General features: G+C 70.5%; 56 protein-coding genes (2 of these 56 cut by a window edge). 21 read left to right on the forward strand and 35 right to left on the reverse strand.

All coding sequences use genetic code 11. The features are described 5' to 3' along the window. The 6 genes from pgsA to J0I43_RS13185 form a co-directional block, all read right to left on the reverse strand. A protein-coding gene (gene pgsA / locus J0I43_RS13160) for a CDP-diacylglycerol--glycerol-3-phosphate 3-phosphatidyltransferase (RefSeq protein WP_292864630.1) crosses the window boundary here: on the reverse strand, positions 1–316 show its 5' portion. The gene continues 281 nt to the left of window position 1, outside the view; only the first 316 of its 597 coding nucleotides appear in the window; its start codon is at positions 314–316; its stop codon lies beyond the left edge, outside the window. A 23-nt stretch (positions 317–339) separates the two neighbouring features. After that, entirely contained in the window at positions 340–3,042 is a 2,703-nt protein-coding gene (locus J0I43_RS13165) for a DNA translocase FtsK (RefSeq protein WP_292864632.1), read from the reverse strand. Positions 3,043–3,168: 126 nt separating this feature from the next. After that, positions 3,169–3,663: a GNAT family N-acetyltransferase gene (locus J0I43_RS13170; protein ID WP_292864635.1), complete on the reverse strand. Its 495-nt coding sequence runs from the start codon at positions 3,661–3,663 to the stop codon at positions 3,169–3,171. A gap of 97 nt (positions 3,664–3,760) precedes the next feature. Continuing rightward, positions 3,761–5,437: a ribonuclease J gene (locus J0I43_RS13175; protein WP_292864638.1), complete on the reverse strand. Its 1,677-nt coding sequence runs from the start codon at positions 5,435–5,437 to the stop codon at positions 3,761–3,763. After that, complete coding sequence (gene dapA / locus J0I43_RS13180; protein ID WP_292864641.1) at positions 5,434–6,411, reverse strand: 4-hydroxy-tetrahydrodipicolinate synthase; 978 nt, start codon at positions 6,409–6,411, stop codon at positions 5,434–5,436. The genes J0I43_RS13175 and dapA overlap by 4 nt, the downstream gene beginning before the upstream one ends. 149 nt (positions 6,412–6,560) lie before the next feature. Continuing rightward, positions 6,561–7,328 carry an SDR family oxidoreductase gene (locus tag J0I43_RS13185; protein WP_292864644.1) on the reverse strand — a complete coding sequence of 256 codons (768 nt, stop codon included), beginning with the start codon at positions 7,326–7,328 and terminating at the stop codon, positions 6,561–6,563. A 61-nt stretch (positions 7,329–7,389) separates the two neighbouring features. On the opposite strand from J0I43_RS13185, the gene J0I43_RS13190 reads away from it, so the two are divergent. Continuing rightward, positions 7,390–7,929: an NUDIX hydrolase gene (locus J0I43_RS13190; RefSeq protein ID WP_292864647.1), complete on the forward strand. Its 540-nt coding sequence runs from the start codon at positions 7,390–7,392 to the stop codon at positions 7,927–7,929. A gap of 46 nt (positions 7,930–7,975) precedes the next feature. Here J0I43_RS13190 and J0I43_RS13195 read toward each other — a convergent pair whose 3' ends face one another. Continuing rightward, on the reverse strand, positions 7,976–8,476 hold the full coding sequence (locus J0I43_RS13195; RefSeq protein ID WP_292865331.1) for a dihydrofolate reductase: 501 nt from the start codon (positions 8,474–8,476) through the stop codon (positions 7,976–7,978). Next, positions 8,476–9,288 carry a thymidylate synthase gene (locus J0I43_RS13200; RefSeq protein WP_292864650.1) on the reverse strand — a complete coding sequence of 271 codons (813 nt, stop codon included), beginning with the start codon at positions 9,286–9,288 and terminating at the stop codon, positions 8,476–8,478. The genes J0I43_RS13195 and J0I43_RS13200 overlap by 1 nt, the downstream gene beginning before the upstream one ends. A 118-nt stretch (positions 9,289–9,406) precedes the next feature. Between J0I43_RS13200 and J0I43_RS13205 the strand changes: the two genes are divergently transcribed. The 4 genes from J0I43_RS13205 to J0I43_RS13220 all read left to right on the forward strand — a co-directional run bounded on the left by J0I43_RS13205 (position 9,407) and on the right by J0I43_RS13220 (position 11,830). Further along, complete coding sequence (locus J0I43_RS13205) at positions 9,407–9,844, forward strand: thioredoxin family protein (protein WP_292864653.1); 438 nt, start codon at positions 9,407–9,409, stop codon at positions 9,842–9,844. Beyond that, positions 9,837–10,415 (forward strand): DUF4395 domain-containing protein, encoded by a 579-nt coding sequence (locus J0I43_RS13210; protein ID WP_292864656.1) that lies wholly within the window; start codon positions 9,837–9,839, stop codon positions 10,413–10,415. Before J0I43_RS13205 ends, J0I43_RS13210 begins: the two co-directional genes overlap by 8 nt. Positions 10,416–10,503: 88 nt before the next feature. Beyond that, positions 10,504–10,929 carry an OsmC family peroxiredoxin gene (locus tag J0I43_RS13215; protein WP_292864660.1) on the forward strand — a complete coding sequence of 142 codons (426 nt, stop codon included), beginning with the start codon at positions 10,504–10,506 and terminating at the stop codon, positions 10,927–10,929. After that, positions 10,922–11,830: a TIGR01777 family oxidoreductase gene (locus tag J0I43_RS13220; RefSeq protein WP_292864663.1), complete on the forward strand. Its 909-nt coding sequence runs from the start codon at positions 10,922–10,924 to the stop codon at positions 11,828–11,830. Before J0I43_RS13215 ends, J0I43_RS13220 begins: the two co-directional genes overlap by 8 nt. Here J0I43_RS13220 and J0I43_RS13225 read toward each other — a convergent pair whose 3' ends face one another. Next, on the reverse strand, positions 11,831–12,277 hold the full coding sequence (locus J0I43_RS13225; protein ID WP_292864666.1) for a hypothetical protein: 447 nt from the start codon (positions 12,275–12,277) through the stop codon (positions 11,831–11,833). Further along, complete coding sequence (gene dapB, locus J0I43_RS13230; protein WP_292864669.1) at positions 12,274–13,101, reverse strand: 4-hydroxy-tetrahydrodipicolinate reductase; 828 nt, start codon at positions 13,099–13,101, stop codon at positions 12,274–12,276. The genes J0I43_RS13225 and dapB overlap by 4 nt, the downstream gene beginning before the upstream one ends. A 17-nt stretch (positions 13,102–13,118) precedes the next feature. On the opposite strand from dapB, the gene J0I43_RS13235 reads away from it, so the two are divergent. Then, positions 13,119–13,601 (forward strand): GNAT family N-acetyltransferase, encoded by a 483-nt coding sequence (locus J0I43_RS13235; RefSeq protein WP_292864672.1) that lies wholly within the window; start codon positions 13,119–13,121, stop codon positions 13,599–13,601. Positions 13,602–13,793: 192 nt separating this feature from the next. Here the strand turns inward: J0I43_RS13235 and J0I43_RS13240 are convergent, their stop codons facing one another. After that, positions 13,794–14,282 carry a GNAT family N-acetyltransferase gene (locus tag J0I43_RS13240; RefSeq protein ID WP_292864675.1) on the reverse strand — a complete coding sequence of 163 codons (489 nt, stop codon included), beginning with the start codon at positions 14,280–14,282 and terminating at the stop codon, positions 13,794–13,796. Positions 14,283–14,383: 101 nt separating this feature from the next. Here J0I43_RS13240 and J0I43_RS13245 point away from each other — a divergent pair, with 101 nt between their 5' ends. Then, positions 14,384–14,722, forward strand: coding sequence for a transposase (locus J0I43_RS13245; RefSeq protein ID WP_292864678.1), 339 nt, complete (start codon positions 14,384–14,386; stop codon positions 14,720–14,722). Between the two features lie 162 nt (positions 14,723–14,884). Here J0I43_RS13245 and J0I43_RS13250 read toward each other — a convergent pair whose 3' ends face one another. The 3 genes from J0I43_RS13250 to J0I43_RS13260 all read right to left on the reverse strand — a co-directional run bounded on the left by J0I43_RS13250 (position 14,885) and on the right by J0I43_RS13260 (position 19,198). Continuing rightward, positions 14,885–15,484 carry a histidine phosphatase family protein gene (locus J0I43_RS13250; protein ID WP_292864681.1) on the reverse strand — a complete coding sequence of 200 codons (600 nt, stop codon included), beginning with the start codon at positions 15,482–15,484 and terminating at the stop codon, positions 14,885–14,887. Between the two features lie 124 nt (positions 15,485–15,608). After that, complete coding sequence (locus J0I43_RS13255; protein WP_292864684.1) at positions 15,609–16,649, reverse strand: aldo/keto reductase; 1,041 nt, start codon at positions 16,647–16,649, stop codon at positions 15,609–15,611. A 266-nt stretch (positions 16,650–16,915) separates the two neighbouring features. After that, positions 16,916–19,198 carry a polyribonucleotide nucleotidyltransferase gene (locus tag J0I43_RS13260; RefSeq protein ID WP_292864687.1) on the reverse strand — a complete coding sequence of 761 codons (2,283 nt, stop codon included), beginning with the start codon at positions 19,196–19,198 and terminating at the stop codon, positions 16,916–16,918. A 294-nt stretch (positions 19,199–19,492) separates the two neighbouring features. Between J0I43_RS13260 and J0I43_RS13265 the strand changes: the two genes are divergently transcribed. Then, positions 19,493–19,666 carry a DUF5302 domain-containing protein gene (locus tag J0I43_RS13265; RefSeq protein WP_292864690.1) on the forward strand — a complete coding sequence of 58 codons (174 nt, stop codon included), beginning with the start codon at positions 19,493–19,495 and terminating at the stop codon, positions 19,664–19,666. A 27-nt stretch (positions 19,667–19,693) separates the two neighbouring features. Beyond that, entirely contained in the window at positions 19,694–19,858 is a 165-nt protein-coding gene (locus tag J0I43_RS13270) for a hypothetical protein (RefSeq protein WP_292864693.1), read from the forward strand. Between the two features lie 126 nt (positions 19,859–19,984). On the opposite strand, the gene J0I43_RS13275 is transcribed toward J0I43_RS13270, so the two are convergent. Beyond that, positions 19,985–21,427 carry a cation:dicarboxylase symporter family transporter gene (locus J0I43_RS13275; protein ID WP_292864696.1) on the reverse strand — a complete coding sequence of 481 codons (1,443 nt, stop codon included), beginning with the start codon at positions 21,425–21,427 and terminating at the stop codon, positions 19,985–19,987. Between the two features lie 141 nt (positions 21,428–21,568). Here J0I43_RS13275 and J0I43_RS13280 point away from each other — a divergent pair, with 141 nt between their 5' ends. Together J0I43_RS13280 and J0I43_RS13285 are read left to right on the forward strand one after the other, a co-directional pair. Beyond that, positions 21,569–22,843, forward strand: a complete 1,275-nt coding sequence (locus J0I43_RS13280; protein WP_292864699.1) for an ATP-binding protein — start codon at positions 21,569–21,571, stop codon at positions 22,841–22,843. Then, entirely contained in the window at positions 22,840–23,535 is a 696-nt protein-coding gene (locus J0I43_RS13285; protein ID WP_292864702.1) for a response regulator, read from the forward strand. The genes J0I43_RS13280 and J0I43_RS13285 overlap by 4 nt, the downstream gene beginning before the upstream one ends. A gap of 42 nt (positions 23,536–23,577) precedes the next feature. Here J0I43_RS13285 and J0I43_RS13290 read toward each other — a convergent pair whose 3' ends face one another. Next, the gene (locus J0I43_RS13290; protein WP_292864706.1) at positions 23,578–25,503 is read right to left on the reverse strand and encodes a glycosyltransferase; all 1,926 of its coding nucleotides are present in this window, start codon (positions 25,501–25,503) and stop codon (positions 23,578–23,580) included. 151 nt (positions 25,504–25,654) lie between these two features. Between J0I43_RS13290 and J0I43_RS13295 the strand changes: the two genes are divergently transcribed. After that, positions 25,655–26,296 (forward strand): VTT domain-containing protein, encoded by a 642-nt coding sequence (locus J0I43_RS13295; RefSeq protein WP_292864709.1) that lies wholly within the window; start codon positions 25,655–25,657, stop codon positions 26,294–26,296. Here J0I43_RS13295 and J0I43_RS13300 read toward each other — a convergent pair. Next, a complete protein-coding gene (locus J0I43_RS13300; protein WP_292864712.1) occupies positions 26,239–27,618 on the reverse strand; it encodes a glucose-6-phosphate dehydrogenase in 1,380 nt (459 codons plus the stop codon). The genes J0I43_RS13295 and J0I43_RS13300 overlap by 58 nt on opposite strands. A 53-nt stretch (positions 27,619–27,671) precedes the next feature. On the opposite strand from J0I43_RS13300, the gene J0I43_RS13305 reads away from it, so the two are divergent. Together J0I43_RS13305 and J0I43_RS13310 are read left to right on the forward strand one after the other, a co-directional pair. Beyond that, on the forward strand, positions 27,672–29,474 hold the full coding sequence (locus J0I43_RS13305) for a glycoside hydrolase family 15 protein (RefSeq protein ID WP_292864715.1): 1,803 nt from the start codon (positions 27,672–27,674) through the stop codon (positions 29,472–29,474). 67 nt (positions 29,475–29,541) lie between these two features. Next, a complete protein-coding gene (locus J0I43_RS13310) occupies positions 29,542–30,276 on the forward strand; it encodes a gamma-glutamyl-gamma-aminobutyrate hydrolase family protein (protein WP_292864718.1) in 735 nt (244 codons plus the stop codon). A 24-nt stretch (positions 30,277–30,300) separates the two neighbouring features. Here J0I43_RS13310 and J0I43_RS13315 read toward each other — a convergent pair whose 3' ends face one another. After that, positions 30,301–30,972, reverse strand: a complete 672-nt coding sequence (locus J0I43_RS13315) for an FMN reductase (RefSeq protein ID WP_292864721.1) — start codon at positions 30,970–30,972, stop codon at positions 30,301–30,303. Next, positions 30,969–32,174: an LLM class flavin-dependent oxidoreductase gene (locus tag J0I43_RS13320; protein ID WP_292865334.1), complete on the reverse strand. Its 1,206-nt coding sequence runs from the start codon at positions 32,172–32,174 to the stop codon at positions 30,969–30,971. The genes J0I43_RS13315 and J0I43_RS13320 overlap by 4 nt, the downstream gene beginning before the upstream one ends. Before the next feature lie 136 nt (positions 32,175–32,310). Between J0I43_RS13320 and J0I43_RS13325 the strand changes: the two genes are divergently transcribed. Then, complete coding sequence (locus tag J0I43_RS13325; RefSeq protein ID WP_292864724.1) at positions 32,311–33,435, forward strand: acyltransferase family protein; 1,125 nt, start codon at positions 32,311–32,313, stop codon at positions 33,433–33,435. Here the strand turns inward: J0I43_RS13325 and J0I43_RS13330 are convergent. Continuing rightward, the gene (locus J0I43_RS13330) at positions 33,432–33,914 is read right to left on the reverse strand and encodes a MarR family transcriptional regulator (RefSeq protein ID WP_292864727.1); all 483 of its coding nucleotides are present in this window, start codon (positions 33,912–33,914) and stop codon (positions 33,432–33,434) included. The two genes, J0I43_RS13325 and J0I43_RS13330, sit on opposite strands and share 4 nt — an antisense overlap. A gap of 63 nt (positions 33,915–33,977) precedes the next feature. Here J0I43_RS13330 and J0I43_RS13335 point away from each other — a divergent pair, with 63 nt between their 5' ends. Further along, positions 33,978–34,346 carry a VOC family protein gene (locus J0I43_RS13335; protein WP_292864730.1) on the forward strand — a complete coding sequence of 123 codons (369 nt, stop codon included), beginning with the start codon at positions 33,978–33,980 and terminating at the stop codon, positions 34,344–34,346. A 75-nt stretch (positions 34,347–34,421) separates the two neighbouring features. Beyond that, positions 34,422–35,432, forward strand: coding sequence for a 2-oxoglutarate and iron-dependent oxygenase domain-containing protein (locus J0I43_RS13340; RefSeq protein ID WP_292864733.1), 1,011 nt, complete (start codon positions 34,422–34,424; stop codon positions 35,430–35,432). Positions 35,433–35,521: 89 nt separating this feature from the next. Here the strand turns inward: J0I43_RS13340 and rpsO are convergent, their stop codons facing one another. Further along, the gene (gene rpsO / locus J0I43_RS13345) at positions 35,522–35,791 is read right to left on the reverse strand and encodes a 30S ribosomal protein S15 (RefSeq protein ID WP_018187174.1); all 270 of its coding nucleotides are present in this window, start codon (positions 35,789–35,791) and stop codon (positions 35,522–35,524) included. 152 nt (positions 35,792–35,943) lie between these two features. Between rpsO and J0I43_RS13350 the strand changes: the two genes are divergently transcribed. Next, positions 35,944–37,269: an MFS transporter gene (locus J0I43_RS13350; RefSeq protein ID WP_292864736.1), complete on the forward strand. Its 1,326-nt coding sequence runs from the start codon at positions 35,944–35,946 to the stop codon at positions 37,267–37,269. A gap of 92 nt (positions 37,270–37,361) precedes the next feature. Next, positions 37,362–38,396 carry a DMT family transporter gene (locus J0I43_RS13355; protein WP_292864738.1) on the forward strand — a complete coding sequence of 345 codons (1,035 nt, stop codon included), beginning with the start codon at positions 37,362–37,364 and terminating at the stop codon, positions 38,394–38,396. On the opposite strand, the gene J0I43_RS13360 is transcribed toward J0I43_RS13355, so the two are convergent. The 3 genes from J0I43_RS13360 to J0I43_RS13370 form a co-directional block, all read right to left on the reverse strand. Further along, complete coding sequence (locus tag J0I43_RS13360) at positions 38,362–38,925, reverse strand: YceI family protein (RefSeq protein WP_292864741.1); 564 nt, start codon at positions 38,923–38,925, stop codon at positions 38,362–38,364. The two genes, J0I43_RS13355 and J0I43_RS13360, sit on opposite strands and share 35 nt — an antisense overlap. 91 nt (positions 38,926–39,016) lie before the next feature. Further along, entirely contained in the window at positions 39,017–39,385 is a 369-nt protein-coding gene (locus J0I43_RS13365) for an FKBP-type peptidyl-prolyl cis-trans isomerase (RefSeq protein ID WP_292864744.1), read from the reverse strand. Positions 39,386–39,563: 178 nt separating this feature from the next. Then, positions 39,564–40,748, reverse strand: a complete 1,185-nt coding sequence (locus J0I43_RS13370) for a PrsW family intramembrane metalloprotease (protein ID WP_292864747.1) — start codon at positions 40,746–40,748, stop codon at positions 39,564–39,566. Between the two features lie 57 nt (positions 40,749–40,805). Here J0I43_RS13370 and J0I43_RS13375 point away from each other — a divergent pair, with 57 nt between their 5' ends. After that, a complete protein-coding gene (locus J0I43_RS13375; RefSeq protein WP_292864750.1) occupies positions 40,806–41,720 on the forward strand; it encodes a fumarylacetoacetate hydrolase family protein in 915 nt (304 codons plus the stop codon). Between the two features lie 93 nt (positions 41,721–41,813). Here the strand turns inward: J0I43_RS13375 and J0I43_RS13380 are convergent, their stop codons facing one another. From J0I43_RS13380 to J0I43_RS13415, 8 genes are all read right to left on the reverse strand, one after another. Continuing rightward, complete coding sequence (locus J0I43_RS13380) at positions 41,814–42,371, reverse strand: DUF4190 domain-containing protein (RefSeq protein WP_292864753.1); 558 nt, start codon at positions 42,369–42,371, stop codon at positions 41,814–41,816. A gap of 70 nt (positions 42,372–42,441) precedes the next feature. Beyond that, positions 42,442–42,846 (reverse strand): DUF4190 domain-containing protein, encoded by a 405-nt coding sequence (locus tag J0I43_RS13385; RefSeq protein WP_292864756.1) that lies wholly within the window; start codon positions 42,844–42,846, stop codon positions 42,442–42,444. Between the two features lie 97 nt (positions 42,847–42,943). Then, a complete protein-coding gene (locus tag J0I43_RS13390) occupies positions 42,944–44,401 on the reverse strand; it encodes an aspartate ammonia-lyase (protein WP_292864759.1) in 1,458 nt (485 codons plus the stop codon). Positions 44,402–44,525: 124 nt separating this feature from the next. Further along, a complete protein-coding gene (locus J0I43_RS13395) occupies positions 44,526–45,509 on the reverse strand; it encodes an aldo/keto reductase (RefSeq protein WP_292864762.1) in 984 nt (327 codons plus the stop codon). After that, positions 45,506–45,889, reverse strand: a complete 384-nt coding sequence (locus tag J0I43_RS13400) for a MerR family transcriptional regulator (protein ID WP_292864765.1) — start codon at positions 45,887–45,889, stop codon at positions 45,506–45,508. The genes J0I43_RS13395 and J0I43_RS13400 overlap by 4 nt, the downstream gene beginning before the upstream one ends. Positions 45,890–45,959: 70 nt before the next feature. Continuing rightward, a complete protein-coding gene (locus J0I43_RS13405) occupies positions 45,960–46,859 on the reverse strand; it encodes a phosphodiesterase (protein WP_292864768.1) in 900 nt (299 codons plus the stop codon). 45 nt (positions 46,860–46,904) lie between these two features. Then, positions 46,905–47,237 carry a peptidase gene (locus J0I43_RS13410; RefSeq protein ID WP_292864771.1) on the reverse strand — a complete coding sequence of 111 codons (333 nt, stop codon included), beginning with the start codon at positions 47,235–47,237 and terminating at the stop codon, positions 46,905–46,907. Further along, entirely contained in the window at positions 47,234–48,619 is a 1,386-nt protein-coding gene (locus J0I43_RS13415) for an inorganic phosphate transporter (RefSeq protein WP_292864774.1), read from the reverse strand. Before J0I43_RS13415 ends, J0I43_RS13410 begins: the two co-directional genes overlap by 4 nt. A 185-nt stretch (positions 48,620–48,804) precedes the next feature. Between J0I43_RS13415 and J0I43_RS13420 the strand changes: the two genes are divergently transcribed. Next, complete coding sequence (locus J0I43_RS13420; RefSeq protein WP_292864777.1) at positions 48,805–50,919, forward strand: S9 family peptidase; 2,115 nt, start codon at positions 48,805–48,807, stop codon at positions 50,917–50,919. 203 nt (positions 50,920–51,122) lie between these two features. Here J0I43_RS13420 and J0I43_RS13425 read toward each other — a convergent pair whose 3' ends face one another. From J0I43_RS13425 to J0I43_RS13435, 3 genes are all read right to left on the reverse strand, one after another. Further along, the gene (locus J0I43_RS13425; RefSeq protein ID WP_292864780.1) at positions 51,123–52,037 is read right to left on the reverse strand and encodes a hypothetical protein; all 915 of its coding nucleotides are present in this window, start codon (positions 52,035–52,037) and stop codon (positions 51,123–51,125) included. Positions 52,038–52,268: 231 nt separating this feature from the next. Next, entirely contained in the window at positions 52,269–53,297 is a 1,029-nt protein-coding gene (locus J0I43_RS13430; RefSeq protein ID WP_292864783.1) for a 6-phosphofructokinase, read from the reverse strand. A gap of 165 nt (positions 53,298–53,462) precedes the next feature. Beyond that, positions 53,463–55,279, reverse strand: the 3' portion of a protein-coding gene (locus tag J0I43_RS13435) for a DEAD/DEAH box helicase (RefSeq protein WP_292864786.1). Its footprint extends 340 nt past the window's final position; the window shows 1,817 of its 2,157 coding nt (coding positions 341–2,157); the start codon falls outside the window, past its right edge; the stop codon is at positions 53,463–53,465.

Here is a 55,279-nt window from a genome sequence, read left to right on the forward strand (position 1 = left end):
CCTCGCGCACCAGGACCAGGACCGTGACCCACCACGGCAGCTCTCCCAGGATCGACAGCCCGACGAAAGCACACCCCGTGAGCGCCTTGTCGGCGATCGGGTCGAGGAGCTTCCCGAGGTCGGTGACGATCTCGTACCTGCGGGCGAGGTAGCCATCGATGCCGTCCGTCGCGATCGCGACGATGAACAGGACGCCGGCCCACCATCGCAGCGGCCCGTCCGCCCCGGCATCCGCCAGCAGCATCCACAGGAAGATGGGGGCGCAGAAGATGCGCACGATCGTGATCGCATTGGGGAGTTGCCTGGGGATCGCCACGGTCAGACTCTAGCCGGGACGGGTCAGTCGCGACCCGTCAGACCCCACGCGTCTTCGGACTCGCTGCCGTCGACGACTTCGTAGCCGTCGTAGCGAGCGTCGACGGCGTCCGGTCCGTAGGGGTCGTCGGATGCCGCACCGCCGGCGGCCGCCGGCGGGTCGTCGCCGCGGAGGCGCGCGAGCACTTCGGGCAGCTGCTCGGGCGTCACGAGCACGTCGCGTGCCTTCGACCCCTCCGACGGACCGACGATCTCGCGCGACTCGAGCAGGTCCATGAGACGCCCCGCCTTCGCGAACCCGACGCGGAGCTTCCGCTGCAGCATCGAGGTCGACCCGAACTGGGTCGAGATGATCTGTTCCGCCGCGGCGAGCAGCAGGTCGAGGTCGTCACCGATGTCGGCGTCGATCTCCTTCTTCTCCGCAACGGCCGCGACATCTGCCCGGTACTCGGGGCGGGCCTGGTTCTTGACGTGGTGGACGACCTTCTCGATCTCGCTCTCGGCGACCCACGCGCCCTGGACGCGCAGCGCCTTGGACGCCCCCATCGGGAGGAACAGGCCGTCGCCCTGCCCGATGAGGCGGTCGGCGCCCGGCTGATCGAGAATGACGCGCGAGTCCGTGACGCTCGTCACGGCGAACGCGAGCCGGGACGGCACGTTGGCCTTGATGAGGCCCGTGACGACGTCGACCGACGGGCGCTGGGTGGCCAGCACGAGGTGGATGCCGCTCGCGCGAGCGAGCTGTGTGATGCGGACGATCGAGTCCTCGACGTCGCGCGGTGCGACCATCATGAGGTCGGCGAGCTCGTCGACGACGACCAGCAGGTACGGATAGGGCTTGAGCACGCGCTCGCTTCCCGCCGGCAGCTGGATCTCGCCGGCGACGACGGCACGGTTGAAGTCGTCGATGTGGCGGAACCCGAACGACGCGAGGTCGTCGTACCGCATGTCCATCTCCTTCACGACCCACTGCAGCGCCTCGGCGGCCTTCTTGGGGTTCGTGATGATGGGGGTGATGAGGTGCGGGACGCCCGCGTAGCTCGTGAGCTCGACGCGCTTCGGGTCGATGAGCACCATCCGCACCTCGGACGGCTTCGCGCGCATGAGGAGCGACGTGATCATCGAGTTCACGAAGCTCGACTTGCCCGAGCCGGTGGAGCCCGCGACGAGGAGGTGCGGCATCTTCGCGAGGTTCGCGACGACGTAGCCGCCGCCCACGTCCTTGCCGACACCGATCGTCATGGGGTGGGTCTGGCTCGTCGCGGCCTGCGAGCGCAGGACGTCGCCGAGCGTCACGATCTCGCGGTCGGTGTTCGGGATCTCTACGCCGATCGCGCTCTTGCCGGGGATCGGGGCGAGGATGCGGACCTCGTTGGATGCCACGGCATAGGCGATGTTGTTCGTGAGCGCGGTGATGCGCTCGACCTTCACGCCGTGTCCGAGGGCGATCTCGTACTGCGTGACCGTCGGGCCGCGCGAGAAGCCGGTGACCCGGGCATCCACCGAGAACTGGTCGAACACGCCGGTGATGGCGGCGACGACCCGGTCGTTGGCCTCGGAACGGGCCTTCGGCGGGGTGCCGGCGGCCAGTGCCGTGACGGCGGGCAGTCGGTAGGGGGGCGCCGGCGGCCGGCCGTCGTGGTCGTCGCCGAGTGCCGAGATGCCGGGCAGCGTGCCGTCGTCGAGGACGATCTCTCCGCTGTCCTCGCGGATGCCGGTGTCGGCGCCGCGCGCCGCCTTCTTCGCGTGCGCGATGACCGCGGGGTCGATGACCTCCGTCGCGGCGTCAGGGAGCGGCGGGAGCGGCGGCGGCGGCGACGCGATGGCCTGCTCGAAGCCGCCGTCGCCGGACGTGCTCAGCAGGGCCGTCAGATCGTCGGAGCCGAGGTGCCCGTCTGCATCCTCCTCGCGGCCGGTCTTGTTGCGACGCCACCACGGCGTCCCCGCGTCCTTCGCGTCGTCCTCGCCCGCCCCGAAGGCGACGGTGGGGCCGGTCGCCGTGGCATCTGGCGTCTGGTGGACGGGGCGTTCGGCGCCGAACATCCACGCGTACAGGTCTCCGAGGCGGCGCCCGATGCGGTTCGGCGGCGTCTTCGTGAGGATCAGGACGGCGAGGACGGCGAAGATCCCGAGGATCAGGTACGCCCCGACCACGGTCAGGAATGTGAGGGGCTCACCGACCATCCACCCGAACAGGCCGCCGCCCTCGCTCAGGGCGGGAAGCCCGGCGCTCGGCTGCGGGCGGTTCCCGGCGACGTGGCAGAACCCCGCGATCGCGAGGACGAAGAGGCCGAATCCGATGCCGATGCGCCCGTTGTCGTGCACGGACGGCGGGTGGCGGAAGAGCCAGCCGGCCAGCAGCAGGAGGAGCACGGGCATGATGAAGGCGACCCGGCCGATGAGCGCTCCGACCGAGTAGGCGCTGATCGTCGTGCCCACCTGGGTGCCGATGAGGAACCACTCCACGATCGCGCCGACGACGGCGAGCAGCACCAGCAGGAACGGGAACCCGTCGCGCCGCTGGTCCTTCTCGAGCACCTCGGGGCCGAAAGCGCGGAACATGCCGCCCGTGGCATGCGCGAGACCGAGCCACATCCGCACGAGAACTGGCGGCTTGTCGATGTCGTCGACGTAGCGCTTGGGCGCGGGGTCGGGCTTCCGCGCGCGCGACGAGGAGCCCTTCGCGGACGCGCGGGCGTTCGTGGGCGTCGAAGTGCTCCTGGCCATCACTCCACGGTACGGCCGAGCGCCGGTGTTTCCGCGGATTGACCCGCGGATCGACGCGGGAGTCGGCGCGGCACCTGCGGCAGCCGCGGCGGCACCAGGGACGGTGCCCCTGCCGACACCGATGCCTCAGCGGAGGCGCTTGACCATGGTGTCGCGGCCGTGGCCGGCGTGCGTCACCGCGAAGCCCTCGCTGCGGTAGAGCGTTCGCGCGAAGTTTCCGCGTTCGACCGAGAGGGTGATCCGACCGAATCCCTGCGCCCGCGCGTGTTCGCACAGCCGCTGCAGCAGGGCGCGGCCGACGCCGTGCGCGCGCCAGATCGGGCGGACGCCGATGATGAGTTCGGGCACGCCCGTGCCGATGTAGCCGTACCCCGGCTCGGTCCGCGGCAGCATCCGGTACCACGCGGCGCCGATGGGCTGATCCTGGGCATCCACCGCGACGAAGCCGGCATCGCCGGGCCGCATCCATCCCGCGACGTAGCGGCTGTGATCGGGGTGGGCCATGACCTCGTGCCGCGGCCGGGTGCCGCCCTGGCGCCAGTTCGCCGCCTCGACGACCATGTCGCCGAGGAATGCCCCGTCAGCCTGCGTCGCGGGGCGGATGCGGAAGCTGGCGGGCATACGACGAGGGTAGCGGCGCCGTGTTACGCCCTGATCACGACAGCCGGCCGCGCCCCGCGCGGAGCGGCGACCGGCCGTCGCGCCTCGCCGGCGACGCTCAGGCCTCGATGACGAGGGGCACGATCATGGGGCGGCGGCGGAGCTGCTGGTTGACCCAGCGCCCGATCGTTCGGCGCACGACCTGCGAGAGGGCGTGCGTGTCGCGAACGCCCGACTGCGCGGCCTCGGTGAGCGCCGCCGCGATCTTGGGCTTGACAGAGTCGAAGACGCTGTCGTCCTCCGCGAAACCGCGCGCGTGGATCTCCGGACCGGTGATGATGCGCCCCGTCGCCGAATCCACGACGACGATGACCGAGATGAAGCCCTCTTCGCCGAGGATGCGACGGTCCTTGAGATCTGCGTCGGTGATCTCGCCGACGGTCGAGCCGTCGACGTAGACGAGGCCGATGTCGAGCTGGCCGACGACCTTCGCCACGCCGTCACGGAGATCGACGACGGTGCCGTTCTCGGCGATGATCGTGTTCTCCGCGGGGATGCCGGTGTCCTGCGCGAGCTTGGCGTTCGCGATCAGGTGCCGGTACTCGCCGTGCACGGGCATGACGTTGCGCGGCTGGAGGATGTTGTAGCAGTAGAGCAGCTCCCCCGCCGCGGCGTGACCGGAGACGTGGACCTTGGCGTTGCCCTTGTGCACGACGTTCGCGCCGAGCTTCGTGAGCCCGTCGATCACGCGATACACCGCGTTCTCGTTGCCGGGGATGAGGCTGGATGCCAGGATCACCGTGTCGCCGGGGCCGGGCTCGATCGCGTGGTCGAGGTTCGCCATGCGCGACAGCACCGCCATCGGCTCACCCTGCGAGCCGGTCGACATGTACACGATCCTGTCGTCGGGCAGGTCCTTGGCCTTCTTGTAGTCGATGAGCACGCCGTCGGGCACGCGCAGATAGCCGAGGTCCTCGGCGATCGTCATGTTGCGCACCATGGAGCGACCGAGGAACGCGAGGCGTCGCCCGTTCGCCGCGGCGGCGTCGATGACCTGCTGCACGCGATGCACGTGGCTCGAGAAGCTGGCGACGATCACGCGCCGCGGCGCCTTCGCGATGACCTGGTCGAGCACCGGGCCGATGTCGCGCTCGAGCGGCGTGAACCCCGGGACGTCGGCGTTGGTCGAGTCGACGAGGAAGAGGTCGACACCGTCCTCGCCGAGGCTCGCGAAGGCGCGGAGGTCGGTCAGGCGGCCGTCGAGAGGCAGCTGGTCCATCTTGAAGTCGCCCGTGGCGAGGACCGTCCCGGCATCCGTGTGGATGGCGACGGCGAGCGCATCGGGGATCGAGTGGTTGACCGCGACGAACTCGAGGTCGAACGGGCCGACCTGCTCCTCCTGCCCCTCTTCGACCGTCAGCGTGTACGCCTTGATGCGGTGCTCCTTGAGCTTGGCTTCGACGAGTGCGAGGGTCAGCCGCGAGCCGATCAGGGGGATGTCCTGCTTGAGGCGCAGAAGATAGGGGACGGCCCCGATGTGGTCTTCGTGGCCGTGCGTGAGAACGAGCCCGACGACGTCGTCGAGGCGACCGCGGATCGGCTCGAAATCGGGAAGGATCAGGTCGACGCCGGGCTGGTGCTCCTCGGGGAACAGGACGCCGCAGTCGACGATGAGGAGCTTTCCGTCGAACTCGAAGACGGTCATGTTGCGACCGATCTCACCGAGCCCGCCGAGCGGGATGACGCGGAGGGCGCCCTTTTCGAGGGCGGGCGGGTCGAAGACGTTCGTGCTCATCGGGTCGTGCCGTGCACCTTCGGAAGGGCGCCGCCGGCGGCGGCGTTGCGGTCGGGTCGGAAGTTGGAGAAGTCGGCGCCATCGACATCCTGGACGAGCGCGAGCTCGTCCTCGATGAGGGCGGCTTCCCACTCCTCCGGGCCGACGAGCGGAAGCCGGACGCGCGGGCTTCCGATGCGGCCGAGGCCGTGCAGGATGTACTTCGCGCTGACGGTACCGGGGACGTGCGTCATGACGGCGCGCACGAGCGGCTCGAGGCTCTTGTGCGCGGCCGTCGCCGCCGCGAGGTCGCCGCGGTTCACGGCATCCACCATGACGCGATACGGCGCCGCCGTGATGTTGGCCGTCACGCCGATGAGGCCCGTCGCACCGATCGCCATGTGCGGGAGTGCATTGGCGTCGTCCCCGGAGAAGTACATCAGGTCGGTCTGGTTGAGCACGCGGCTCACCTCGCTGAAGTCGCCCTTGGCGTCCTTCACCGCGAGGATGTTGGGGTGCTTCGCGAGGCGAAGGATCGTCTCGTACTTGATCGGCACTCCCGTACGGCCCGGGATGTCGTAGAGGATGACCGGGAGGTCGGTCGCGTCGGCGACGAGTCGGAAGTGAGTGAGGATGCCCGCCTGGGTCGGCTTGTTGTAGTACGGCGTGACGATCATGATGCCGTCGGCGCCGGCCTTCTCACTCGCCTTGTACAGCTCGATCGCGTGCGCGGTCTCGTTCGATCCGCCGCCGGTGATGATCTTCGCGCGGCCGGCCGCGACCTCCTTGCCGATCTCGACGAGACGGAGCTTCTCGGGGTCCGTGAGAGTCGAGGTCTCACCCGTCGTGCCCGTGACGACGATGCCGTCGGCGCCCGCCGTGATCACGTCGTCCATGTGCTTCTCGACGGCGGGCCAGTCGACCTCGCCGTCAGCCGTCATCGGCGTGACGAGGGCCACGAGGACCTGTCCGAAGGGATTGCCCGAATGCGTCATGGCTCCAGGCTATCTGGTCGGCGGGCGCCCGCCCGGGTGCGCGTCCACGTGCGTTCGGGAGGAGATCTGCATTCCGGAGGACGAATGCCGATTCGGAGTCCTCCCGAACGCCGAAGCCCTCCCGAACGACGGACCGGACATCTGCGCGGTCAGCGTCCCGTCTTCGCCAACCGCGCCGAGATCGGGCCCGGCAGGATGCGCATGAGGCCGATCAGCACCGTGTAGCGCAAGGACGGGATCGAGACGGGCTTTCCCCGCGCCGCGTCGCGGAGCCCCTCGCGGACGACCGTCTCGGCATCCAGCCAGAGGAACGGCGCGATCCCCTCCTGCCCGGGGGCGAGCCCCAGCCGCTCATGGAAGTTCGTGCGCGTGAACCCCGGGCAGACCGCCGTCACCGTCACTCCGCGCGGGCGGTAGACGGCGTTCGCCCAGCGGCTGAACGAGACGACCCACGCCTTCACGGCGCCGTAGGTCCCCCGTGGCATGAAGGCCGCGACGGATGCCACGTTGACGATGCGTCCGTGCCCTCGTGCGAGCATCGCCCCGAGGGCCGCGTGCGAGAGGCGCATCGTCGCTCGCACATGGAGGTCGAGATGACGCTCCTCCTCGGCGTAGGCGTTCGCTGCGAAGTCGAGATCGAGCCCGAAGCCGGCGTTGTTCACGAGGACCTCGATCGGGTGGTCGGGCTCGGTGAGGCGGGATGCCACGGCATCCAGCCCTGCGGCGTCGGTGAGGTCGGCCGCCAGCACCTCGACGGCGACACCGTCCTCGGCGCGGAGGCGATCGGCCACCGCCTCCAACGCCGCACTGTCGCGTGCGACGAGGACCAGATCCGCGCCGCGCCGCGCGAGCTGCCTGGCGAACTCGGCCCCGAGCCCCGAGCTCGCACCGGTGATGAGCGCCGTCGCCTTCGTCATGGCGTCAGCCTAAGCGGACGCGCAATCCGGCGCACGAGCCCGGCCCGCCTAGGCTGACGCCATGGCCTGGCGCACGCGAGCATCCCGCACCGTCTACGAGAACCCCTGGATCCACGTCCGCGAGGACGAGGTGACCGGGCCGCACGGCGACGGCATCTACGGCGTCGTGCGGATGAAGAACGCCGCCGTGTTCGTCGTGGCGCTCGACGACGAAGATCGCGTCGTCCTCGTCGCGGTGGACCGCTACACCGTGGGGCTGTCCCACGAGGTGCCCGCGGGCGGTTCGGACGGCGAGGATCCGCTCGTGGCTGCGCGACGGGAACTGCGCGAGGAGACTGGGCTGGACGCCGCCGAGTGGACCCTCCTCGGCCGGATGAACACGCTCAACGGCATCGCCGATGCGCCGGAGTTCGTCTTCCTCGCGCGCGGCCTCACCGCGAGCGCCGACGCGGCGGCGACTCAGCTCGAGGAGGGCATCTCGGAGATCACACGCGTGCCGTTCGCCGACGCGCTCGGGATGATCCGCGACGGGGTCATCCGCGACGGTGAGACGATCGCCGCTCTCGCGTTCGCGGGGATCCGCCTCGGCCGCTTCCACTGAGCCGGCCGCTTCCACTTGAGCAGGCCGCTTCCGCCGAGCGGGGCCCTCACGGGCGGATGAGCGTCAGGAACCGGTACGGCACGCCGGTGCGCGAGACCGCCCATCCGTCATCCGGACGGGATTCCGCGACCACCCAGCCGTCGTGCGACGGCGCGAAGGTGTCGCCGCCGTCGACGGCGAGGTCGAGCTCGGTCACCTCGAGCACGTCGGCGCGGTCGCGCGCCTCGGCGAACAGGCCCGCGCCACCGATCACCCACGCGATCTCCGCTTCGCGCGCGAGCTCGAGCGCGGCATCCAGCGATGCGGCGCGCTCCGCGCCGTCCTCCGCCCACGCGGCGGACCGGGTGACGACGATGTTGCGGCGCCCCGGCAGGGGGCGGAAACGCGGCGGGAAGGACTCCCACGTGCGGCGTCCCATGATGACGGGCGCGCCCGTCGTGACGCTGCGGAAATGGGCGAGGTCCTCGGGCACGTGCCACGGCATCCCGCCGTCCTTGCCGATCACTCCCCCGCGGGCCTCCGCCCAGATGAGCCCCAGCCGCACGATCAGACGGCGACCGCGGCGCGGATCGCGGGGTGGTGCTGGTAGCCCTCCACGATGATGTCGTCGAAGGTGTAATCGAAGATCGATGCGGGCTTTCGCGCGAACGACAGCGTCGGGTACGGATAGGGGTCGCGGGAGAGCTGCTCGCGCACCTGCTCGATGTGGTTGTCGTAGACGTGGCAGTCGCCGCCCGTCCACACGAAATCGCCCGGCTCGAGGCCCGTCTGCTGCGCGATCATGAGGGTCAGCAGGGCGTACGAGGCGATGTTGAACGGAACGCCGAGGAACATGTCGGCCGAGCGCTGATAGAGCTGGCAGGACAGCTTGCCGTCGGCGACGTAGAACTGGAACAGGGCGTGGCACGGCGCGAGCGCCATGTCGGGAATGGCGGCGGGGTTCCACGCCGAGACGATCAGACGCCGAGAGTCGGGGTTGTCACGGATCTGCTGGACCACCTGGGCGATCTGATCGATCGACTCCCCCGCCGGTGTGGGCCACGATCGCCACTGCACGCCGTACACGGGCCCCAGTTCGCCCGCGGCATCGGCCCACTCGTCCCAGATGGTGACGCCGTTCTCCTGCAGCCACGCGACATTCGATTCGCCGCGGAGGAACCAGAGGAGCTCGTACACGATCGATTTCAGGTGGACGCGCTTGGTGGTGATGAGCGGGAACCCCTCCGCCAGGTCGAAACGGATCTGCCGGCCGAAGACGCTCGTGGTCCCCGTGCCGGTGCGATCGTCCTTATGCACGCCGTCGCGGAGGACCTCGCGCAGGAGGTCTTCGTAGGGGGTGGGGATGGATGCCGCGCTCACGCAGCCAGACTACCGGCGGGCCCGGACATCCGGTCGTATGACGCCGGATGACGCTCCGGCACCCGCTTCCGCCCGATCGGGAGCCCGCTCCCGCTCTCGAGCGTTAGGCTCACAGGCTGTGACCCTGCTCGACGCGATCCTCGTCCTCGCCGCGCTCCTCGCGGTGACGGTCGGCGTGGGCCTGTTCATGCGGTGGCAGCAGAATCGCCCCCGCCATCTCGACCCGAGCGAGGTCGTCGAGCCGGAGCGACTGGGAGCGGACGCGCTCGGCGAGCACGCCACGCTTCTGCAGTTCAGCACCGAGATGTGCAGTCGCTGCTCGGGGGTGCACCGCACGCTCGGCGCGATCGCCGAGGAGCGCGCAGGCGTCCTCCACCTCGACATCGACCTCACCCACCGGCCCGACATCGCCAAGCACTTCCATGTGCTGCAGACGCCGACGACGCTCATCCTCGACCGCGACGGTGTCATCCAGACGCGCTTCGGCGGCACGCCGAGCCGCAGCGCTGTGGAACTCGAACTCGATCGCGTGAGCGGAAGGGACGCCCATGTCTGACACCCCCGCGTCCGCCGGCCGGACCGTGACGGGCATCGACCCGCGCGGCCCGCGCTTCGCGGCATACATCACCGCCGTTCTCCTGCTCGTCGTCGTGTTCCTCGGGCTGACGGGCCTGCCGACGCTGCGGGGCACGCTGACCTTCGTTCCACGCGGCGTCGTGGTCGATGCGGACGAGTGGGCGATCGTGCACGCGTCGCTCGCAGAGCGCGCCACGGCGCCGAGCTTCCTGCTCCTCCTCGTCGTCGCGCTCCTCTTCCTGTGGAGCGTGCTCTCGCCGCGCACGGCGCCGTGGGGCGTCCTGTACCGCCGCGTCGTGCAGCCCCGGCTCGCGCCGCCGACCGAGCTCGAAGATCCCCGTCCGCCCCGCTTCGCGCAAGGCGTCGGCCTCTTCGTGACGACGGTCGGTCTCGTCCTGCACCTCGTCGGCGTGCCGTGGGCGCTCCCCGTCGCGGCGGCGCTCGCGTTCGTCGCGGCGTTCCTCAACGCGGTGTTCGGCCTCTGCCTCGGATGCCAGCTGTATCTGCTCCTGCAGCGGTTCGGCATCGTCGGGCGCGCGGCGACGGTCTGACCCCTCGCCCGCGTCGGCGGCGACGTCTAGGCTCGATGGAGACGCGATCGCAGCGGATGGCTGCCGTCCGAGACCACGAGGAGACACCATGAGCGTGACCAGCGAAGCGACCACCAGCTGGAAGGGCAGCCTCACCGAGGGGTCCGGCGAGGTCGCTCTGGAGAGCTCGAACCAGGGGCCGCTCGCGGTGAACTGGAAGGCGCGCAGCGAGGGCTCGACGTCGGTCACGACCCCCGAGGAGCTCATCGCCGCAGCACACTCGTCGTGCTTCTCGATGGCGCTGTCACACGCGCTCGCCGGCAACGGCACACCGCCGGAGAGCGTGGAGACGACCGCGTCGGTGACCTTCATCCCGGGCACCGGCATCACGGGCTCGCACCTCAACGTGAACGCGGTCGTCCCGGGCATCTCGGCGGAGGACTTCGCGCGCATCGCCGATGAGGCCAAGGCCGGATGCCCCGTCTCGGCCGCGCTCGCGGGAATCGAGATCACCCTCGAGGCGACGCTTGCCTGAAGCCACAGGGCGCGTCGTCATCGCCGGGTCCTCCGGTCTGATCGGCGGCGCGCTCGCGGCGGCGCTTCAGGCCGACGGCGTCACCGTCACGCGCCTGGTCCGACGCGAGCCCGAGGGCCCCGACGAGGTCTTCTGGGACCCGCAGCGCACGCCCCTCTCCCCCGACGTCCTCGCCGGAGCGCGCGCCGTCGTAGGTCTGAACGGGGCGAGCATCGGCCGGTTCCCCTGGACCAAGCGCTACAAGCACGAGCTCGTCTGGTCGCGCATCGCGCCGACGCAGGCACTCGCGGCCGCCGTGCGCGCCCTCGGTGACGGCGCACCGGCCTTCGTCTCCGGGTCGGCGGTCGGCTATTACCCGTCGGCGCCGGGGGAACGACTCACCGAGGGGTCCCGACGCGGCGACACGTTCCTCGCCGACCTCTGCGGCGAGTGGGAGGCGGCCGCGGAGGCGGCCGGACCGCACGCACGCGTCGCGATGCTGCGGACGGCGCCCGTCGTCCACGCGGACGGCGTGCTCAAGCCCCTCATGCTGCTGACACGACTCGGCGTCTCCGGCCCGATCGGCCGCGGGACGCAGGTGTGGCCGTGGATCTCTCTCGACGACGAGGTCCGCGCCATCCGCCACGTCATCGACGGCGATCTCGACGGTCCGGTGAACCTCACCGGACCCGAGCGGGCGACGGCGAACGACCTCGGTTTCGCGCTCGCTCGTCGGATGAACCGGCCGTTCCTCGTGCGCGCGCCCGCGTGGGGAATGCGACTCGTCCTCGGGAAGGATGCCACCGAGGCCCTGCTCACGAGCGACATGGACGTCGTGCCGGAGCGGCTCGCGGCATCCGGCTTCACGTTCACGCATCCGACGGTGGAGGATGCCGTCGCCGCCGCCGTCCCCGCCGCCTGATCAGGACCGCGCGGACTTCTCCAGCCGGATCGCGGTGCGGATGGCGTCGCGCGCACGCCGCCGATCGCCTGCGCCGTCGTAGACGAGGCCGAGGCGGAACCACGCGCGCCAGTCGTCGGGGTGGACCTCCACGTCGGCGCGATACGCGGGGAACAGGGCGTCGGCCTGCGCGCGATCGGGGCGGCCGCTCGCGCGGACGTCGATCTCCTCGGCGGGCAGCGCGCCCTCCGCCTCCAGACGCCGCGCGAGCCGTTGCGCGCCGACGCCGAAGGCGAGCTCGCGCCACAGCGCCCACGCCGCGATGAGCGGGAGCACGACGAGCGCCGCCCCCATCGCGATGCCGACGCCGTCGCCCGACGTCAGCAGCAGCCACGCGCGCTGGCCGACGAGGACGATGTACAGGGCGAGCAGCGCCGCCATGACCGCGACGCCGAGGCGCGCACTCATGCGCTCGTCGCGCGGGCGACCTGGCCCGAGACGCCACCCTCGTCGATCGGCGCGTCGGAACGGGGGGCGCTGTCGGCGCGCCGCTTCCCGCCGAGGCCGAGATCGATCAGCGCGTCCAGACCCACCGTGACCCCGCGTGCGTCGCGCGCTGCCGCGAGGGCGACGCGGATGCCCGGTGCATACGCCTGGGCGGGATCGATCGTGTCGTGCACGATCGTGATCGTCTCCCCCGGGCCGGAGAGGATCGTCTCCTGCCGGGCGATGACGCCGGGGCGGCGGAGGGAGTGGATCGGCACGCTCGCGACCTGCTGACCGCGCGCACGCTGGTCGATGTGCGGCGCCTCCACCGGCCCGGCATCCGCGCGGGCGGCGGCGATGAGCTCCGCCGTGCGGACCGCCGTGCCGCTCGGGGAATCGATCTTCGTCTCGCGGTGGGCCTCGATGATCTCGATCGAGGGGAACTGCGGCGCCGCTGCGGCGGCGAGCGCCGTCGCAACGACCGAACCGAGGGAGAAGTTGGGGATGAAGACCGCGCCGGTCCCGGCGGCGTCGACGAGCGGACGCACGAGCGCGATGCGCTCCGCCGACCACCCCGACGTGCCGACGAGCACGTTGAGACCGCGCTCGATCGCCGCACGGACGACGTCGATCGAGACGCCCGGCGTCGACGCGTCGACGACGAGGTCGGCGGCGTCGAGCTCGGCGAAGTCGCTGCGCGATCCGAGCACGGCGACGACCTCGAAGCCCGGCTCCGCATCGATCACGGCGCGGATGATCCCGCCGAGCTTGCCGGTGCCGCCCACGAGGGCCACTCTCGTCGTCATGCGTCTAGCCTAAGTGGATGGTCGCTCTCGAACCCGTCGACGTCGCCGATCCCCGCGCGCGGGCGCTCCTCGCCGACTACTTCGCGATGCGCAGCCAGACGTTCCCCTCCGGTCCGGACGGCCGGACCTACCGGCCGGCGTTCCCGGAGGCGGCCGTGTTCACGCCGCCCGCGGGGGTCTTCCTCGTCCTCGTCGACGACGACGGACGGGATGCCGGGTGCGGCGGCATCCGCCGCCTCGACGACGGGCCGCACGGCATCCGATACGAGATCAAGCACCTCTACGTCGCGCCGTCGACCCGCGGTCGCGGCTGGGGACGGCTCCTCCTCGAGGGCCTGGAGGAGCGCGCGCGCGATCTCGGCGCCCGTGAGCTCGTCCTCGACACCCACCACACGCTCGAGGCGGCGGCCGCGCTGTACGCGCGCAGCGGCTACACCGCGACCGCGCCCTACAACGACAACCCGAACGCCACCGTGTGGTTACGTAAGATCCTGAGCTAGCGACGCGCATCATCTACTTCAACTCCGCCTTGACCGGGTAGCGCGCCTGCGGCCGAGCGGACGTAGCCTGAGGGGCGAGTTCGGCCTACCCGGTGGGTCCGGGAATGAGGCAGCCGCCTAGGGCGTGTCGCTAAAAGAGCGGTGAGCGTGCAGGAACTGCTGGGTGCGTTCGGCACGGACGGGTCGAGATGATCAACCCGCGGGCTGCTCCGTAGCGTCGGTCCACCGGAGCCAGACCGCCTCGGTCTCGGGCCACGGGGCAGTGGTCGCGGTGAACCCCTCTCGGAGGTAGAAGCCACGAACGCGTTCGTTGGTCGGCTCGTACTCCGTCATCAGGCCTTTGCCCTCCACGCGTGCGCGATTCTTGGCGGCGCGGACCAGGAGTCTGCCGATCCCCTTGCGCTGCTGGTCCGGAAGGACGTACAGCTTCCACATCACCAGGTCCTCCCCCAGCTCCTCCACGTGGACCATGCCGACGATGCCGTCTGTCGACTCCGCCACGTCGATATTCCCGGCTTGGATCGCGGAGCCAATAGCCTCGGTGCTCCAGAACTCGTCCAGGCCTGACATCACGTACTCAGCACCTCTGTCCGATCCGTATGTGGCTGGCCATGCGACTGTTCCGACGTAGCGCACTCCGTGAACGTCGTCCGGCAGCGCCCGGCGGACCGTGATCGTCATGGCAAGGAGACTATGGCGTCTTGCTGGAGGATTCGGCTGCCGGTCGGCGAGTCTTGGGTGGTGTCGCGCGATGTGATCTCAGATGAAACGTGGGCCGTGTTGTGCCGCTGTTCCCGCCCGTGAAGGCAACGGGTCGCCCGCCGGCCGACCGGCGCATGGTCGTCGAAGCAACGGCGTGGAGGCTCCGGACCGCAGCCCCGTGGCGTGACCTGCCTGAGCGGTTGGGGAGCTGGAACACGATCTACAGGAACTTCAACCGCTGGTCAGTCAACCGTGTCTGGGCCAGAGTGATGGAGCAGGTGCAGGCCATCGCCCACGGCCAGGATGAGTTGGACTGGGTGGTCTCGATCGAACCCACGAACGTCCGGGTGCATCAGCACGGCGCGACGCTCCCGCGCGACGCAGAGGGCAGGAACGAACTACAAGAAGTTCGGTCCTGAGGCCGCCGACCACGCGATCGGACGCCCGCATTCATCTTGAGCCCCGATCAGGCAGCCGACACCAGCGCGCTGAGCGCGACGCTGGCGGAGATCCGTATCGCCGCCCGAACGCGACCCGCTGGTACGCGAAGGCCGTCTGAGTCGCGCGGATCCGCGGCACGCTCAGACCGGGAGCGCCTCGGGCAGCCCCGTGCGCAGTTCGACCGGCAGATGCGCGAGGTCGTTGTGCAACGCGAGCGTCCAGGGGCGGCCCGGGCGCTGCGCGAGGACGGTGAGCCCGCAGTTGGCCTGGTTGATCGTCATCCAGCGCCAGTCCGGCGCGTCGAGCACCTCGCGCACGAACCAGGCGATGACGAAGTTGTGCGTGATCAGGAGCTCGTGCGACCCGGGCTTGCGGACGAGAAACTCTCCCACTGCGTCCGCCATCTGCGCACTCCCGGCCTCGATGTCCGCCTCGGTGATCGACCCGAAGAAGCCGTCGTACGCGGGCGGCATGTCCGCGCCGGGACCGCTCGGGATGCAGTCGAACAGCAGGGCCGACGGCTCGGGCTCGACCGAGGGAAGCCGCTGCGCCACGGCTCGGGCGGTCTCAGCGGCCCGCTCGAGAGGCGAGTGCCAGACCGCGTCGAGCGGCACGCCGGAGAGGCGATCGGCGATCAGTTCGGCCTGACGCCGGCCGCGCGGCGACAGCGGTCCGTCCTCGAGCCCGTGCTCGGCGTCGAGGTGCTCGCCGTGGCGCACGAGATACAGATAATGCGTCACAGCAGCTCGTCTCGACATCGGGGGGATGATGAGGCCAGCCTACGTCAGCGCCGTCGCATCGCCGAGGCGGTTGCGTGTGCGAGCATTCGGCGCTACCCGGATGCCGCGGACGACGCGCGTCGCGCTACTGCGCCGCTTTGGCGATCTCGGCCAGCTGCGCCCGGCTGAGCTTCACCCCGACGCCCTGCACGAGCTCCGCGACGTGCTGGACGGCGTAGGCGTTCACCACGGGTGCGACGACCGTGCGCTGGGCGAGCAGCCAGGCGATCGCGACCGCGGACGTCGGGATCGACAGCTCCGCCGCGATGCGGTCCATCGCACGCAGCGTGCGTTGACCACGGCGGTTCATCGCCGCCGCGAGCTGCGAGCCGCGGACGGATGCCGCGACCTGCGACCGGGTCCGGTGCATGCCGGAGAGGAACCCGTGCTCGAGCGGCTGCGACGGCGTGACGGCGATGCCCTGCGCCCCCGCCACGAGGCGCAGATCCTGGTCGTACGCGCCCTGTCGCAGCACATTGAACGGCACGCTCAGCGCCGAGAAACGCGGGTACCCCGCCGAGGAGAGGATGCGGGCCTCGACCAATTGGGCGGCCGTGTGCCCGACGGAGCCGAGCGCCCGCACCTTGCCGGCCTCGATCAGCCATTCCGCCGTCGCGAGCGTGTCTTCGAGCGGCGTCTGCGTCTCGGCGGTGGCGTCGAGGTACAGCACGTCGATGCGGTCCGTCTGCAGGCGCGTGAGGGATGCCTCGACCGAACGGATGAGGTTCACGGAGCCGAGTCCGGGGTGATCGGGGTTCGTCCCCACGCGCACGCACAGGACGGTGGAGTCGCGCGCGCGTCGGCGCGCCATCCACTCGCCGATGATGTGCTCGCTGCGCCCCGCGGCATCCGCGTCGGAGGCCGTGATGGCGTTGCCACCGCGTTCCCGATAGGCGTCGAGGATGGCGTGGGCGGCCGTCAGGTCGACGTGCCAGCCGAACTCGGCACCGCCGAGGATGAGCGGGAAGACGCGGACGCCGGCCTCCCCGAGGGGAACGCGCAGCGCCGCACCGAGCGGTGCTCCCTGCACGGGGATGGGCGCGGACGGGTGGGCAGGCAACGTCGTCACCGCGGCCGCATCGGCGCGCGTCGACGCCGGCGTCGCACCTACACCGAAGAAACCCATCTCCCACCCCCTCACGGACTCGTCCGCTCTCGGGAGCTGCATCATCCGCATCCCCCGATGCGTAGTACCGAGGGTAGGCCAGGGCGCCGACACGCCCGCGCATTGCGGGGAACCCCCGGTAAACATTGCATAACGCTTTGATCTCGGGATCGCTCCCATGGCCGCGGTGTCCCCCGAACGGGCGACACCGCGCAGACAGAACGGATGCCCGCCCCTCCGAGTCGGGAGGAGACGGGCATCCGTCGTCAGTGCGGCCTCAGGCCGGATCAGCCTTCGGCGGGCGCGTCGCCGGGGCCTTCGCTCGCGGCCGCGGAACCCTCCTGGTCGGCGGCCTCCTCGAGCACGGGCTCGAGCGACAGCTTGCCGCGGTCGTCGATCTTCGTGATCTTGACGAGGATCTTCTGACCGACACCGAGCACGTCTTCGACGTTCTCGACGCGCTTGCCACCGGCGAGCTTGCGGACCTCGCTGATGTGCAGCAGGCCGTCCTTGCCGGGCAGGAGCGACACGAACGCGCCGAACGTCGCGATCTTGACGACGGTTCCGAGGAACTGCTCACCGACCTCGGGGTTCGTCGGGTTGGCGATGGCGTTGACCTGCGCACGTGCCGCCTCGGCCGAGGGACCGTCGGTCGCGCCGATGTAGACGGTGCCGTCCTCCTCGATCGAGATCTGCGCGCCGGTCTCGTCCTGGATCGCGTTGATCGTCTTGCCCTTCGGGCCGATCAGCTCACCGATCTTGTCGACGGGGATCTGCACGCTGATCACGCGCGGAGCCGTCGGCGCCATCTCGTCGGGAGCATCGATCGCGGCGTTCAGCACGTTCAGGATCGTCATGCGGGCTTCCTTGGCCTGCGTGAGCGCGGCGGTCAGCACCGACGACGGGATGCCGTCGAGCTTCGTGTCGAGCTGGATCGCCGTGACGAACTCGCTCGTACCCGCGACCTTGAAGTCCATGTCGCCGAGGGCGTCCTCGGCACCGAGGATGTCGGTCAGCGCGGCGTAGCGCGTCTGGCCGTCGACCTGGTCGGAGACGAGACCCATCGCGATGCCGGCGACGGGAGCGCGCAGCGGCACACCCGCGTTCAGGAGCGACAGGGTCGAGGCGCAGACCGAGCCCATCGACGTCGAGCCGTTGGAGCCGAGCGCCTCGGAGACCTGACGGATCGCGTAGGGGAACTCCTCGCGGCTCGGCAGCACCGGCACGAGGGCGCGCTCGGCCAGGAAGCCGTGCCCGATCTCGCGACGCTTCGGCGAACCGACGCGGCCGGTCTCACCGGTCGAGTACGGCGGGAAGTTGTAGTGGTGCATGTAGCGCTTGTGCGTGACGGGCGACAGCGAGTCGATCTGCTGCTCCATCTTGAGCATGTTCAGCGTCGTGACGCCCAGGATCTGGGTCTCACCGCGCTGGAAGATCGCCGAGCCGTGCACGCGCGGGATCACCTGGACCTCGGCATCCAGCGGACGGATGTCCGCCAGGCCGCGACCGTCGATACGGACGCCCTCGCTGAGGATGCGACCGCGGACGATGGTCTTGGTGACCGACTTGTAGGCGGCCGAGAACTCGAGCGTCGCAACGGCGGGGAGCTCCCCCGCCTCGACGGCGGCGAGCAGCTGCGCCTTGACGTCGTCCTTGACGGCGTCGTCGGCGTTCTGACGCTCGACCTTGTCGGCGATCTGGTACACCGGCAGCAGACGATCGTAGGAACGGCCGGCGACGAAGTCGTAGACCTCCTGGCTGTACGCGGGGAAGACCGGGTACGGCTGGATCTCCTTGGCGGCGGTGTTCGCGACGACGTTCTGCGCCGCGACGAGCTCCTTGATGAACGGCTTGGATGCCTCCAGGCCCTGCGCCACGACCTCTTCGGACGGCTTGGTGGCGCCGCCCTTGATGAGGTTCCAGCTGTTCTCGGTGGCCTCGGCCTCGACCATCATGATCGCGACGTCGCCGTCGGGCAGGACACGACCGGCGACCATCAGGTCGAACACCGCCTCCTCCACCTGCGCGGCGTTCGGGAACGCGACCCACTGGTCGGCGTTCTCACCGTGGCCCGGGATGAGCGCGAGTCGGACGCCGGCGATCGGGCCGGAGAACGGCAGACCGGAGATCTGCGTCGAGAGGGATGCCGCGTTGATCGCGAGCGCGTCGTAGAACTCGCCCGGCGCGATCGACAGGACGGTGACGACGATCTGGACCTCGTTGCGCAGGCCGTCGACGAACGACGGGCGCAGCGGGCGGTCGATGAGACGGCAGACGAGGATCGCCTCCGTGGAGGGACGGCCCTCGCGGCGGAAGAACGAGCCGGGGATCTTGCCCGCGGCGTACGAGCGCTCTTCGACGTCGACGGTCAGCGGGAAGAAGTCGAAGCCCTCGCGAGGGTGCTTGCCGGCGGACGTCGCCGACAGGATCATCGTCTCCTCGTCGAGGTACGCGGCGACCGCGCCCTGCGCCTGCTGCGCGAGGCGTCCGGTCTCGAAGCGGATGGTGCGGGTGCCGAAGCGGCCGTTGTCGAGAACGGCTTCTGCGGCGGTGATTTCAGGACCTTCCAAGAGGTCTCTCCTTCTTTGTTTAGACTCGCACGCGCGTTTCGCGCGCGAGATCGTGCGAAGGAGCGGAGCAGGCGGATCCAGACGCGCGGCTGTGCCGCGCCGCCAGCGCTGGCCACCAGTAGAAAGCCACCCTGCGCGTGATCGGGCGACGCCGCACGTCGCGGCACTCGATCACGGAAGAGGAACCCACCACAGGAGACCAGCTTCCCGCCGGTCCGCTCCAGATGCCGCAGAGATTCCACGGCATCCTGTTCCACCCTATCAGCCGTCGCCACGCCCACGTAGGGTGGGGGCATGAGCACCGACGACCAGACGGCGACCGACGAGATGAAGCGCAAGTTCAAGGAGGCGCTCGACAAGAAGAACGCACATCACCGCAGCGGCGAGGCGCACCTCGACGGCGACTCCGCGATCCACGGGACGCACGGCGCCGAGACCAAGCGCACGTTCCGCCGCAAGAGCGGCTGAGACGCAGACACGAGAGACGAGAGCGACATGAGCGACACGAACATCCCCTCCGACGAGTCCGCGGCCCCCGAGCTCGGTGAGGACGTCCCTTCCGTGACGGAGGAGGACGACCTGAGCCGCGCCGAGCAGATCGAGAACGAACGTCGACTCGCGCTCGAGGTCGAGGAGTTCGAGGGCGGCATCCAGGGCTGAGCAGGGCCGATCGGCGCCGATCACAGCGCCGACCACGACGCCGTCCGGCACGCACGAGGGCCCGGCATCCACTGACGGATGCCGGGCCCTCGTGCGCGGCGCTGTGCGATCGCCCGCACGCAGAGATCAGTGCACGCCGGTGCTCTCGCGCGCCCGCCGGCGCTCCTCCTTGGCGGCGGCCTCGTCGAGGGCCGCCTCGTGAAGACCCGCGGTCCCGACCGTGCGGTCGGCGATCGGTGCGCCGTGGTCGTCTCCCGCGAGCGTCGCCTCGTCGAAGGGCGCCCGGCCGGCGAGGACGGCGCGCACCTGCTCGCGATCGACCTGCTTCGTCCAGGTGCCGATGAGCAGGGTCGCCACCGCATTGCCGGTGAAGTTCGTGACCGCTCGCCCCTCGGACATGAATCGGTCGATGCCGACGATGACGCCCACCCCGTTGACGAGGTCGGGACGGAAGGCGTGGAGGCCGCCCGCGAGGGTCGCGAGGCCCGCACCGGTGACGCCTGCGGCGCCCTTCGAGGCGATGATCATGAAGACCAGCAGACCGATCTGCTCGGGGATCGACATCGGCATCCCCATTCCGGAGGCGATGAACAGCGACGCCATCGTGAGGTAGATCGCGGTGCCGTCGAGGTTGAACGAGTAGCCCGTCGGCACCGTGATGCCGACGACCGGCTTCGAGACGCCCAGGTGCTCCATCTTGGCGATCAGGCGCGGGAGCGCCGACTCGCTCGAGGACGTGCCGACGATCAGCAGGTACTCGCGGCCGAGGTACTTCATGAGGCTGAGGATGTTCACCCGGGTCACGGCATACAGCAGGGGGCCCAGGACGACGAAGACGAACACCGCGCAGGTGATGTAGAAGGCGATCATGAGGATGCCGAGGCTCACGATGGCCGCGAAGCCGGTCTTGCCGACGACGGCGGCGATCGCACCGAACGCGCCGATCGGCGCGAGCCACAGGATCATGCCGAGGATCCGGAACACGAGGGCCTGCAGGTTCTTGACGGCGGTCATGATCGGGGCGCCCTTGTCGCCCATCTTCTGCAGCGCGAAGCCGACGAGCAGGGCGATGAAGAGCACCTGGAGCACGCTCTCCCCCGTGAACGCCGAGAAGAACGTCGTCGGGATGATCCCCATGATGAACTCGGTCGTCGACTTCGCCTCGATCGTCGAGGTGTCGTAGGTCGAGGAGCTCATGTCGAGACCGGTGCCCGGGTGGATGACATTGCCCACGACGAGTCCGATGAACAGGGCGAAGGTCGTCATGACCATGAAGTAGCCGAGCGCGAGGCCGCCGATCCGCCCGACCGTCGCGGCCTTCGCGATCGATCCGACTCCGACCACGATCGTGCAGAAGATGATCGGGGCGATCATCATCTTGATGAGGTTGACGAAGGCCTTGCCGATCGGCTCGAGGCCCTTCGCGAACTCGGGCCAGACGAGGCCGACCGTGGCGCCCAGGACGACGGCGACGATGACCGAGACGTAGAGCCACGTGTGTTTGTCCCACGCGCTCTTCCCGCGGCGCCAATTATGACCCGGGAGTCGGAAGGATGTGGTGAGAGCCATGGGGAGCCTCCTGAGGTGAACGGTCGATGTTCGGCGCCACCTCCGTCGGTGGCGATGGATCCAGGGTGCGGCGCTGGCCGCCGGCGCAGCACTTGTGGTCGTATTGGTCTCGCGGCCCACGCCGCGGGAAGGGTGCGGACGATGGAGCGTCGGACGGGTCGCAGCGCAGCGTCGCGGCTGTTCGTCGTCCTCCTGGCGGCGGCCGCCCTGCTCGCCCTCGCCGTCGCGGGCATGCTCGTCGCCGAGGGCCAGCGCGCCGCCGTGTCGGAGGCGGAGCGCGTGACGCGCGCGGTCGCGATCACCCTGACCGTCGACGACACCGTCCGCGCGGAGCTCGCCGCCGGTGACCGCGCCGCGGCGTCGGCGCGGCTGCAGCCGCTGGCGAAGACCGTGATGGACGACGCGCACGTGGACTTCGTGACGATCATGGATGCCGGCGGTATCCGCCTCACCCATCGCGACCCGCAGGAGATCGGCAAGAAGTACATCGGCACGATCCCCACCGCCTCCGAGCCGCTCACCGAGCAGTCCTCAGGGACGCTCGGGCCGTCCGTCCGGACGATCGCGCCCGTCGTGGCGGACGGGAAGACCATCGGCTGGGTGTCCGTCGGCGTCACCCTGACCTCGCTGGCGGCCAGCCTGTCGCCCCGGATCGTGACGGCGGTCGCGGTCGGCGCGGCTCTCGTCGCGGCAGGTCTCGTCGGCGCGGCCCTCCTCGGCCGCGCCACGCGTCGCGTGGCCGGTGACCTCCCCGCCGGGAGCATCCGCGACACCCTGGCATCCGCCGAGTCGATGCGGACGCTCGGTGAGGCGCTGCGCGCGCAGACACATGAGCACGGCAACCGGATGCACACCGCCGTCGCCCTCATCGAACTGGGCCGGACGGCCGACGCGGTGGCGATCCTCACCGATTCCGCCCGACAGTCGCAGGCACTCGTCGATCAGGTCGCCGCGCGCACCGAGGGCGACCCGACCGTCGGCGCGCTCCTCCTCGGAAAGGCCTCCCAGGCGACGGAGCGCGGCGTGCGCTGGGAGGCGCACATCGACAGCGACGCGCCCCGGTCCGTGCTGTCCCCGATCGACGCCGTCGCACTCGTCGGCAACCTCATCGACAACGCGCTGGATGCCGCGGCCTCGGGCGACGAGCCGCGCTGGGTCCGCGTCGGTTTGGCCCGCACGCCGGAGGACGAGCTCGAGGTCGTGGTGTCGGACTCGGGCGCGGGCGTCCCGGACGCGCTGCGCGAGCGGATCTTCGAACGCGGCTTCTCGACGAAGCCGGCGGGCACGGAGGGACGCGGCGTCGGACTCGCACTCGTCCGCGAGATCGTCGACCAGGCGGGGGGATCCCTCGTCGTCGAGGGCGCCCCGCCGACGACGTTCCGCGTCGTCCTGCCGACTCCGGAGACGCACTCATGATCTCGGTCCTGCTCGTCGATGACGAGGCCCTGACCCTCGACCTCCACCGCATGTACGTCGAACGGTGCGAGGGCTTTCGCGTGGTCGCCGAATGTGCGGGCGCGCGCGCCGCGGTGAGCGCGATCCTCGACACCCCTCCCCCCGGCGGGATCGACCTGGTCCTCCTCGACATGACGATGCCCGACGGCACGGGCATCGACGTGCTGCGTCACATCCGCGCGCGGGCCGCCGCGGTCGACGTGATCGCGATCACCTCGGTGCGCGACGCTCAGGTCGTCCGGCAGGCCGTCGCCCTCGGAGCCGTGCAGTACCTCGTGAAGCCCTTCACGTTCGCCGTCTTCCGCGAACGCATGGAGCACTACCGCGCGTATCGCGAGCGGATGCTCCAGACCGCCGGCCTCGCGACGCAGACCGAGATCGACCAGCTCGTCGGGAGTGTCCGCCCGACGGGGACCGTCCGGGTGCCGCAGCCACTGCCGAAGGGACTCTCCTCCGCGTCTCTCGCGCGCGTGACCACCGCCGTCCGAGACGCCGGCCCGCTGTCGTCGGTGGAGGCCGCCGAGCAGCTCGGGATGTCACGCGTCGCCGCCCGCCGCTACCTCGAACATCTCGCCGACGAGGGGCTCGTGGAGCGCGTTCCCCGCTACGGCGGCCGGGGTCGACCGGAGACCGAGTACCGCTGGCAGCGGTGACGGCCCCGCCCGCACCGGCGACGTTGACGGCGCGCGCGTCCGTCAGCCGCGCGGCTCCGCGACCCGCCGACTCTCGCCGCCGCCGGGCAGCTCCACGTATCCCTCGTGCTTCGCGGTGAGGGCGTCGCCGGCCGTACGCCCGCGGACCCGCCGCCACGCCCACGGCAGGGCGTCGCGCGTGAGCCAGGCTCCGGGGGGCGGCACCTCCTCGTCGGCGTGCAGCGCGGCATCCAGAGCGCCGAGCGCGTCGGCGTCGCGCACGCCGAGCGCGTGGGCGACGCGGTAGGCCAGCAGGCGATGTCCGTGCGAGCTCAGATGGACCTTGTCGTGCGCCCAGTTGCCGAGGTCCTCGATCCCCACGAGCTCCGCTCCGCCGACGAAGGTCGCGCCCTGTCTCGCCGCGACCTTCTGCAAGGCATCCGCATAGCGGACGAACCGGCGCACGAGGAGCGCCGCCGGGCGCCGCTGCGGCAGGAACGGCGCGATGACGACCACCGCGGCGCCCTGTGCGCGCAGCGCCGCGACCGCCGTCTCGACCGCGCGCGCAAGCCCGTCGGGGTCGGCGGTGGCGCCGACGAGGTCGTTGGCTCCGATCAGCACGGTCGCGAGATCGGGGCGCAGCTCGATCGCCCGCGGGAGCTGCTCGGAGAGGAGATCGGCCACGCGCCGACTGCGGACGGCGAGGTTCGCGTAGCGCAACGGATGTGCGCTGCGCTCCGCGAGGATCGTGGCGAGTCGGTCGGCCCAGCCCCGCACCTCGCCGGCCGGCATGCGCGACGTGTCCCACAGCCCCTCGGTGATCGAGTCGCCGAGAGCCACGAACCGCCCCGGCGACGGCGCGGGCGGCGCGGCGACGGGGGTCGCCTCTCCCGCATTCTGCGCACGGGCGGTCTCGTAGTGCGCGACGAGCTCATCGACGAGCACCGGCCATGTGCGCCCGTTCACGGCAGCACGTGCCGCCACGCCGAACGCGCGGCGCTTCGCCTCGTCGCCCGCGAGGTCGCTCACCCGCGCGCGCAGATCGTCCAGGTCACCCGGGCGGTACAGCCATCCGTCGACGCTGGAGCGGACGAGATCGACCGGCCCGCCGACGCCGGTCGCGACCACGGGCACACCGCTCGCGTGCGCCTCCTGGATCGTCTGGCCGAACGTCTCGCTCTCCCCGGGGTGGACGAACACGTCGAAGCTCGCGACGGCCTGGGCGAGTTCGAGACCGGAGAGATGCCCGCAGAAGAGGGCCTCCGGCATCCGCTGCTCGAGCCGTGAGCGCAGCGGACCGTCGCCGACGATGACGAGCCGGATGCCGGGAACCTCGCTCAGCGCGGCGAGGTCCTCCACCTGCTTCTCGGCGGCGAGGCGCCCCACGTACCCGACGATCACCCGGCCGGGCGCGATGTGCGCGCGCCACGCGTCACTGCGCCGTTCGGGACGGAACCGCTCGGTGTCCACGCCACGCGCCCACAGGTGCGTGCGCGAGACGCCGAGCGCGTCGAGCTGACGCAGCGACGACGCCGACGGCGCGAGGGTCAGCGTCGCGCGCCGGTGCAGGCGCGCGACGTGCGCCGCCGTGAAGGCCGTCGCCCGCGGAAGCCCGTACCGCCGTGTGTACGCGACGACGTCGGTCTGGTAGACCGCGACGGTGGGCAGGCGCAGGGACTCGGCAGCGGCGAGCGCGCGCCAGCCGAGAGCGAACGGCGACGCAAGATGCACGACGTCCGGTTCGAAGTCCCGCAGGATGCCGGCCAGCCGACCGGCGCGCGCGAGCGCTACCCGCACCTGCGGGTAGCCGGGCAGCGGCACCGACGGCAGCAGGGTGGCGTCCGTTCCGGTCGCCGCGCCGGGTGCGCCGGGTGCGATGATCAGGGTCTCGTGCCCGCGCTCCTCGAGATGGCGCACGGCATGGAGGACGGAGCCGGTGACCCCGTTCATATGAGGCAGGAACGACTCGGCGACGAACGCGACTCTCATGAGTCCAGCGTCGCGCTGCGCGGCTCCCACGACATCGCGGCGCAGGCCTCATCGCCGAGTCTTCGCCGGATGCTCCCCTGCCGGACACCTGCGTGTCGCTTGGGACGACGCCGTTTTCACGCCGTTCATGCGCACGTGGTAGGCAGGTCGAGTGATCGCCCCGTGGCTGGAGTCCCTCGCCGCGTCGCCGTGGGCGCTCGTCCTGATGTTCGCACTGGTCGTCGCGGACGCGCTGCTCGTGGTCGTCCCCGGTGAGGCCGCGGTGACGGCGTTCGGCGCCCTCGCCATCGCACACGGCACCCCTCCCCTGTGGGCGGTGATCGTCGTCGCGGCATCCGCAGCGCTCTGCGGCGATGCGCTCTGCTACCTCGTCGGCCGCACCGTCGGAACGACGCGGTGGGCCTGGATGCGCGGTCCGCGCGTCCAGGCGGCATTCGCGTGGGCGGCTCGGCGGCTCGACGGGAACGCCGCTGTCGTCCTGTTCACGGCGCGTTTCATCCCCTTCGCGCGCCTCGCCGTCGGCGTCACAGCGGGCGCGACGGGCGTCCGGGCGGCACGCTTCTTTCCGCTCGCCGCGTGTGCGGCGACGGCGTGGGCGGCATATCAGGCGCTCGTCGGCGCGGTGATCGCCGCGATCGTCCCGGGCGGCCCGGTCGTCGTCGTGGCGGTGTCCGTCGCGGTCGCCATCGCCTTCGGCATGACGATCGACGCGCTACTCGCGCGGAGGGTCGGCCCTCAGGTGCCGAGTGCGTCCGCCGTCCAGTCGCGTGGTCCGTCGGAGCCGGCCGGGTAGTCCTCGATCGGCACCTCGCCGCGACGCCAGGCGTCGCGGATCGGCTGCACGATCCGCCAGCACTCCTCGGCGGCGTCACCGCGCACGGACAGCATCGCGTCACCGTCGAGGATCGCCGCGAGCACCTCCACGTAGGCGCGGTGGGACCCCAACCCGAGGTCGGCCTCGAGCGTCGCCCGGTGCAGCGCGAAGGGATCGTCGCCGCCGTTGACCGAGACCTCGAGGGCGAGGCGATCGGGCCCCAGCGAGATGCGGACGACTCCGCCGCTCGCGTCGCCCGTGAACCCCGTCGGCAGGTGGCGCACGGGACGCAGCACCACCGTGATCTCAGCCGTCTGCGCGCCGAGCGCCTTGCCGGAGCGAAGCGTGAACGGCACCCCCGCCCAGCGGGCGTTACGCACCTCGAAGACGACCTGAGCGAGCGTCTCCGTCTCGAGCGCGGGATCGACGCCGGGCTCGTCGACGTAGGCGGGGAGGTCCTCACCGCCCGCCCGCCCCGCGGTGTAGCGGGCGCGGTGCGAGAAGCGCACCGGGTTGTCCTCCCAGACGTGTACGGCCCGGAGGACGGCCGCGGTCGCCGAGCGCACGTCCTCGGCCGACAGCGCCGCGGGCGGCTCCATCGCGAGGACGGCGAGCACCTGCAGCAGATGGCTCTGGATCATGTCGTCGAGTGCGCCCGCGTGATCGTAGAACGCGGCGCGCCCCTCGAGACCGAGCGTCTCGTCGAAGCGGATCTCGACACGGTCGACGTGCTCGGCGGACCAGATCGCCTCGAACACGCGGTTCGCGAAGCGCACGCCGAGGATGTCGAGGACCGTCGAGCGCCCGAGGAAGTGATCCACGCGGAAGATGCGCTCCTCGGGCAGGAGCGCGGCGAGGATGCCGTTCAGCTTGCGCGCGCTCTCCTCGTCATCGCCGAACGGCTTCTCCAGCGCGAGGATCGCGTCGGCGGGGAGATCTCCCGGCGAGAGCGCCGCGCACGCCGTCGCGGCAGCGGCGGGCGGCACGGCGAAGTACAGCACGAGGCGCCCCTCTGGAGCGTCCCGGATCACGCGGCGCAACCCCGGCGCCGTCGTCGCATCGACGGAGAGGTACGGGGTGGATGCCACGGAGGCGAACGCCTCCTCGGCGCCGGCCTCGCGGAAGGCATCGCGCACGCGCCGCCGCCACTGCGCATCGCTGAGCTCGGTCCGTCCCGCTCCGACGAGATGGATGCGCCGGTCGGGTTGCGCCTGCAGCAACTCGGCGAGCGCCGGCAGCAGGAGCCGCCGGGTCAGGTCGCCGCTCGCACCGATGATCACCAGGGTCTGCTCACCGCTCATGCCGCCCACGATAGGCCCGCGCGCCGCCCGCGCGCAGGGGGCAGAATCGACACGTGCCGGTCAGCTACACTCCCCCGCCCCTCGCGGACTACGCCCTCCTCAGCAACAGCCGTACCGCGGCCCTCGTCTCGCGGGGCGGCGCGGTCGACTGGTTGTGCCTGCCGCGCTTCGACGCGGCGTCGGTGTTCGGAGCCCTCCTCGGCGGCGCCGAGCAGGGGCAGTGGCTGCTGCGTCCCGCGGATCCCGGTGCGCGCGCAGAGCGCCGGTACGACGGCGACACGTTCACGCTCGTGACACGGTGGACGACCGCCACCGGCGTCGCCGAGGTGCGCGACTGCCTCATCGTCCCGCCGCACGGCCACGAGCCGGACCACCGGGTCGATCTCGTGCGGCGGATCGTCGGCGTCGGCGGCGTCGTGACGTTCGCGCAGGAGCTGCGCCTTCGCTTCGACTACGCCCGCGCCCTGCCGTGGCTGCGACAGACCGGCGATGTCGACGCTCCGGAGCTGACGGCCATCGCCGGACCGGATGCCGTCGTCCTGCGGGGAGCCCAGGTGGATGCCTCCGACCACGTCCACCGCGGCGAGATCGCCGTCACGGCGGGCGAGACGCGCGACCTCGTGCTGACGTGGCATCCGTCACACCGCCCCGCGCCCGCGCCGCTCGATGTCGACGACGCCATCGCACATACCGAGGACTGGTGGGCGCAGTGGGCTGCGCACATCCGCGTCGAGGGCCCCCACCGCGACGTCGTCGTCCGCTCCCTGCTGACACTCCGCGCTCTCACCCACCGCGACACCGGCGGGATCATCGCGGCACCGACGACATCGCTGCCCGAGCAGTTCCAGGGTGCACGCAACTGGGACTACCGGTATGTGTGGCTGCGGGACGCCTCGCTCACGATCGAGGTCCTCCTCGCGCACGGGTTCCAGCACGTCGTGGAGCACTGGCGGCTCTGGCTGCTGCGCGCCATCGCGGGCGACCCCGCCGATCTGCAGATCGTGTACGGCATCGCGGGCGAGCGGGATCTCCTCGAGCGGGAGCTCCCGTCGCTCCCGGGCTACCGGGGAGCCGCGCCGGTGCGCATCGGCAACGGCGCGGCGACCCAGTACCAGGCCGACGTCATCGGCGAGGTCCTCTCCGCGCTCGCGGCGGCGCGCGACGACGGTGCGCCCGAGGCGGAGCTGTCCTGGCCGCTCGAGCGCGCGCTCCTGCGCCGCGCGGAGGCGCATCTCGACGAGCCGGACCGCGGCATCTGGGAGATCCGCGGCAACCCCCGCATGTTCACGCACTCCCGCGCGATGGTGTGGGCAGCGTTCGACCGCGGCATCCGGGGCGTGCGCGCTCACGGCTTGACCGGGCCGGTGACGCGCTGGGAGGAGATCCGCGCGCGCCTGCGCGAGGAGATCGACAGCCGGGGTGTGAGCCGTGACGGGCACTTCGTCCAGCACCGCGACACGGATGCCGTGGACGCGTCCCTCCTGCTCCTGCCGATCTACGGATTCTGCGCACCCGACGACCCGCGCATGCTCGCGACCGTCGCCGAGATCGAGCGCACGCTCATGCCGGACGGACTCGTCCTGCGCTATCGCACCGAGTCGGGCGTCGACGGGCTGGACGGAGAGGAGAACCCGTTCCTCGCCTGCTCGCTGTGGCTCGTGGAGCAGTACGCGGCGACGGGGCGTGCGGCCGACGCGCGTGCGCTGCTCGACCGCGTCTGCGCCTGCGCGAACGATGTGGGGCTCTTCTCCGAAGAGTTCGACGTGCGCGCGGGGCGCCAGGCGGGGAACATGCCGCAGGCGCTCACCCACCTCGCCCTCGTCCGCGCGGCCACCGCCGTCAGCCGCACCGACTGACACGCGAGACGACGGGTTCCGGTGGGGCATGGCCGGGAGGCGTGCGCGCCTGCCGGACAATGGAGACGTGACCCGACTCCCCCGCATCGCCATGCCCGCCCGCCTCTCCGACGCCGAGGGCGCCGATGCCCGCGTCGGCCTCGCGAACGCGATCTTCGACGACGTCGCCGCGCTCGTCCGCGCCGAGGAACTCGACGTCGTCGTGGTGCGGGACGCCGACCTCGCGGGCTTCGACGGGGTCGTCCTCCCCGGCGGCGGCGACATCGATCCCGCGCGGTACGGCGGCGACACCGCGGCATCCGTGTACGACGTCAATCCGGCGCAGGACGACCTCGACCTCGCCGTCGTCGCCGCGGCCGTCACCGCGGGCCTGCCGATCCTCGGAGTGTGCCGCGGACTCCAGGTGTTGAACGTCGCGTTCGGGGGCACGCTCATCGAGGACATCGCGGCGGGCGAGGGCGTCGCGGCTGTGCGGCACACGCCCGGCGACGACGGCTGCGGCGCGCTCGAGTGGACGTGGCATCCCGTCACGATCGCGAGCCCGTCTCGACTGCATGCCGAAGTGGATGCCGACGAGATCGCGGTCGCGTCGGGCCACCATCAGGCGATCCGCGCCCTCGGGGAGGGACTGCGCGCGACGGCGGTCGCCGCCGACGGCATCGTCGAGGCCGTCGAGCACGTGGAGCTGCCGATCATCGCCGTGCAGTGGCATCCCGAAGCCGAGGGGACCCCCGCGCATCTCGCGGGAGCCCCCTTCGCCGTCTTCGCCGACCTCGTGCGCGCCCGGCCCGTCAGGCGGTGAGGTCCGCCCCGTCAGGCCGTGAGACTACTCTCCGGCGAGACCTCCGAGCAGGTGCCCGCCGCCGGACGCGGCCTCGCCGCCCATGAGGCGCTGGAAGCTGCCGAGGTAGTTCGCGGGGTCGAACGGATCGCCGCCCGTCGCGGGCTCACGGCGGGCGACGGCCTCGGCGAGCTCGCGGGCGCCCTTCTCGACGCGGGCGCTGAGCGGCGCGACCTGGTCGGCCGCCCCTCCCCAATCGCTCGAGGCGGCGAACACGCCCGTCGACACGGCATCGGCGTGGAGGTAGGCGAACAGCGGCCGGATCGCGTAGTCGATCGCGAGCGAGTGACGCGCCGTCCCGGCGTTGGCTCCGATGAGCACGGGCATGCCGGTGAGGGCATCGGGATCGAGCACATCGATGAACGACTTGAACAGCCCCGAATAGCTCGTCGAGAAGATCGGCGTCACGACGATGAGTGCGTCGGCGGAGACGACCGTGTTGATCGCCGACTCGAGCGCCGGCGGCGCGAACCCGGTCAGCAGGTTGTTCGTGATGTCGTGCGCGAGGTCGCGCAGCTCGATCGTGTCGACGGATGCCGCGATGTCCCGCTCCGCGAGCTGAGCGACCGTCGCCGCGGCGAGCCGGTCGGCGAGCATGCGCGTCGAGGACGGGTTCGACAGCCCCGCCGAGACGACGGCGATCCGGCGCGCGGTCATCGTGACGCCGCCGCTCCGAATGCGGCGCCGGCGGGGCTCGCCGACGACACCACGTCCTGGTAGGGCGAGGGACCGGACAGGTTGTCGCCGCGGTTGGCGCGCGGTGTCGCCTGGCGGCTCGGGCCGTCGCCGTAGGTCGCCGTCACGCGCGCCGCATGCGTCGGCGCGTCGGGGACGTTCGCCGGGCGGTTCTGCGCGAGTTCGCGACGCAGCACCGGCACGACCTCGCCGCCGAGGAAGTCGAGCTGCTCGAGCACGGTCTTCAGCGGGAGCCCGGCGTGGTCCATGAGGAACAGCTGCCGCTGGTAGTCGCCGAAGAGATCCCGCATGCCGGCGTAGCGATCGATGACCTGCTGCGGCGAGCCGACCGTCAGCGGCGTCATCTCGCTGAAGTCCTCGAGCGACGGGCCGTGCCCGTACACCGGCGCGTTGTCGAAGTACGGGCGGAACTGGTTCACGGCATCCTGCGAGTTCTTCGCGATGAACGCCTGGCCGCCGAGTCCGACGATCGCCGTCTCGGGCGCGCCGTGGCCATAGTGCTCCCAGCGCTGGCGGTAGAGGCCGATGAGCCGCTGGTAGTGCTCGGCGGGCCAGAAGATGTTGTTCGCGAAGAAGCCGTCGCCGTAGTAGGCGGCCTGCTCGGCGATCTCCGGCGTGCGGATCGAGCCGTGCCACACGAACGGCGCCACGCCGTCGAGGGGGCGCGGGGTCGCCGTGAATCCCTGCAGAGGCGTGCGGAACTTCCCCTCCCAGTCGACGACGTCCTCACGCCACAGCTTGTGCAGCAGCGCGTAGTTCTCGATCGCGAGCGGCAGCCCCTGGCGGATGTCCTTGCCGAACCACGGGTAGACGGGGCCCGTGTTGCCGCGACCCATCATGAGGTCCATGCGGCCGCCGGAAAGGTGCTGCAGCATCGCGTAGTCCTCGGCGATCTTCACCGGGTCGTTGGTCGTGATGAGCGTCGTCGAGGTCGAGAGGATCAGCCGCTCGGTCTGCGCGGCGAGGTAGGCGAGCGTCGTCGTCGGCGAAGACGACCAGAACGGCGGGTTGTGGTGCTCGCCGAGGGCGAAGACGTCGAGGCCCACCTCTTCCGCATGCTTGGCGATCGTGACGGATGCCTGAATGCGCTCGGCCTCGCTCGGGGTGTGCCCCGTGGTCGGATCCTGCGTGATGTCGCTGACCGTCATGATGCCGAACTGCATCTGCTGCGCCATCGGCTGCTGCTCGTCCACGGTTTCCCTGCCTTCCGGATGCCTCGGCATCCAATACATGCAAATGAATGTATCTGATCCAACGCGGCGACGTCCAGGTTATTCCCGGCGAGTAGGGTTGCCTGCGATGACTCAGCCGCCCGCGCCGCCTGCCCCGACCACCGGCACGACGCCGAAGGTGAAGCGCCGGGTCCCGCTGTGGGACAACGCCCGCTTCGCCTGCGTCGTGCTCGTGGTCCTCGGGCACGCGACCCAGCGACTGACCTACGACAGCGATGTCGCGCTCGGTCTGTACCTGCTCGTCTACGCCTTCCACATGCCGGCGTTCGCGATCATCTCGGGCTACTTCTCGAAGTCGGACGCGCCCAGCCGCCGCCAGATGGCGCGTGTCATGACAGACATCGTCGCCCCGTACGTCATCTTCGAGGCGCTGTGGACCCTGACGAAGTGGCTCGTCGAGGGTCGGGCGAATCCGAACTTCACCGAGCCGTCGTGGACGCTCTGGTTCCTGCTCGCCCTCGCGATCTTCCGCCTGATCCTGCCCTACCTGGCGCTGCTGCGCTGGCCGCTGCTGTGGACGGTGGTCATCTCGATCGCCGCCGGGTACTGGTCGAACGTCGACTCGACCCTGTCGCTCTCGCGCACCCTGGGGCTCCTGCCCTTCTTCACGCTGGGGTGGTGGCTCGCGCACCATGACGTCGTGGCGCGTCTGCGGCTGCTGCAGCGCCGCCGACTGTGGGTGCGCGTGGGCGCGCTCGCCCTGTTCGCCCTCACGGGGTTCATCGCCTGGTTCTTCGTCGACACGTGGCGCGCCGTGAACCTGCGTGAATGGCTCTTCTACGACGAGAGCTACGCCGACCTCGGCGGCCCGTGGTGGTCGGGTGCGGTGCGTCTCGCGCTCATGGCGATCGCCCTCGTGCTGAGCGTCGCGTTCTTCGCGCTCGTGCCGCGCGGCACGTACTGGTGGTCGCACTTCGGCCAGTACACGATGTACGTCTACCTGCTGCACTCGTTCGTGCTCTACCCGTTCCGCGAGAGCGGAGTCCTGCGCGACGCCGAGCCGACATGGCTCTGGCTGCCGGCGGTCATCGTGCTGTCCGTGGTCATCGCGCTGGCCCTCGCCACGAAGCCCGTGCGGACGGTGTTCCGCCCCCTCATCGAGCCGCGGCCGGCGTGGCTGTTCGCCGATCCGGCGCTCGCCGGACGCGAGGGGCACCGCAACGATCCGACGGGCTCGCGGCGATCCCGCTAGGCGGTCCCGCTAAGCGTCGGGCGTCCCGGGCCGCTATCCCCGCGCAGCGCGCGGATCATCGCCGCGAGAATCCGGCGCGCGTCCTCCTGCTCGGCATCGGTGAGCTCGGAGAGCATCCGACGCTCCACCGAGCGCACCGCGAGGCTCGCCTCCTCGAGGCGCCGTCGCCCCCGTGCCGTCAAGCGGGTCGGAAGCGTCCTGCCCACCGGCGGCTCTGCCGGGCGCGTCACGCTGCCCTCGCGCTCCAGCTGGCGCAGCAGGACGTTCATGGACTGCCGCGTCACGAACGTCCCGCGGGCGAGCTCGGAGTTCGACAGGCCAGGGCGCTGAGCCAGCAACTCGAGGCAGGAGTAGTGCGTGACCGTCATCCCCAGCGGCTGCAGCACCTCCTCCATCGCCGCTCGCAGGGCGCTCGACGCCTCCTTCAGCCGATAGCCGAGGGACGTCTGCAGTTCGATGCGCTCATCGTTTTGACCCATGTCAGTAGTCTGACATACACTCATGTGTGTCAGAAAACTGACACGACAGTGAGGAGCACGACCATGACCGCCACCGGCCCCGATTTCATCTCCCTCCAGGTCCGCGACCTCTCGGTGTCGCAGGCGTTCTACGAGCAGTACCTGGGGCTCGTGCGCTCGCCGGCCGGTCCGCCGCACGCGGTCGTGTTCGAGACGACGCCGATCGCGTTCGCCCTGCGCGACATCGTCCCCGGCACCGACCTCGACGCCGCCGCCCAGCCCGGCATCGGCGTCGCCATCTGGCTGCACACCACCGACGTGCAGGCGATCCACGACGCTCTCGTCGCCGACGGGCGGGACATCGCCGCCGCTCCCATCGACGGTCCGTTCGGGAGGACGTTCACCTTCACGGACCCCGACGGATACCTCATCACGCTGCACGACCGCGCCTGACGGGGCAGACGCCCTCGCGGCTTCATCGGACGCAACATTCGCGCGTCCGCGCCGGGGGCGTCCTAGCCTCGGTTCATGACCGACTTGAATCTGCCGATCCTCGACCTCTCCCAGCTCGACGACGGACCCGAGGCGGCCGCCGCGTTCCGGAGCGCGCTGCGCGACGCGACGCACGACGTCGGCTTCTTCTACCTGACCGGTACGGGGGTCACGCCCGAGCTCGAGGCGCGACTGCACCGCACCGCGCGCGCGTTCTTCGACCTGCCCGAGGCCGACAAGCTCGCGATCGAGAACGTGAACAGCCCGCACTTCCGCGGCTACACGCGCGTCGGCGGCGAGCGCACGCAGGGCCAGGTCGACTGGCGCGAGCAGATCGACATCGGCCCCGAGCGGGACGCCGTGGACGACGAGGATGCGCCGGACTTCGCGCGCCTGATCGGCCCGAACCTCTGGCCCGACGCGCAGCCCGAGCTGCGCGAGGTCGCGACCGAGTGGCAGGAGCACCTCGCGGGCGTCGCGCGCAAGCTGCTGCGAGCCTGGGCGCTGACCCTCGGCGCCCCGGAGAGCTACTTCGACGAGCACTTCGGCGAGCCGGCGACGCTGCTGAAGATCGTCCGCTACCCGGGTTCGCGCGAGCCGGAGCCCCAGCAGGGCGTCGGGGCGCACAAGGACGCGGGCGTGCTGACGCTGCTCTGGGTCGAGCCCGGAAAGGGCGGCCTGCAGGTGCAGCGGGACGGGACCTGGGTGGATGCCCCGTCGGTCCCGGGCGCGTTCGTCGTGAACATCGGCGAGATGCTCGAGTACGCGACCGGCGGCTACCTGATCGCGACGAACCATCGCGTCGTCTCGCCGCGCTACCCCGACGACCGGATCTCGGTGCCGTACTTCTTCAACCCGGCGCTCGACTCGCGTCTGCCGCTGATCGAACTGCCCGCCGAGCTCGCGGCGCAGGCCCGCGGAGTGACGCAGGATCCCACCAACCCGATCCACGCCCTCTACGGCGAGAACGCGCTCAAGTCGCGCCTGCGCGCCCACCCCGACGTCGCCGAGCGCTGGCACGCCGACCTGCTCGCCTCGCGCGCCTAGGCATCCCGCCGGGAATGACGAGAGCCGCCCCACACCGTGGGGCGGCTCTCCAAGAATGTTTCGCGCGATTGAACGCTGGACGCTGATGCTTAGCGGCGAAGACCCAGACGCTCGATGAGCGAGCGGTAACGGTTGATGTCGACATCCTGCAGGTAACCCAGCAGGCGACGGCGCTGACCGACGAGCAGGAACAGCCCACGACGCGAGTGGTGGTCGTGCTTGTGCTCCTTGAGGTGCTCGGTGAGATCCTTGATGCGCTGCGTCAGCATCGCGACCTGCACCTCGGGGGATCCGGTGTCACCGGGGTGCGTCGCGTACTCTTCGATGATCGCCTTCTTGACGTCTGCTTCCAGTGCCATAGGTGATCCCCTTCCTCTTTGTTGCGCGGCGCCCGACGCCTGATACGTGGGCTCTCTTTCTCCGCGGCCGATCCAACGGCAACCTGAAGAGTCTACCAGCGCACGGATGCCACGGCGAATCCCGTCGGCGCGGCTGCCGGTAGCCTCGATGAGTGAGTACCCCCAAGCGCCTGCCGCGTCTGCGGCGCGAGCATTTCATCGATCTGCGACCGTTCCGTGTGAGCCCCGCCTTCGCGCGGCTGTGGGTCGGGTCGACGCTCGCCGGTCTCGGCGGCCAGCTCACGATCGTCGCCGTCATGCTGCACGTCTACGAACTGACCGGCGACACCTTCGCCGTCTCGATGGTCGCCGTCGTCGGTCTCGTCCCCATGGTCATCGCCGGCCTCTACGGCGGAATGCTGGCGGATGCCTTCGACCGCCGCCTCGTCGCTCTGCTCGCGGCATCCGTGACCTTCGTCTCGACGCTGCTCCTCGCGATCCTCGCGTGGTCGGGGCACGAGAGCGTGGCGTGGCTGTTCGTCCTGTCCGCGGTCAACTCTTCGGCGAACTCGATCGTCGGTGCGACGAAGTCGGCGATCACGCCGCGCCTCCTCCCCCGCGAGCTGCTGCCGGCGGCCGCCGCGCTCCAGGGCATCACGGTGGGGATCATGGTGATGGCAGGGCCGGCTCTCGCGGGAGTGCTCGTCGCGTTCACCGGCTACGCGTGGACGTACTCGATCGACGTCGTCCTCATGACGAGCCTGTTCCTGGGCCTGTGGACGCTGCCGCGCATCCGCCCCGAGGGCGAGATCGTCCGCCCGGGGCTGGAGTCGCTGCGTGACGGGCTGCGGTTCCTGAAGCGCGCGCCGAACATCCGCCTGCAGTACATCCTCGACATCACGGCGATGACCTTCGGCCATCCGATCGCGCTGTTCCCCGCGATCGGAGCCGTGCTCCTGGGCGGCGGCGCGATCACGACCGGCGCTCTCACCGCCGCGATCGCGGCCGGCGCCTTCATCTCGAGCCTGTTCTCCGGCCCGATCGGGCGCTACCGGTGGCACGGCATCGGCATCCAGCGTTCGATCCAGGTGTTCGGTGCGGCGACGGCACTGTTCGGCCTCGTGCTCGTCGCGGGCGCGCTCGGCTGGTTCGCTCCGGCCGCGGTCGACGAATCCCACGCGAACCTCGTTCTCATCGTGCTCGCGATGATCGCGCTCGCTCTCACGGGCGCGGCCGACAACGTCAGCGCGATCTACCGGTCGACGATGATGCAGGCGGCCGTTCCCGACACGATGCGCGGGCGCCTCCAGGGGGTGTTCATGGTCGTCGTCGCGGGCGGACCGCGTATCGGGGCACTGTACGCGGGCACCCTCGCGACGCTCACCGCGCTGTGGGTGCCCTCCCTCGTCGGCGGGCTCCTCATCGTCGCGCTCGTCGGCGTGCTGGTGCGGTTCAACCCCGGCTTCCGCTCGTACGACGCGGAGCACCCCGTCCCGTAACACCGCCTCGCAGACTGCCGCACTCCGGCGGATATCGGCCATCGTGCTGCCGCACGGGTCATCGTGTCCGCGATGCGGGCTATCGTCGCCTCGTGACCTCGCCCTCCCTCTCTGCAGCGCCCGCCGCGCCGGCGTCGATCGCCGTGCAGTTCATCCTGTGCGGAATCGTCTGGGGGTCGAGCTTCCTGTTCATGAAGGTCGCCCTGGAGGGGATGTCGCCCGCGCAGGTCGTCTGGGGGCGGTTGCTCCTCGGGGCCATCACCCTCGGCGTCTTCGTCGCCCTGCGTCGAGAGCGGCTGCCGCGACGCGTGGCCGTCTGGGGGCACATGACCGTCCTCGCCGTCTCGTTCTGCGTCGTGCCGTTCCTGCTCTTCTCCTGGGCGCAGCAGCACGTCACCAGCGGCCTCGCGAGCATCTACAACGCCACGACGCCGATCATGACGGCGATCATGGCGTGGCTCGTCTTCCGCGTCGAGCGGCTCAAGATCGGCCAGATCATCGGCATCCTGGTGGGGATCCTCGGTGTCATGGTCATCATCGCGCCATGGCAGGGCCTCGATCTCTCGCAGAGCCTCGTCGCCCAGCTGACGATCCTCGGCGCGACGGCCTGCTACGGCTTCAGCCTCGCCTACATGCGACGGTTCACGTCGAATACCGGCATGAGCGCGCTCGTGTTCTCGTTCCTCAACATCGGGATCGCCGCGGTGATCATGCTCGCCCTCACGCCCGTGCTCGTGCTGACGCCGGTGCGCCTCGACGTGTGGGTCGTCGGCAGCGTCGTCCTTCTCGGATGCCTGGGCACCGGCATCGCGTACATCTGGAACCAGAACGCGCTCCGGGCGTGGGGCCCGACGCGCGCATCGACCGTCACCTACATCACGCCCGTCGTCGGGGTGCTTCTGGGGGTCGTCATCCTCGGCGAGACGCTGACCTGGAACGAGCCGGTCGGCGCACTCGTCGTGTTCGTCGGCATCCTGCTCGCGCAGAACCGGCTGCGACCGCCGCGGCGGAGCGGAAAAACGACGGGAGCGGATGCCGCACCGGCGACATCCGCTCCCGTGAGACCGCCCGCGGCGGGGCCGGTCAGCTCCCTCACGCCTGGATCGAACCCTGCAGGTCGAGGGTGATCGTGACGTCCTTGCCGACGAGCACGCCGCCCGACTCGAGCGCCGCGTTCCAGGTGAGGCCGAAGTCCTCGCGGTTGACGACGGTCTTCGCCGTCGCGCCGGCCTTGTAGTTGCCGTACGGGTCGGTGCCGAAGCCGCCGAACTCGAGCTCGAACGTGACGGGCTTGGTGACACCGTGCATCGTCAGGTCGCCGTCGACGAGGAAGTCGCCGCCCTCGTAGCGAACGCCCGTGGAGACGAAGTCGATCGTCGGATAGGTCTCGACGTCGAAGAAGTCGGCCGAACGCAGGTGGTTGTCGCGGTTCTGGTCGTTCGTCGAGATCGACGCGGCATCCACCGACGCCGTGACCTTCGCCTCGAGGGGGTTCTCGGGCGCTTCGATCGTGGCGCTCTTGAGCCCGAACTCGCCGCGGACCTTCGAGATCATCATGTGGCGCAGGCTAAAGGTCACCTCACTGTGCGAGGGGTCGAGCACCCAGGTGCCCGCCTTGTAGCCCGGAACGTCGACGGTCGTGGTGGAGTCGGTCATGGTTTTCCTTCGGTGAGACGGAAGATGGTCTGCGGGGTGAAACGCCCCCGCAGACCATCTATTCCCGCGAATATAAAGTTCTTCTGAACGCTCAGCCGACCGCGAGCAGATCGATGATGAAGATCAGGGTCTTGCCGCCGAGGAAATGCCCGCCCGCGGGCCCGTAGGCGAGGTGCGGCGGGATCACGAGCTCGCGGCGACCGCCGACCTTCATCCCCGGGATGCCGTCCTGCCAGCCCTGGATGAGACCACGCAGCGGGAACTGGATGGACTCGCCACGGCCCCACGACGAGTCGAACTCCTCGCCCGACTCGTACTCGACGCCGGCGTAGTGGACGGTGACGTTGTCGCCGGGCTTCGCCTCGGCCCCGTCGCCGACGATGAGGTCGCGGATCACGAGATCGGCGGGCGCGGGGCCCACGGGGGCGTCGAACTCGGGCTTCGTGCGGTCTTGTGTCATGCATCCATCCAAGCACGGATGCCGGGGATTGACAGACTCAACGCCCGGTGCCGCGGCGATGCCTGCGTGTCTCCCGGGCGTTGAGTTGGTCTGTCGTGCCCCCATTCTCAGCGCCCCGCTCGCGGGTGTCAAGGCATCCGCCCGACCGATGCGCGGTCGATGCGCGGTCGATGCGCGGTCACTGCGCCAGCAGTGCGGCGCGCGCCGAGGTCGCGCGCGCGAGGAGCGCGCGCTCGTCCTCGACCGAGTGCGGGTCGCGCCCGGTGCGGGTGCGCTCGCGCGCGGCAGCGAGGGACGTGGCATCCCGGATGAAGGCTGTCATCGCCGGGGACCGGTCGCCGGGAAGTGTGCGCGCCCACGCGCGGGCGCGGCGTCGGCCCGCCGGAGTCGCGAGCAGATCGACCTCGGCGGGGGTGAACCAACCCGCGGCGGCGTACTCTCCCAGCCGTGCCCGCGTCACTCGCGCCTCTTCGCGCCGGAGCGCGACGACGCCCAGCACGAACGCCACGAACAGCGGCACCTGGAGAGTGACGTAGAGGTGGAAGAAGTCCGCGAACAGCGCCGACCCGTTCCAGAGCGCGTGCAGCGCCGCGCCGCACAGCATGCCGACCAGTCCTGTCGCGGCTGCGCCCCCGGCGGTCGCTCCGCGCCGGGCGGCGAGACCCAGGGCGTACCCCGTGATCGCAGTGAACATGACGTGAGCGAACGGCGACAGGATGCCGCGAAGGAAGAACGTGAATGCCGTGTCCGAGACCCCGCCCTCGATGAGGCTGGTCGCGAAATAGAGGATGTTCTCGGTGAACGCGAAGCCCGCTCCGACGAGCGCACCGTAGACGACGCCGTCCACCGGTCCGTCGAACGTGCGGCGCCCGAAGACGAAGACCAGGAAGACGCCGAGGCCCTTGGCGAACTCCTCGACGAGCGGTGCCTGGATCACGGACGACAGGGCGTCCCGCACGGGGTCGTCGGGGGTGACCGGGAGGAGCACCGAGAGCGCGACGTCGACGCCGAGCGCGATCGCGACCGCGGCCACGGCGCCCCATGCGACGGCGAAGACCACGAGGGAGGCCGGCTCCGGCTCCCACCGGTCCACGATCCGCACCGCCCACAGCACGCCCACGAGCGGGATCAGGGCGAGCGCGAAGCCGACGACCGACGCCACGACGCCGAGATACGTGAGGACGTAGGCGACGACCCCGATGAGGACGACGAGCAGCACCGCGAACACCCAGATCGGTGCGGCGCGGCCGCGGCGCGGCATCGGGGGCATCGGCGCACCGACGGGAGCGGGCGACACCGGCGCGGGCGCGATCGGTGCGGGCACGGCGGATGCGGGCTGGGCCAGCGGCGAGGGGTGGCTCATGGCGATCAGCCTAGAGGTGAGCGTCGGCGCGCCCGCACTCGCGGGTAGCCTGGACGAATGCGTTTCGCCCACCTCCGGCTGCCCGACTCTCTCGCGCCCGGGTCTCTCGTGCCCGGGTCTCTCGCGCCCGAGCTCGCCGTCGTCGTCGGCGACCGCGCCGTCGTCGTCGGCGCGCTGTTCGAGGGGGCGCCGCGCGCACTGCAGCAGCTCATCGACGGGGGCGACGAGCTGCTCGCACGGGTGCGCGAGGCGGCTGCCGCCGGGTCCGACACACTGGCGGACGCACCGTCGGTGGCGCTGGCCGACGCCGTCTTCGCGCCCGCCGTGACCGCTCCCCCCATCGTCCTCGCGATCGGGCTCAACTACGCGGCGCACTCGAGCGAGCTCGGGCTCAAGGCCGACACCGCGCCGACCGTCTTCGTGCTCTGGCCGAACTCGCTCGCCGCTCACGAGGAGACGACCTCGTGGCCGCGCTCGCTCAGCGAGTCGATCGACTACGAGGCGGAGCTCGGCGTGATCATCGGAACGCCGGCGAAGGATGTCGCGGCATCCGACGCCCTCGACCATGTCTGGGGCTACACCGTCGTCAACGACATCACGGCACGGGACATCCAGTTCTCCGAAGCGCAGTGGTCGCGGTGCAAGTCGTTCGACGGGTTCACGCCGAACGGGCCGTTCGTCGTGACGGCCGACGAGATCTCCGACCCGCAGGATCTGCACATCTGGGCCGTCGTGGACGGACAGACGGTTCAGGATGCCTCGACGGGCCAGATGATCCGCTCGGTCGCGACCCTCGTGGCGCACCTCTCGCGGTCCGCGACGCTTCTGCCCGGAACCCTCATCTCGACCGGGAGCCCCGGCGGTGCGGGCTACTCGCGCGACCCGCAGATCTTCCTGCGCGACCGCTCCACGGTGACGGTCGGCGTCGACGGCATCGGCTCCCTCACGACGCACTGCCGCATCATCGGCTGACGCATATCGGGCGGAGCCGCACGGGCCGCCCCGCGAACCGCGACGCCCCGGGCGGCCGCAGGAGGGCGGACGGCACGGGGCGTCGCGGTCGGGTCAGCGGCCTGACTGATCCAGGAGCTGCTGGCAGCTCAGCTGCTGACCGAACACCTCGACCGTGGCACTCGGGTCGTTCGCGCAGACCGTCGCCGCGTTGATCGACTCGATGAAGATCGGGATGAAGATCGCCGCGATGATCGCACCGATCACGAGCAGCACGGCGCTGATGATGATGGCCGCCAGCGCGAAGCCATTGCTGCGACCCGCCTTCTTCGACTGCACGAGCGCGACGATGCCGAGGATCAGCGCGATCAGCTGCACGAAGAACGCGAGGACGAACGCGACGATCCCGAGTGTCTTCCCCGGGACGGGGGTTCCCGGCGCGGGTGTCGCGGCAGCGTACGTCGGCGCGGCCGCGTACGCGGGCTGCTGGTAGGCGTTCGCGTCCGGAGCGGGCGGAGCAACGGGCGTCGCCGGCGCGTACTCGCCGTAAGCGGGTGGCGCCGGCGGCGGCGCGTACTCCCCGTAGGCGGGCGGCGCCGCGGGCGCGGGGCCCTGCGGGTCGGGATTCTCCGAGCTCGGGTTCTCCGGGCGCGGATTGTGCGGATCGGTCATGAGTCGGTCTCCTCTGCGGGGATCGTGCCGGTGGTTCCGGTCCTCCGACGCTATCGGTCTCCGGCGGTGATCAGCCGCCGCAGGTGATCGTCTGCCCGTTGACCTCGTAGACGCCGGCGGGGTTGTCGAGGCAGAACTGCACGAGATCTCCGGCGGTCGAGGCGAACACACTGATGAGCACGATGGCGACGATGATGCCCACCACGATCAGCACCGAGCTGATGATGACGGCGGCGAGCGCGAAGCCGTTCTTGACGCCGGCCTTGCGACTCTGCACGAGGGCGACGATGCCGAGGATGAGCGCGATCAGCTGTGCGAAGAACGACAGCACGAACGCGACGATGCCGAGCGTCTTGCCGGGCACCGTCGTCGGGGTGGCCGGAGGACCGGCATACGCAGGGGCGGCGGCGTAGCCCGGAGCGGGGGCCCCGTACGCGGGCGGCTGCGGGATGTCGGAGTTCTGCGGATCGGACATGTCGTTCTCCTCGAAGGAATCGGCCGCGGCGTGCGGGCTCGACAGAAAGCTATCGCCCGCCGGCCTCCATCCGCCAGCTTCCGCGGCGACGGGCCGGTCAGCTCTCGACGAGGTTCTCCGCCGGCTGGATGATGGGGATGGCCTGCGTGATCGCCTCGAGCCCCGACAGCCGGGCCGGCGAGAGCTGCTTGTCGACCTCTTCGCGCGACATGAGCCCCGCCTCGACGACGAGGTCGCCGACGTTGCGGTGGGTCAGGAGCGCGGTCTTGGCGAGCGCCGCGGATGCCGCATAGCCGATGAAGGGGGTGAGGGCCGTGACGACGCCGACCGACGACCCCACCATCGCGCCCAGTCGGTCGCGATTCGCGGTGATCCCGTCGATGCAGTTGATCCGGAGCGTACGCATGCCGCGACGCATCCAGGTGATCGACTGGAAGATCGAGTGCGCGATGATCGGCTCGAACGCGTTCAGCTGCAGCTGACCCGCTTCCGAGGCCATCGTCACGGTGAGGTCGGCACCGGCGACGGAGAAGGCGACCTGGTTCACGACCTCGGGGATCACCGGGTTCACCTTGCCGGGCATGATCGAGGACCCCGCCTGCTGGGCGGGCAGGTTGATCTCGCCGAGTCCGGCCTGGGGGCCGGATGACAGCAGGCGCAGATCGTTGCAGATCTTGGAGAGCTTCATGGCGTTGCGCTTGAGGGTGGAGGAGAACGACATGAACGACCCGGTGTCGCTCGTGGCCTCGACGAGGTCGTCGGCGGTCGCGAGGTCGAGCCCGGTGATCTCGCGCAGATGCGCGAGCACGGCGGGCGCGTAGCCGGGGTGCGTCGTGATGCCCGTGCCGATCGCGGTCGCTCCCATGTTGATCTCGAAGAGCAGGTAGCGGTTCTCCGTGAGTCGCTGGTGGTCGTAGCCGAGCGTCGTCGCGAAGCCGTGGAACTCCTGACCGAGCGTCATGGGCACGGCGTCCTGCAGCTGTGTGCGGCCGATCTTGAGGATGTCGTGGAACTCGACGGCCTTGCTCATGAACGACTGCTTCAGCAGGTCGAGCTCTTCGAGCAGGGTGACGAGGTCGAGGCTCAGCCCGATCTTCACCGCCGTCGGATAGACGTCGTTGGTCGACTGCGAGCGGTTCGTGTGGTCGATCGGCGAGAGGAAGGCGTAGTCGCCCTTGGGGCGACCGGCCATCTCGAGCGCGATGTTGGTGATGACCTCGTTCGCGTTCATGTTGGTCGACGTGCCGGCGCCGCCCTGCACGACCCCCACGACGAACTGGTCGTGGAACTCGCCGTCGATGACCCGCTGAGCGGCACGATCGATGAGGCTCGCGCGTTCGGCATCCAGCACGCCGATGTCGCGGTTCGCCCGCGCGGAGGCCTGCTTGACCATCGCGAGCGCGACGACGAGGTCACGGTAGACGGAGATCGGTCGCATGGAGATCGGGAAGTTCTCCAGCGCGCGAGCGGTGTGGATGCCCCAGTAGGCATCGGCGGGGATCTCCATCGATCCCAGCGAGTCGGATTCGGTGCGCATCTTCGCGTCCAGTGCCATGAGTGCGGTCCTTGTGGGTCGTAGCCTCGGGTGGTCCTCCCGAGCCTAACCCCGCACGCGCGCGCCCCCGATGTACACGGCGTACATCGGGGGCGCGCGTTCCGCCGTCAGGGCGCTGGCGCCGTCATCGGTCGACGCTCGACATGTCGGCGTACCGCGCCCCCACCGGTGGCGTGAGCGCGTCGAGGCGAGCCCGCTGATCGGCGCTCAGAACGAGCTCCGTCGCGCCGATGTTCTCCTCGACGCGTTCGAGCCGACGCGTCCCGGGGATCGGGGCGATGTCCTCCCCCTGCGCGAGGATCCAGGCGAGGGCGACCTGTGCGGGCGTCGCCCCGGCATCCGCCGCCACCTCTGCGACGACGTCGACGATCTTCAGGTTCGCCTCCAGCGCGCCCTGCGCGAAGCGTGGGTTGGCCCGGCGGAAGTCGGTGTCGTCGAGGGCCTCGACCGAGCGGATCGCGCCGGTCAGGAACCCGCGACCGAGGGGCGAGTACGGCACGAAGCCGATGCCCAGCTCGCGGAGCGTCGGGAGCAGCTCGCGCTCGGGCTCGCGCGACCACAGCGAGTACTCGGTCTGCACCGCGGTCACGGGATGCACGGCGTGCGCACGACGGATCGTCGCGGGCGCGGCTTCCGACAGCCCGTACCCGCGGATCTTCCCCTCGGCGACGAGCGCCGCGACCTCTCCCACGGTCTCCTCGATGGGCGTCGCCGGATCCATGCGGTGCTGATAGTAGAGGTCGATCCGGTCGGTGCGCAGTCGACGCAGCGATCCCTCCACCGCGAGACGCACGTTCTGCGGCGAGCCGTCGTAGCCGGGCTGATCGCCGTCGCGGTGGCGGATCGTGCCGAACTTGGTCGCGATGACCGCCTCGTCGCGACGACCCGCCTCCGCGAGCGTGCGGCCGAGCAGTTCCTCGTTGGCGTACGGACCGTACATCTCCGCGGTGTCGAGGAACGTGACCCCACGATCGAGCGCGCCCAGGATCGTGCGGGCGCCGCCCGCGTCGTCGGCACCGGCGCCCGTGTAGAAGGCGCTGATGCCCATGAGGCCGAGCCCGATGCGGCTGACTTGCGGGCCGGCGGTCCCCAGAGTGATGGTCTTCATGATGAGGCGATCTCCTTGTCGTAGATGTCGATCTTGTGGTCGATGGCGGCGAGGCTCGCCGTGATCTCGGTGAGTTGTGCGCGCACCGCCTCGCGGTGTGCCACCAGCAGCTCCCGCCGCTGCGCGATCGTCGAGTCGCCCTCGCGCACGAGCTCGGTGTAGCGCCGCATCACGGCGATCGGCATGCCGGTCCAGCGCAGGCGGGTGAGAAATCGCACCCATCCGATGTCGCCGTCCGAATAGCGCCGATGCGACGAGGACGCCCGGTCGACGGGCGTCAGCATGAGCCCCGCGCGCTCGTAGTAGCGAAGCGTGTGCGTCGAGACGCCGGTCGCGGCGGCTGCCTCAGCGATGGATACGCCGTCGTGGATGAGGGTCATGAGCCCACGGTAGAACTTCGAGCGCGCTCGAAGTCAACGGGAACCGCGGACGCGCTGGTCGCCGCGGCGATCAGCGCTTGCGCGAGAACGCCTCCAGGCGCTCCTCAGGGCTGAGCGCCGTCATCCTTTCCAGCCAGTCGGCCGAGAAGAAATCCGCCGTGTCGGCGGCTGACACGGGGACCACGGCATGCGTGATGGTGTCGTCGTAGACGTGCACGAGCTGGAACGACTGCCCGGCATCCATGCCGTTGACCTCGGCCGCGGGGCGCTGCAGGTTCATCGTGTAGCAGGTGGCGGATGCCACGCTCACCGGCACCCCCGCGAACGTGCCCGACGTCGAGTAGTGCAGGTGCCCCGCGAGGATCGCACGGACGTCGCTGCCCGCGATGGCATCGGCGAGCTCTGCCTGATGGCGGAGCTCGAGGATGTCGAAGAACGGGATATGGCTCGGCAGCGGCGGGTGGTGGAGGGCGAGGATCGTGCCGAGCGGGGCAGGATCGGCGAGGATGCCGCGCAGCCACGCGAGCTGGTCGTCGCCCAGATCGCCGTGGTGCCAGCCCGGCACGGTCGAATCCAGCACGACGAGGCGGAGCCCACCCAGGTCGTGCACGGCCGTGACGGGCTCCTGCGTGGGGGCGGCGTCGAAGAGGCCCTCCCGCAGCGCCGGCCGCTCGTCGTGGTTGCCCGCGACCCACACGATCGGCGCGCCCAGTCGCGCCACGAACGGCTCGACCGCCGCGCGCAGCGCCGCATACGCCTCGGGCTCGCCGAGGTCGGTGAGGTCGCCCGTGAAGACGATCGCATCGGGACGCACGCCCGTGCGCTCGACCGCGGCGAGCGTCGCCGCGAGGTTCGCCGCCGTGTCGTAGCGACCGCCGAGGGGCCGGTTCCCGGCGAGCAGGTGCGTGTCGCTCACGTGCACGATCGTGCGCGCGGCGGGCGGATGCTGACCGAACGAGACCTGGGACATGCGTTCAGCCTAGGCGGGGGCTCGGACGCCCGTGCACACGGCCGATCAGCGCGCGACGATGAGGTACAGCCCGCCCAGCACGGCGAGCGCGCACAGCGCGAACGACCCGTACGCGCCGACCAGCGCGAGCTGCTTCTGGCCGTCGGTGAGTGGACTCTTCTTCGCGGCCTTCGCCGCCGCCTTCGCCGCCCGACGCGCCTCCTTCTCGGAGATGACCGTGATCGCGTCGGTGAACTCGGCCGGCGCGACGACGGGAGCGCGACCGGCGCGGACGAGCAGCCGCAGCCCGATCGCGTAGAACCCCACGACGAGCACGGCACCGATCAGCGCCGCCGCGAACACCTCCACGAAGGCGAGCCAGTCGATCTCGATGCTCATCGCTTCGGCCCCCTCGTCTCACCGGGCTCTGCGCCGGGTTTCCCGGCGGTGTCGGCTTTCGCCTTCGCCTTCGCCTCGGCATCCGACTTCGCGCGCGCCTCGGCCTTCGCCTTGGCATCCGCTTTCGCCGCCTTCTTGCGCTCCGCCTTCTCGCGCGCCTGCGCCTCGGCCTTGAGTCGCGCCTCCTCGCGCAGGATCGCCCGCTGACGGCGGGTCGGCGGCGCCTTGCGGGGCACCTTGACGGCAAGCCCCGAATCGGCGACCTCGCTCATCGCGTTGGAGGAGTCGACGGTGTCGCGCCGCGATCGCAGGAAGAGCCCCACGATGATCGCGATCGCGAGGATCGCATCGACGAGGATGCCCCAGTTGCCGAACCAGACGACCAGGAGCGCCGCGAACGCGCCGACCGCGGCGGATGCCGGCAGCGTCAGCACCCACCCGATCGCGATGCGCCCGACGGTGCCCCAGCGCACCTTCGAGCCGCGACGACCGAGTCCCGAGCCGATGACCGACCCCGACGCGACCTGCGTCGTGGACAGCGCGAATCCGAGGGCGCTCGAGGCGAGGATGGTCGCCGCCGTCGACGTCTCGGCGGAGAATCCCTGCGCGGGTTTGACGTCGGTCAGGCCCTTGCCGAGGGTGCGGATGATGCGCCACCCGCCCATGTAGGTGCCGAGGGCGATCGCGAGCGCGCACGCGATGATGACCCACAGGTGCGGATCGGCCTGATCGGCGTTCTGCCAGCCGACCATGATGAGCGCGAGCGTGATGACGCCCATCGTCTTCTGCGCGTCGTTCGTGCCGTGCGCGAGCGCGACGAGCGACGACGTGAAGATCTGTCCCCAACGGAACCCGTCGCGTCCGTCGGGCTTGTTGTCGTAGCGGCGCGTGATCGCGTACGCGAGCCGCGTCACGAGGAAGGCGATGACGCCCGCCGTGAACGGGGCGATGAGCGCGGGCAGCACGACTTTGCTCAAGACCATGCCGAAGTCGATCGCCTGCGTGCTGGCTCCGACGAGCGTCGCGCCGATGAGGCCGCCGAAGAGGGCGTGCGAGGAGCTCGAGGGCAATCCCAGCAGCCACGTGAGCATGTTCCAGGTGATGGCGCCGATGAGTCCTGCGAAGATGATCGGCAGGAACGCGAGCGGTGAGATCTGATCCTCACGGATGATGCCGTGCGAGATCGTCTTCGAGACCTCCGTCGACAGGAACGCGCCGACGAGGTTCAGACTCGCAGCCAGGAGGACCGCGACCTTGGGCTTGAGCGCACCGGTCGCGATGGGCGTCGCCATCGCGTTGGCCGTGTCATGGAAGCCATTGGTGAAGTCGAAGAACAGCGCGAGCGCGATCACGAGGACGACGATGAGGGCAGCGGTTTCCACAGTTCGCTTTCGTCGGGTCGGAGTGGGAAGGTGCCGAGGCGATCGGCGGTGCGAACGAAAAGTTCACCGTGGGTTCATCGTCCGGCAACCGGACCAGACAAATCCTCGCACATCACACACGGATCGCCGTACCTCGGAACCCGTGCGAAAGGACTGCACGGCGCGCGCTCGACTACCGTGGAACGGTGACCACCGCGCGCACTCCCGGCCCCGAGGCCGTCGCCCGTCCCCTCACCCGCTCGCACCACGGCGACGACGTCGTCGACGTGTACGAATGGCTGCGCGCGAAAGAGGATCCCGAGGTGATCGCGCATCTCGAGGCGGAGAACGCGTACACCGACGAGCGCACGGCGCACCTCGCGCCGCTCCGGCAGCGGATCTTCGAGGAGATCAAGGGACGCACGCTCGAGACGGACCTGTCGGTGCCGACCCGTCAGGGCGCGTGGTGGTATTACGGCCGGACGGTCGAGGGCAAGCAGTACGGCATCCACTGCCGTGCCCCGCTCGCCTCCCCCGACGATTGGACGCCGCCGACCCTCACTCCGGGCGTCGACGTGCCCGGCGAGGTCGTCCTGCTCGACGGGAACATCGAGGCCGACGGCCACGAGTTCTTCTCGCTCGGCAGCTTCGACGTCTCCACCGACGGGGCGCGACTGCTCTACGGCATCGACAACGAGGGCGACGAGCGCTACACCCTGCGCATCCGCGACCTTCGTACGGGCGACGACCTCGCCGACGTGATCCCCGACACGTCCGCCGGCGCCTGCTTCTCGCCCGACGGGCGCTTCGTCGTGTACACGACGGTGGACGACGCGTGGCGGCCCGACACCGTCTGGCTGCACGAGGTCGGAACGGATGCCGCGGGCGACGCGCAGCTCTTCCACGAACCCGATGACCGCTATTGGGTCGGCGCCGGTTTCACCCGCAGCGAGCGGTACCTCGTCATCGAGGTCGGCTCGTCGATCACGAGCGAGGAGTTCCTCGTCCCGGCATCCGACCTGCGCGCCGAGCCCCGGTCGATCTGGCCCCGCCGGGAGGGGGTCGAGTACTCGGCGACGCACGCGATCGTCGACGGTGAGGACGTGCTGTACGTGCTGCACAACGACGGCGCGCTGGATTTCGAGCTCGTCCGTGTCGCGGCATCCGACCCGACCGGACCGCGCGAGGTGATCCTCCCGCACGTGCCCGGACGGCGCCTCCTGGACGTCTCGGCGTTCCGTGACTGGGCGGTCGTGTCGTACCGGCGGAGCGGCCTCGCACGGATGGGGATCCTCTCGTACGCCACCGGCGATGTCCGAGAGCTCTCGTTCGACGAGGAGCTCTACGCCGCCGGCGCGGGCGGGAACCCGGAATGGGCGCCGCCTGTCATCCGCCTCGGGTACGGGTCGTTCGTGACGCCCGGGACGGTCTACGACTACGTCGTCGAGTCGGGCGAGTTCCTGCTGCGCAAGCGCCAGAGTGTGCTCGGCGACTACTCCCCCGACGCCTACGGACAGCGCCGCGACTGGGCGACGGCCGACGACGGCACGCGCGTGCCGGTGTCGCTCGTGTGGAAGCGGTCGTTCGGCGATCCCGGCGAAGGCGCGGCGCGGTCCGTCCACCTCTACGGGTACGGGTCGTACGAGCACTCGATCGAGCCCGGCTTCTCGGTCGCGCGACTGTCCCTCCTCGATCGCGGGGTCGTCTTCGCGATCGCGCACGTACGCGGCGGCGGCGAGATGGGGCGGCAGTGGTACGAAGACGGCAAGCTCTCGCGCAAGCGCAACACGTTCACGGACTTCGTCGCGGTCGCACGGCACCTCGTGGATGCCGGGGTCACCTCACCCGCACTGCTGGTCGCCGAGGGCGGCTCTGCGGGCGGACTCCTGATGGGCGCGGTCGCCAATCTCGCTCCGGAGCTGTTCGCCGGCATCCTCGCCGACGTGCCGTTCGTGGATGCCCTGACGACGATCCTCGACCCGTCGCTGCCGCTCACCGTGATCGAGTGGGACGAGTGGGGCGACCCGCTGCACGACGCCTCGGTGTACGAGTACATGAAGTCGTACACGCCGTACGAGAACGTGCGCGAGGGCGTCACGTACCCGCGGATCCTCGCGGTGACCTCGCTCAACGACACCCGCGTGTACTACGTCGAGCCGGCCAAGTGGGTCGCGCGCCTGCGCGCCGTCGGGGCGGACGCGCTGCTGAAGTGCGAGATGGTCGCGGGCCACGGCGGAGTGTCGGGGCGATACAACGCGTGGCACCAGCGGGCGTTCGAGATCGCCTGGCTGCTGGACGTTCTCGGCCTCGCCGAGGCGTAGCCCGCGCGCCGGCGCCGGCCCGCGCGGGTTGCCCCCTGCGGGCGCGGTTGTCCCACTTGGGGCGAGGGTTGTCCCACTTCGGGCGGACCGTGTCCCACTTGCGGTCGGTTTGAGGCGCTGGAAACAGCCATTTGTGGGACACGATCGTGATCGGCGGCGCAAGGGGCCGGCCACGCCGCGCACGCAGAACGATCGGCGGAGGGTCAGCGACCGGGCGTCCATCCGGCGCGCACCAGCGCATCGCGGACGATGCCGACGGCGGCACGGCCGTCGCCGTCGAGGTGGTGCGCCAGGATGCGCTCGTGCGCCCATCCCGCGCGGCGTATCGCCGCCCAGCGATCGGCGTCTCGAGCGAACTGCGCGGCGTCTTCCGCATGGACGCGGCCGTCGTACTCCGCCGCGACCCGGTAGCGGGGGAACGCGAGATCGAGTTCGGCGACGAAAGTGCCCCGACCGTCGAACACGTTCCACGCGACCTCCGGCTCGGGGAGTCCGGCATCCATCAGCAGCAGTCGCAGCCGCGTCTCCCGCGCGGAGCGTACCCCGGTCCGGACATCGTGGAGGGCGCGCGTGAGGATGCCGCGGCGGACATCGCCCATGCGGGTGATCTCATCGCGCAGGTCCACCGCCGACGCCAGCGGCTCGGACCCCGAGACGAGGAAGTCGGCGGCAGCGACGATGTCGCGAGGCGACCAGAGTCCGCCCACCTGACGCCACGCGCGCACGGGGGCCTCCACGGGCAGCCCGTCCAGGAGCGTCCACGCCGGCTCGCGCAGCTGCAGACGGTGTCCGATCACGCCCCGTGTCCTGGGCTCGCGCGCGGGTCGATACGCCGACACGTGGATCGCCGGCCGGTACGGCCATTCGGGCATCCACACGCCATGCACTGCGAGCGCCGTCTCGTGGCTGAAGAACTGGCCCGGGCGGAGCCGCGGCAGGAGCGCGTGGCACGAGGCTCGGAGGGAGTTCGTCTCGACCGTTCCCCGGACCCGCACACCGTGGAACGGACGCGAGAGGGAGGCTCCTCGCAGGCGGCCGCGCGGCACCCCGGCATCCCGCGCCTGAGCAACGGTGAACGCATTCGGCAGGAGGATCGCGGGGTCTCGTGGCTGGGACATCCCGCCATCATGCGATGTTCGGTAAGCCCGCCCGGCGCGATCGCCCGCTTCTGTGGAGAACTGCCGTCAATGGATGCCTGGGGAGAAGTCGTTCGCCCCTCCCGAACCCATGTCCCACATGTGGCTGAATGTCGCGGCGCGAAACAGCCACAAGTGGGACACGCCTCACCACAAGTGGGACACGCCCCGCCCCAAGTGGGACGACCCCCGCAGGGAAGCGCCCGGTCAGCCTCAGCCGAAGAGGGCGGCGGCCTCTTCGTAGCGGTAGATCGGCACCGTGTTGAGCTCGCCCAACGCCTCCTCGAACGGCACGCGCACGATGTCGGTGCCCTTCATCGAGACCATCTGGCCCCAGGCCTCTTCCGCGACGGCGTCGGCGGCGTGCAGGCCCAGGCGCGTCGCCAGGACGCGGTCGAAAGCCGACGGCGACCCGCCGCGCTGGATGTGGCCGAGCACCGTCGCACGCGTCTCGATGCCCGTGATCCGCTCGATCTCGGGCGCGAGCACCTCGCTGATGCCGCCGAGGCGCGGGCGGTTGAACGCGTCGAGCCCCTTGTCGCTGTAGGCCTCGTCCATGCCGGTGAGGGTGAAGCCCTCAGAGACCACGACGAGGGGCGCGCGGCCGCGGTCGTGCGCCTTCTGCACCTGCGCCGTGATCTCATCGATCGACATCGGCACCTCGGGGATGCAGATGACGTGGGCGCCGGAGGCGATGCCCGAGTGCAGCGCGATCCACCCGACGTGGCGGCCCATGACCTCAGCGACCATGCAGCGCTGGTGGGAGTCGCCGGTCGTGCGCAGGCGGTCCATGGCATCCGTCGCGATGTTCACGGCGGTGTCGAACCCGAACGAGTAGTCGGTTGCGCGCAGGTCGTTGTCGATCGTCTTCGGCACGCCCATGACGTTGATGCCGTCGTTGTACAGGCGGTTCGCCGCGGCGAGCGTGCCCTCGCCGCCGATCGCGATGATGCCGTCGATCCGGTGGCCGTAGAGCGTCGCCTTGATGTTGTCGGCACCACCGCGGGGGCCCTCGTAGGGGTTCGTGCGCGAGGTGCCGAGGATCGTGCCGCCGACCTTCGACAGGCCCTTCACCTCGTGCCGGGTGAGGGGGAAGAAGTCGCCGTCGACGACGCCGCGCCACCCGTCGCGGATGCCGACGAACTCGATGTTGTAGCTCGTGGTGCCTTTGAGGACAACGGCGCGGATGACCGCGTTCAGTCCGGGGCAGTCGCCGCCTGAGGTGAGGATGCCGATCTTCATGTGGGGATCCTTAAGTTCGGGGAGGTGTGACGGCGTCGCTGCCACGAACGACACTATCGCCGGATGCCGGGGCCTGCCACCGACGCCGCCGTCGATAACCGCGGAGATGATGGAGGGATGCCGGAGGGGGCCGCTGATGATCGGTGCACCCCTCCGGCAGAGCGATCAGGCGGCGCCGAGCGCCTGACGCAGCAGGTGCATGAGCGCCGACTGCTGCACCGACTCGGTCGAGGTCGCGTCGAGCTGCGCGCCGTCGAGGGCGCGCGCCGCGAGCGACTGCTTGGAGTCGATGAGCTCGGCGATCTTGGTGTCGATCGTGTGCGCCGCGATGATCCGCCACGCGGTGACGGGCTCGTCCTGGCCGATGCGGTGCACGCGGTCGATCGCCTGTGTCTGCTCGGCGGCCGTCCAGCTGAGCTCGGCGAGGACGACGTTGGATGCCGCCTGCATGTTCAGCCCCACGCCGGCGGCGGTCAGCGAACACACCGCGATCGCGACGTCCGGGTCCTCGTTGAACGCGTCGATCGCCTGCTGGCGTGCGGGCGTCGTCTGGTCTCCTCGGATCGAGACGGTGCGCAGCCCCGCCTGCGCGAAGTGCGCCTCCGCGGCATCCATGACGTCGATGTGCTTCGCGAAGAACACGACCTTGCCGACCGAGCGCTGCAGCTGCACGGCGTAGTCCGCGGCGAGGTGCGCCTTGGCCTGGCCGATCTTGCGGACCATCGTGAAGACGTTGTCGGCTCCCGCGCCCTGAGCTTTCGACTCCTCGAGCTCGCCGTGCGCGACGAGGCGGACGATGTCCTCGTCGACCTCGCCGTAGAGCACCTTGTCGCCGCGCGCCTCGATGATCCGGCGGTACTTCGCGGCGAGTCGCTCGCCCAGCTCGCGCTCGGCGGCGCGGATGGAGCGCCCGTACTCGTCGTCGAGCTCGACCGGAAGGTCGGCGATGAGCTTGTCGGGAAGGTCCGCCGCGACGTCCTTCTTCTTGCGGCGGACGATCCCCATCGAGATGACGGCGTCCCGCGCCTCGGGGTAGAACGCCTTGTCGGCGGGCGTGAAGCCCGTGGCATCCAGCTTCTCCATGAGCTCGGGTCCCGGCTTCTCGCCGTTCGTCCATCCGAGGAACCGCCAGATCGCGTCGAAGTCCTCGACGTCGTTGATGAGCGGCGTGCCGGTCAGAGCCAGCATGAGGGGGTTCCGCACCTGCTCGCGGATGCGGGCGCCGAGGGCGAGCACGTTCTGGGAGCGCTGCGAGGTGAGGTTCTTGATGAAGTGCGCCTCATCGACGACCATGCCCCGCAGGCCCAGCGAGCCGAGCCAGGAGAGATGTCGGTCGAGCACTTCGTAGTTGACGATGAAGATGTCGGCGAAGGCATCCACCTGATCGCCGTCGCCGTGGATGACGGTCGCACGGCGCTGCGGCGTCCACCGCGCGGCCTCGCGTGCCCAGTTCATCTTGACGACGTTCGGGACGACGGCCAGGAGCGGGTAGGCGTTCGCGACGGATGCCGCGAGCACCGACTGCGCCGTCTTGCCGAGGCCCGGCTCGTCGGCGAGGAGGAACGCGCGGTGGCCCTCGCGCACCGACTCGAGGAACCGGGACTGGTGCGGCATGACCTCGAGCCCCTTGGGCGAGAGGCGGTCGAACTCGGGCACGGGCGGCAGCTCCATCGAGGCCGCCGCTCCCCCGGCGCCCGTCTCGAACGCCTTGTACAGCGGGCCCATGAGCTCCCACCCATCCAGGCGCCGGCGGACGCTGGATGCCGGGGCGCGCAGCGCCACGTCGGGGGCGAGGAACGGGTTCGCCTCGCGACGCGCCTCGATCTGCGGCGGTGTGACCTGACGCTCGGCGAGCGCGGCGGGCACGACGGACGCCTGCACGGGAGCGGCATCGGTGATGATGAGCTCGTCCTCGGCGAGCTCCGCGCCCGACTCGAGCAGCCAGTCACGGCGCATGCGCTTGGCGACCGGCGACGTCGCCT

Source organism: Microbacterium sp., from assembly GCF_017305435.1.
GTDB lineage: Bacteria > Actinomycetota > Actinomycetes > Actinomycetales > Microbacteriaceae > Microbacterium.

What these genes read in the sequence shown, in the direction of transcription:
- J0I43_RS13165 (WP_292864632.1), bottom strand. Translation starts at nt 3,042, where the DNA reads ATGGCCAGGAGCACTTCGACGCCCACGAACGCCCGCGCGTCCGCGAAG.
- J0I43_RS13170 (WP_292864635.1), bottom strand. Translation starts at nt 3,663, where the DNA reads ATGCCCGCCAGCTTCCGCATCCGCCCCGCGACGCAGGCTGACGGGGCA.
- J0I43_RS13175 (WP_292864638.1), bottom strand. Translation starts at nt 5,437, where the DNA reads ATGAGCACGAACGTCTTCGACCCGCCCGCCCTCGAAAAGGGCGCCCTC.
- dapA (WP_292864641.1), bottom strand. Translation starts at nt 6,411, where the DNA reads ATGACGCATTCGGGCAATCCCTTCGGACAGGTCCTCGTGGCCCTCGTC.
- J0I43_RS13185 (WP_292864644.1), bottom strand. Translation starts at nt 7,328, where the DNA reads ATGACGAAGGCGACGGCGCTCATCACCGGTGCGAGCTCGGGGCTCGGG.
- J0I43_RS13190 (WP_292864647.1), top strand. Translation starts at nt 7,390, where the DNA reads ATGGCCTGGCGCACGCGAGCATCCCGCACCGTCTACGAGAACCCCTGG.
- J0I43_RS13210 (WP_292864656.1), top strand. Translation starts at nt 9,837, where the DNA reads ATGTCTGACACCCCCGCGTCCGCCGGCCGGACCGTGACGGGCATCGAC.
- J0I43_RS13215 (WP_292864660.1), top strand. Translation starts at nt 10,504, where the DNA reads ATGAGCGTGACCAGCGAAGCGACCACCAGCTGGAAGGGCAGCCTCACC.
- J0I43_RS13225 (WP_292864666.1), bottom strand. Translation starts at nt 12,277, where the DNA reads ATGAGTGCGCGCCTCGGCGTCGCGGTCATGGCGGCGCTGCTCGCCCTG.
- dapB (WP_292864669.1), bottom strand. Translation starts at nt 13,101, where the DNA reads ATGACGACGAGAGTGGCCCTCGTGGGCGGCACCGGCAAGCTCGGCGGG.
- J0I43_RS13235 (WP_292864672.1), top strand. Translation starts at nt 13,119, where the DNA reads ATGGTCGCTCTCGAACCCGTCGACGTCGCCGATCCCCGCGCGCGGGCG.
- J0I43_RS13240 (WP_292864675.1), bottom strand. Translation starts at nt 14,282, where the DNA reads ATGACGATCACGGTCCGCCGGGCGCTGCCGGACGACGTTCACGGAGTG.
- J0I43_RS13255 (WP_292864684.1), bottom strand. Translation starts at nt 16,649, where the DNA reads ATGGGTTTCTTCGGTGTAGGTGCGACGCCGGCGTCGACGCGCGCCGAT.
- J0I43_RS13265 (WP_292864690.1), top strand. Translation starts at nt 19,493, where the DNA reads ATGAGCACCGACGACCAGACGGCGACCGACGAGATGAAGCGCAAGTTC.
- J0I43_RS13270 (WP_292864693.1), top strand. Translation starts at nt 19,694, where the DNA reads ATGAGCGACACGAACATCCCCTCCGACGAGTCCGCGGCCCCCGAGCTC.
- J0I43_RS13275 (WP_292864696.1), bottom strand. Translation starts at nt 21,427, where the DNA reads ATGGCTCTCACCACATCCTTCCGACTCCCGGGTCATAATTGGCGCCGC.
- J0I43_RS13280 (WP_292864699.1), top strand. Translation starts at nt 21,569, where the DNA reads ATGGAGCGTCGGACGGGTCGCAGCGCAGCGTCGCGGCTGTTCGTCGTC.
- J0I43_RS13285 (WP_292864702.1), top strand. Translation starts at nt 22,840, where the DNA reads ATGATCTCGGTCCTGCTCGTCGATGACGAGGCCCTGACCCTCGACCTC.
- J0I43_RS13290 (WP_292864706.1), bottom strand. Translation starts at nt 25,503, where the DNA reads ATGAGAGTCGCGTTCGTCGCCGAGTCGTTCCTGCCTCATATGAACGGG.
- J0I43_RS13300 (WP_292864712.1), bottom strand. Translation starts at nt 27,618, where the DNA reads ATGAGCGGTGAGCAGACCCTGGTGATCATCGGTGCGAGCGGCGACCTG.
- J0I43_RS13315 (WP_292864721.1), bottom strand. Translation starts at nt 30,972, where the DNA reads ATGACCGCGCGCCGGATCGCCGTCGTCTCGGCGGGGCTGTCGAACCCG.
- J0I43_RS13320 (WP_292865334.1), bottom strand. Translation starts at nt 32,174, where the DNA reads ATGCAGTTCGGCATCATGACGGTCAGCGACATCACGCAGGATCCGACC.
- J0I43_RS13325 (WP_292864724.1), top strand. Translation starts at nt 32,311, where the DNA reads ATGACTCAGCCGCCCGCGCCGCCTGCCCCGACCACCGGCACGACGCCG.
- J0I43_RS13330 (WP_292864727.1), bottom strand. Translation starts at nt 33,914, where the DNA reads ATGGGTCAAAACGATGAGCGCATCGAACTGCAGACGTCCCTCGGCTAT.
- J0I43_RS13335 (WP_292864730.1), top strand. Translation starts at nt 33,978, where the DNA reads ATGACCGCCACCGGCCCCGATTTCATCTCCCTCCAGGTCCGCGACCTC.
- J0I43_RS13340 (WP_292864733.1), top strand. Translation starts at nt 34,422, where the DNA reads ATGACCGACTTGAATCTGCCGATCCTCGACCTCTCCCAGCTCGACGAC.
- rpsO (WP_018187174.1), bottom strand. Translation starts at nt 35,791, where the DNA reads ATGGCACTGGAAGCAGACGTCAAGAAGGCGATCATCGAAGAGTACGCG.
- J0I43_RS13360 (WP_292864741.1), bottom strand. Translation starts at nt 38,925, where the DNA reads ATGACCGACTCCACCACGACCGTCGACGTTCCGGGCTACAAGGCGGGC.
- J0I43_RS13365 (WP_292864744.1), bottom strand. Translation starts at nt 39,385, where the DNA reads ATGACACAAGACCGCACGAAGCCCGAGTTCGACGCCCCCGTGGGCCCC.
- J0I43_RS13370 (WP_292864747.1), bottom strand. Translation starts at nt 40,748, where the DNA reads ATGAGCCACCCCTCGCCGCTGGCCCAGCCCGCATCCGCCGTGCCCGCA.
- J0I43_RS13375 (WP_292864750.1), top strand. Translation starts at nt 40,806, where the DNA reads ATGCGTTTCGCCCACCTCCGGCTGCCCGACTCTCTCGCGCCCGGGTCT.
- J0I43_RS13380 (WP_292864753.1), bottom strand. Translation starts at nt 42,371, where the DNA reads ATGACCGATCCGCACAATCCGCGCCCGGAGAACCCGAGCTCGGAGAAT.
- J0I43_RS13385 (WP_292864756.1), bottom strand. Translation starts at nt 42,846, where the DNA reads ATGTCCGATCCGCAGAACTCCGACATCCCGCAGCCGCCCGCGTACGGG.
- J0I43_RS13390 (WP_292864759.1), bottom strand. Translation starts at nt 44,401, where the DNA reads ATGGCACTGGACGCGAAGATGCGCACCGAATCCGACTCGCTGGGATCG.
- J0I43_RS13395 (WP_292864762.1), bottom strand. Translation starts at nt 45,509, where the DNA reads ATGAAGACCATCACTCTGGGGACCGCCGGCCCGCAAGTCAGCCGCATC.
- J0I43_RS13400 (WP_292864765.1), bottom strand. Translation starts at nt 45,889, where the DNA reads ATGACCCTCATCCACGACGGCGTATCCATCGCTGAGGCAGCCGCCGCG.
- J0I43_RS13405 (WP_292864768.1), bottom strand. Translation starts at nt 46,859, where the DNA reads ATGTCCCAGGTCTCGTTCGGTCAGCATCCGCCCGCCGCGCGCACGATC.
- J0I43_RS13410 (WP_292864771.1), bottom strand. Translation starts at nt 47,237, where the DNA reads ATGAGCATCGAGATCGACTGGCTCGCCTTCGTGGAGGTGTTCGCGGCG.
- J0I43_RS13425 (WP_292864780.1), bottom strand. Translation starts at nt 52,037, where the DNA reads ATGTCCCAGCCACGAGACCCCGCGATCCTCCTGCCGAATGCGTTCACC.
- J0I43_RS13430 (WP_292864783.1), bottom strand. Translation starts at nt 53,297, where the DNA reads ATGAAGATCGGCATCCTCACCTCAGGCGGCGACTGCCCCGGACTGAAC.